Origin of the sequence: Amycolatopsis sp. VC5-11 (assembly GCF_037034185.1) — a bacterium.
GTDB classification, from domain to species: domain Bacteria; phylum Actinomycetota; class Actinomycetes; order Mycobacteriales; family Pseudonocardiaceae; genus Amycolatopsis; species Amycolatopsis nivea.
Window position 1 is genome coordinate 112,149 of sequence record NZ_JBAGKF010000019.1, and the last position, 44,270, is coordinate 156,418.

Here is a 44,270-nt window from a genome sequence, read left to right on the forward strand (position 1 = left end):
TGTGGGGGAGTGAAGACGGGGCTGTAGTGGGGGAGGACTGGCCGTGGTGAGGTGAAGGCGGGGCTGTGACGGGCCGAGGACGGGCAGCAGTGAGGCGAGGACGGGGCCGTGGGTGGCGTGAGCCGAAGGGAGCCGGACCGCCTCACCGCCTCACGTTTCCCGTGGAAAGTTCGTGAACCCCTTCCGGTTCGTCCGCAAATACCATCCCGACGCCGCGAGCGTCCCGCCGTCCACCGGGATCGTGTGGCCGGTGACGTAGGAAGCCGCGTCCGTCGTCAGGAACTCGATCACCTTCGCGTATTCGTCCACGTGCCCGAACCGGCCCAGCGGCACCCAGGTTTCGATCGCCGCCGGGTCGTTGTCGCGCAGCATCGCGGCGGCGGGAGTCTGCTGGCTGTCCGCGAGATCCGGCGCGATCGCGTTCACCCGCACGCCATGCCGTCCCGCCTCGACGGCCAGGCTCTTCGTGAACGCCGAAACTCCGGCGTTGTAAGCGGAATACACCGCGTGCCCGGGGATGCCGCGAAACGCTTCCACCGTCGAATTGTTCACGATCACGCCGGAGCCCTGCGAGATCATGTGCGGCAGCACCTGGTGCGTGAGCTTGAAGACGTGCAGCAGGTTCAGTTCATGCAAGCGCGCCCACTGCTCCGGCGTGCTGTGCAGGAAATCCCGGGAAGCGGGGCGGAAATCGCCGACATTGTTGACCAGGACGTCGATCCGTCCGTCGCCCAGGCGCAGGGCCGCGGCGGTGACGGCCTCGACCACCTCGTCCGCCACGATGTCGCCGATGACCGTTTCGCACTCGCCGCCGGCCGCCTCGATCTCGGCGCGCGCGGCGGCAGCGGCCGGGGCGTCGATGTCGTTCAGCACGACCAGGTCCCCGCGCGCGGCGAGGCGGCGGCTGGTCGCCCCGCCGATCCCCAGCGCGCCCCCGGTGACGATGCTGACTCGCCGGATTGCTTCCTGTGGCATGGAAAACCTCCTCGTCCTCAACCTAGCATTTGTTTGGTAAGCTGAGCGCTCCCGGCGAGAAGGAGCAGCATGCCTGTCAGCTTCGACCTGACCGATCGCGTCGTCCTCGTCACCGGCGGAGCGCGCGGAGTCGGCGACGGCATCGTGGCGACGTTCCTCGAAGCGGGCGCCAAGGTCGAGATCTGCGGACGCACGGAACCCGGGCAGCTGCGCGAGGCGGACGGCCGCAAGCCGCGGTTCACGCAGGTCGATGTGCGGGAGCCGGAGCAGGTCCGGCAGTGGCTGGAGGAGATCGGCGAGCGGCACGGACGGCTCGACGTCGTGGTCAACAACGCGGGCGGCGCGCCGTTCGCGCAGTTCGCCGAGGCGTCGCCGCGGTTTCACCGCAAGATCAACGAGCTCAACTTCCTGTCCGCGGCGTATGTCCTCCAGGCGGCGCATCCGATCCTGCGCGAGACGCCCGGGGCGTCGGCGGTGAACATCACGTCGATTTCGGCGCGGCGGCCCAGCCCGGGCACCGCGGTGTACGGCGCGGCGAAGGCGGCGCTGGAAAGTCTCACGACCAGCTTGGCGGTCGAGTGGGCTCCGCGGGTGCGGGTCAACGCGGTCAGCTGCGGATTGGTCGAGACGCCGGGTTCCGAGGACCACTACGGCGATCCGGCACAGCGCGACGCGGTCGCCCGGACGATCCCGCGCGGACAGTTCGCGTCGCCGGCCGAGGTCGGCCAAGCCTGTTTGCTGCTCGCGTCGCCGCTCGCGAGCCATGTCAGCGGAGCAGTGCTCAATGTGGACGGAGGCGGCGAATGGCCCGCTTTCCTCCAGCACACCCCGAACGCCTGAGGAGGACCTCGCTGTGCCCGAAGCCGTGATCGTCTCCGCCGCCCGCTCGCCGATCGGGCGGGCGTACAAGGGCTCGCTCAAGGACCTGCGGCCGGACGACCTCGCCGCGCAGATGGTCGAAGCCGCGCTGGCCGCGGTCCCGGAGGTCGGCCGGATCGACGACCTGATGCTCGGCTGCGCGCAACCGGCCGGGGAACAGGCGTACAACCTCGGCCGGATGGTCGCGCTGCGACTCGGCCTCGACGCGGTGCCCGGCACGACTGTGCATCGCTATTGCGCGTCCTCGCTGCAGACCACGCGGATGGCGATGCACGCGATCCGCGCCGGCGAGGGCGACGTGTTCGTGTCGGCGGGCGTCGAGTGCGTTTCGCGGTTCTCCCAAGGGAAAGCCGACGGCATGCCGGACACGAAGAACCCGCGGTACGCCGACGCGATGGCTGTGACGGAGAAGCGGGCCGCCGGCGGTCTGCAATGGACAGACCCGCGGAAAGACGGTGCGCTGCCGGACGTCTACATCGCGATGGGCGAGACCGCGGAGAACGTCGCTGACCATTGTGGAGTGTCCCGGGAGGACCAAGACGCCTTCGCGGTGCGCAGCCAGAATCTCGCCGAGGCGGCGGGGGAGTTCTGGCAGAAGGACATCACGCCGGTGACCTTGCCGGACGGCAGCGTGGTGTCCACAGACGACGGTCCGCGCGCGGGCGTGACGCTGGAGAAGGTATCTCAACTGAAGCCGGTGTTCCGTCCAGATGGGACGGTTACCGCAGCGAACTGCTGCCCGCTTAACGACGGGGCGGCCGCGCTCGTGGTGATGAGCGACGTCCGGGCGCGCGAACTGGGGATCCAGCCGCTGGCGCGGATCGTCGCCACCGGGGTGTCGGCGTTGAGCCCGGAGATCATGGGGCTGGGCCCGGTCGAGGCGAGCCAGCAGGCGTTGGGCCGGGCCGGACTGTCCGTTGAGGACGTTGACCTGGTCGAGATGAACGAAGCCTTCGCCGCGCAGGTGCTGCCGTGCGTGGACCAGCTGGGCCTGGACCTCGACCGCGTCAACGTGCATGGCGGGGCGATCGCCCTGGGGCACCCGTTCGGCTCAACCGGCGCGCGGATGGCGACGACGCTGCTGCACGGCCTCCAGGCGAGGGATGCGACGTTCGGTCTGGAGACGATGTGCGCGGCGGGCGGCCAGGGCATGGCGATGGTGCTGGAGCGGCTCGCCTGATCGCGCGGGACGGTTCGGTGCCCGCCGAACCGTCCCGCCGCCAGGATGCGGTCATGGATTCCGTCGTGATCGACCCGCCGGTGCTCTACCCCGGCACGCCCGTCGTGCTGCTGTCCAGTGCGAACGCCGACGGGACGACCAACCTGGCCCCGATGTCGTCGGCCTGGGTGCTCGGCCGCACCGCCGTGCTCGGCTTCGGCAGCACCGGACACACCTTCGCCAACCTGCGCGAGCGGCCGGACTGCGTGCTGAACTACCCGAGCGCCGAACTGTGGCCCGCCGTCGAACGCTTGGCCGGGCTGACCGGCGCTCCCGTGGTGCCGGAGCACAAGGCAGGCCAGTTCCGGACCGAACGCGACAAATTCGGCGCCGCCCGTCTGACCCCGGTCCCGGCCGACCTCGTCGCGGTCGACCGGGCCGCGGAATGCCCGCTCCAGGTCGAATGCCAGGTGACGGCCGTGCGGCATCCCGGCGACCCAGGTCTCGGCATCGTCGAGGCCGAGGTGCTGCGAGTGCACGTCCATCCGGCACTTGCGGAACCGGATCTCCGGCACATTCGCGTGGCTGCTTGGGAGCCGTTGTTTTACGTGTTTCGCCACTACGTCGGCCGGGGGCCAGAGCTGGGGCGGACTTTCCGGGCTACTACGTCGGAGCCCGCTCCGCTGAGTTCCCGGTGAGCCGCGACCGTCAGGCCAGTTCCCGCTTCACGATCTTCCCGCTCGCGTTCCGCGGCAGCTCCGCGATCGCCACGAACTCGCGTGGCACCTTGAAATTCGCCAGCCGCTCCCGGCAGTACTCGCGCAGCCCCTCCGCATCCAGTTCGACCCCCGCCCACAGCGTCACGTAAGCGCGCCCCACCGAACCCATCCGGGCGTCGTCCACGCCGATCACCGCGGCTTCCACGACGTCCGGATGGGTGCTCAGCACGTTTTCCACCTCGGCCGGGTACACGTTGAACCCGCCCACGGTGAACATGTCCTTGAGCCGTCCGGTGATCTTGACGCAGTCGTGTTCGTCCAGCTGTCCGACGTCGCCGGTGTGCAGCCAGCCGTCGGCGTCGATCGCCGCGGCGGTCGCGTCCGGGTCGTCGAAGTAGCCGAGCATCACGAACTCGCCGCGGATGAGGATTTCGCCGTCCGCGCCGACCGGCACGTCCTTGCCCTCGCTGTCGACTGCGCGGATCTCCAGGCCGGGCACCGCCGGGCCGGTCGTGTGGGCGACGTGGCGGGGGTCCTCGTTCGGCCTCGACTGGGTCGCCACCACGCATTCGGTGAGTCCGTACGCCTGCGCGACCTGCTCGAAACCGAGGATTTCCAGCATGTCCGAGAACAGGTTCTCCGGCACCGAAGCCGCGCCGGCGATCGCGAAGCGCAGGGACGACAGGTCGAATTCGGTGCGGCGCGGGTGGTTGATCAGCGTGGTGAAGATGGTCGGCGCACCGGGCAGCACTGAGATGCCAACTCGCTCGACTAACTCCATCAACGCGACCGGGTCGAACGTCAGCACCGGGTAGATGGTCGTGCCAGCGGTGATCGCCGCGACCACCCCGGCCTTGTAGCCGAAGGAGTGAAAGAACGGGTTGACGATCGCGTAGTTGTCGGCGGGAGTGAGCGACGCGCCCTTCGCCCAGACGTCCGCGACGCCGATCGTCTGGGCGTGCGTGCTCATCACGCCCTTGGGCACTCCGGTGGTGCCCGAGGTATAGAGAATGTCCGCCACCGTCGAAGGCGTCACCACGGATTCGTCGACAGCGGGCACCGACTCCGCCCCGGCGAGGAATTCGTTCCACGGCAACGCGACGCCGTCCGATCCGAGGTCGATCACGGTGTGCAGCTGCGGAAGTCCAGGCACCGCACCGGACCCGCCCGAACGGGAGGCGGCCTCGGTCAGCATCCCGAGATAGTCGTTGCCGAGGAATCCGTTGCACAGCACCAGCACCGAAGCACCGGACCGTTCCAGCACCACCCGGGCTTCCTCGCCGCGGTACCGGGTGTTGATCGGCACCAGCGCCGCGCCGAGGCACTGCGCGCCCAGGAACGTCAGGATGAACTCGACCCGGTTCGGCGACCACACCGCGACCCGGTCGCCGGACCGGACGCCGACCGCGGCCAGCGCGCGGGAAACCACCCGCACTTGCTCCCGCAATGCGGTCCAGGACAGCTGTGTCGTACCGTCGACCACAGCCGGGGCGCCGCCGTGGCGGCGGGCGGCTTCGTCGAGCAGGGCGGGCATCGTGCGAGGTGTCGACACGCGGGTCTCCTCACTGAACAAGTGCTTGTTCGGTAGCATAGGGGAAAGCAGCGGGCAGGAAGGGATCCATGCGATGACTCCGCGAACCGGCCGGGCCCCGGTCAAGAACGGCGGCACCCGGCGCGGCGAGCTGCTGGGCATCGCCGCTCAGCTCTTCGCGACCCGGGGCTATTCCCAGACCACCGTCCGCGACATCGCCGACGAGGCGGGCATCCTTTCCGGGAGCCTGTACCACCATTTCGCGTCCAAGGAGGACATGCTCCGCGAGATCCTCAAGGAGTTCATGGACGACCTGCTGGCCGCGTTCACCGAGATCGCCGGGAAGGACGGCACGCCGCGCGAGCAGTTCGACGCGCTGGTGTACACCGCCTTCGCGACGATTCACGAGCGGCCGTTCGCGGTGGCGCTTTACCAGAACGAATCGGCCGTCGTCGGCAGCCTCGCCGATTTCGAATTCGTCGGGAAGACGTCGCTGAAGATCGAAAAACTGTGGCTCGGCGTGCTCCAGGCGGGCCGCGAGACCGGCGAATTCCGCGCCGACCTCGAGGTGAGCCTCGTGTACCGGTTCATCCGGGACACCGTCTGGTCGTCGGTCCGCTGGTACAACCCGCGCGGAAAGCTCCGCCACGACGTCGTGGCGGAGCAGTACCTCGCGATGCTGTACGGCGGGCTGCTCGCCGACTGAGCGGTTCAGGACCGGGACTCCTTGACCTCCCGGTCCCGGGCGTTCTTCGGGTCGAGCACGGTGCGGATCAGGGCCAGTTCGTGCTCGTCCGGCACCCGCGACACGCCCGCACCGCTGAAGTCCAGCTCGAAACCGGTGTTCGCGCGCACCTCGTCTTCGGTGACGCCCGGGTGCAGCGAGCGCACCTTCAGCCGGCCGTCCTCGTCGTAGTCGAGCACCGCCAGGTCGGTCACCACGACGCCGAGGTCGTGGAACCGCAACGCCGTCGACGCGTGCGCGCGGGCCCGGTCGTTGCCGACCCCGGACACGACGTCCACCCGGTCCACGAACACCCGGCTCGAATGCCGGCTCACCCAGTAGTCGGTGCGGTGGTTGACCGTGTTCCCCGGCGCGCCGCGCATGCCGATGAGCTGGCGTTTCGGCTTCCGCCAGTCGCCGATCAGCGAGATGTTCTGGTTGCCGAACCGGTCGATCTGGCTCGCGCCCATCATCGAATGCCGCCGCCCGGTGTTGAGAATGTCGAAGATCCGCCCGAACGGGGCCCAGCCCTCGACCGTCCCGCCCGCCGCCGCGGTCTTGCCCAGCGGCGGCGGGTCGGCCATGAAGTGGCATTCGCCGTCGGACAGCACCAGCTCGGGGGAATGGGTCAGCCGGGCCAGCCGCGCACTGACCGCCGGGACCGTGCCGACCGCGTGGGCCAGCACCTCGCCGGAGCCGCGCCACGCGTCGGAGCACGCGGCGATGCAGACCTCGGCGCGGGTTGCGGGGGCACTCATGCGGACTCCTTCTCGGTCGCGCGGTGGAAAGCGCGCACTGCTTCGTGGTAGCTGGCCTCGTCGCCGGTCAGGAAGGTTTCGCGGAACTGCTTCCACAAGACCTCGTCCTGCGCCGACTGGGCGTAATGCCGCTGGAACGCCTCGTCTCGGCCGTAATCCGGGTCGCACGAGGTGAAGTGCGCGCCGTTCGGGGCCTCGATCACGCCGTTCACGAACATCCGGCTGATCAGCAGCGACGTCGACCGCTCGGTGGCGGTGAGGTCCTCGGTGTCCACGATCTTCTCGACGCTCAGCAGCGTTTTGTCCGACGCCATCGCGAACAGGTCGTCGAAATACGGGTCTGGGCCGAGGAACTGGCCGTTGCCGAGGGTGTCGCTGCGGTTGAGGTGCAGCAGCGAGACGTCCGGGCGCACCGCGGGCACCGCGATGTAGACGTCGTCGTCATAGGGCGACGCGACGGTCTTCAACTCCGGGTTCATCAGCAGCACGTCGCTCTCCAGCCCGGCTCGCGTCGGCAGGAATGACAGCCGGTTGGCGCCTGCCCGGAGTGCCGCGACGAACATGCCCTCGTCGTACTCCGTCGTCTCGACCCGGCCGCCCTCGCGCGCGGCGCGGAAATGCGGGTCGAGCGGGATCGTGTCGAGCGAGACGAACCCGTAGATCACCCGGCGCACCTTGCCCGCCGCGCACAGCAGCCCGACCTCGGGCCCGCCGAAGGTGACCAGCGTGAGGTCTTCGACGTCGCTGCGCAGCAGTTCGCGCACCATCGCCATCGGCTTGCGCCGCGACCCCCAGCCGCCGATCCCGACGGTCATCCCGGACCGGACGTACTCGGTGACGCCGTCCAGGGTCATGGACTTGCCGCCCATTCGTTCCTCCAGTGTGTTCGTCTTGCTCAGGCGGGCAGTTGCACCAGTTCGACGCGGACCCGGTCCGGATCGAGCACGTACACCGCGCGGCAGCCCGCCATCGGATGGCTCGTGACGATCGGCTCCGAGATCGCGGCGACCCCGCGTCCGCGCAGCCGCTCCAGCGTCGCGTCCAGGTCGGCGACGGTGATCGCGACGTGCGCGGCGCCCGCTTGCCCGTGGTCCGGGTCGATCCGCTTCGGCGACCCGTTTTCGTACTGCAGCAGCTCGACCACTGTGTCGCCGTCGTCCGCCGACACGAAGCTCTGGCGCACAATCACTCCCGGGTATCCGGTGACCTCGTCGATCCGCGGACCGCTGCGCTCGAACGGCCCTTCGACGCTGCCGCGCAGCAGGTCGCGGTAAAACTCGGTCGACGCGGCGAGGTCGTGCACGGTGATTCCGACGTGGTGGATCATGCGTCGCTCCGGAGCCGGGCGCGGTGCTCACGGGCGTCGCCGAAGAGCTGCGCCAGCGCGTGCGCCCTTTTGAAATACAGCTGGGCGTCGTGTTCCCAGGTGATCGCGATCCCGCCGTGCAGCTGGACGGTTTCCGAGGCGACTGCGGTGAAAGCCTCGCTGCACCACGATTTCGCGTACGCCGCCTGCTGGACGACATCGTCGCCGTTGCTCGCCGCGAATCCGGCCGCCCACGAGATCGAGCGCGCGGTTTCGACCTGCACCAGCATGTCCGCGACCCGGTGTTTCAACGCCTGGAACGAACCGAGCGGGCGGCCGAACTGTTCGCGTTCCTTGAGATGCGCGACGGTTCGGTCCAAACAGGACTGTGCACCGCCGACTTGCAGTGCGGTGCAAGCGATCGCGGCGATGGCGTGCAGCCGGGGGAGCGCTTCGGAGAAGTCGGCGGCGAGCAAGGTCGCCGGGGTGTCGCGGAACTCCACCTTGGCGAACCTGAGCGTCTGGTCCACCGCCGGGGTCGCTTCAGGCGTCGCGGAGGCTTGGAACAGCGCGGGGCGTCCATCTGCCATGGCAACTACGAGCAGGTGAGATGCCTGCGCACCGTCCAACACCAACGTCGCGGTGCCGTTCAGCACGCCCGAGGACGCGACCACGTCCGAACCGCCGGTCCGATGCCGTCCGGCGCGATCCGCCCAGGCCAGCGCGACGACCTCGCCCGCCGCGATCCCGGGAAGCAGTTCCGGCGCGTCCGCGGCCAGCAATGCTTGTGCGGCAAGCACTCCCGACCCCAGCAGCGGCGACGGGGTCAAGCTCGCGCCCAGTTCCTCCAGCACGACATGTGTCTCGAAGAGGCTGAACCCGGCCCCGCCGTACTCCTCGGGGATGGCCAGCGCCGCGACGCCGATCTGCTCGCACAACGCGGTCCACAATTCGGTGTCGTATCCGGAGGGGGAGTCGATCGCCGCCCGCAGATCGGTCTTCGCGGCCCGCCGGGTGACCAGCCCTCGGACGGCGGCGGCGAGTTCCCGCTGTTCGTCGGTCAGCGCGAAGTGCATCAGCGGCCCCTCATCAGGCTCTCCAGCACCCGCGCGCGGTGCGCGGCGGGCGTGCCCCAGCAGCCCACGAGCGCCCGGACCCGCAACAGCCACAGGCTCAGGTCGCACTCGAGCGTGTAGCCGATCGCGCCGTGCAACTGCAGCCCGGTGCGCGCGGCGAGCTGGGCCGCGTCCGACGTGGCGACCTTCGCTGCCGAGATCGCCCGAGCGCTAGGTTCGCGGGCCGCGCCGAGCACCAGCGGACGGGCGAAGTCGAGCGCCACGCGGACGTCCGCGGCGGCGTGCTTGAGTGCTTGGTACTCGCCGATCACGCGGCCGAACTGACGGCGCTGACCGAGGTAGGCGACGGTGTCGGCCAGCATCCGCTCGCCGCAGCCCAGCAGCTCCGCGGCGCAGGCGAGGCTGGCGAGGTCGAGCGCCTGTGCGCGGGTTTCCGGGGAAAGCGGCTGAACCTCGGCACCGGCGGTCACCTCGAACAGATGCCGGGAGGGATCGACCGACTGCAGCGAGCGGCCGATTTCCGCCCGAGCCAGCGAATCGCCGACCACGAAGACGTCCGTCGCGACGTTGGCATCCAGCGCGTACGGAGTGTCCGGCGCGCTCGCGAAGGTCACCACCGCGTCGCCGGAAGCCAGCGAGGACAGCAGCGAAGCGTCGGTGAGCAGCGCGGGCGCGGCGGCGATCGACTCGATCACCGGGCCCGGCACGCCGTGGTAGCCGAGCCGTTCGAAAGCGACGACGAGATCGACCGGAGTCCCGCCGACGCCGCCGTGTTTCTCGGGCACGCCGAGCGCGGTCACGCCCAGTTCGGCGAGCTGTTTCCACAGCAGCAGCCCGGATTCCGGCCGGTCGGCCGCCCAGGACCGGGTGACGCCGGGGACGTCGGCCGCGCCCAGCAGGGCGTCCAGCGCTTCGGCGAACGCGCGCTGTTCGGCGGACAGCCGGAACTTCATGCTTGTGCCTTCCTGCGGTCGCCGCGGGGGAGGCCGAGCAGCCGTTCCGCGACGATGTTGCGCTGGATTTCGTTGGTGCCGGCGTAGATCGGGCCGCCGAGGGCGAACAGGTAGTCCTCCGTCCACCGTCCGCGCACCTCCTGGCCCGCGCCGAGCAGGTCCAGCGCGGTTTCCTGGATGCCGAGGTCGAGCCCGGTCCAGAAGAGCTTGTTGACGCTGCCCGCCGCGCCGACGTCGCCGCCGTGCTGCACGTGGTCGACGGTGTCCCAGGTGTAGAGCCGGTAGGCCTCGGCCTTGATCCAGGCGTCGGCCACCCGGTCGCGCAAGTGCGGAGCTTCGGCTCCGCGCTCGGCCCAGAGATCCAGCAGCCGGTCGGCAGCCGCGAGGAACCGGCCCGGCGAACGCAGCGACAGGCCGCGTTCGTTGCCCGCCGTGCTCATCGCGACGTGCCAGCCGTCGCCGACCCCGCCGAGGACGTCCTGATCAGGCACGAAGACGTCGTCGAAGAAGATCTCGGCGAACCCGCAGTCGCCGTCGAGCTGGGCGATCGGCCGGACGGTGACGCCGGCCGAATCGAGCGGGAACAGGAAGTAGGTGAGCCCGCGGTGCCGTTCGGCCTCCGGATCGGAGCGGAACAGGCCGAAACCCCAGTCCGCGAACGGGGCGCGGGAGCTCCAGATCTTCTGACCGCCCAGGACCCAGCCGCCGCGGTCGTCGTCGCGGACGGCGGTGCTGCGGATCCCGGCGAGGTCGCTGCCCGCCTCCGGCTCGGACCAGGCCTGCGCCCAGATCCGGGTGCCGTTGGCGGTGCGCGGAAGGTGCCGCTGGCGCTGGTCGTCGGTGCCGTGCTCGAAGATGATCGGGGCCAGCAGCGAGATGCCGTTCTGCGCGATCCGGGTCGGCGCGCCGCTGAGGTAGTACTCCTCCTCGAACAGCACCCATTCGGTCAACGTCGCGTCGCGGCCGCCGTACTCGGTCGGCCAGGTGACCACGGACCACCGGCCGTCGGCGAGTTTCGCTTCCCACTCGCGGTGCGCGCGGGCGCCGTCCTCGGTGTCCATCGACGGCAGCGGGCCCGGGCTGTTCTCCGCCAGCCAAGCACGGGCTTCCGCGCGGAATTCTTCTTCCGCGGCGGTGAATTCCGGGCTCATGACTCTCCCGCGGCCTTCTTGTTGGCCTTCGCCATGGAACGCGCGTCGAGCCCGGCGAGCGAATCGGTGTCCAGCTCGGCGTTGTGGGCGTGCGCGGCGTGGTGCAGGCCGAACACCGAGTCCATTCCGGACCGCATGCCCATCAGGTCTTCGGCTTGGTTGACAGCCTTCTTCGTCAGTGCGAGCCCCAGCTGCGGCATCTGCGCGATGCGCTCGGCGATGGCGAACGTCGCCTCTTCCAGTTCGGCGCGCGGCACGACGTGGTTGACCATGCCGAGCGCTTGCGCACGGTCGGCCCCGAACCGGTCGCCGGTGTAGAGGAACTCCTTCGCCGCGCGCGGGTTCATCACCCACGGGTGCGCGAAGTACTCGACGCCCGGGATGCCCATCCGCACCACCGGGTCGGAGAAGAACGCGTCGTCGGAGGCCACGATGAAGTCGCACGACCACGCGAGCATCAGGCCGCCCGCGATGCACGCGCCCTGCACCATCGCGATCACCGGCTTCGGGATCTCCCGCCAGCGGCGGCACATGCCGAGGTAGACCTCCGACTCGCGGGCGAACCGCGAATCGACGCCCGCCCGGTCGGTGTGGTCCCACCAGATGACCGCTTTGCGCTCGAAGCTCTGGTCGATGTCGCGGCCCGGGGTGCCGATGTCGTGCCCGGCGCAGAAGTGCTTGCCGTTGCCCGCCAGCACGATCGCCTTGACGTCCGGGTCGTCCACTGCCTTGGTGAAGGCGGCGTCGAGCGCGTACGTCATCTTCGAGTTCTGGGCGTTGCGGTACTGCGGCCGGTTCAGCGTGACGACCGCGACCGGACCGCGCACCTCGTACGTCACGACCTGCTCGTCGGTGCTTTCTTCGGTTCCGCTCAACGCGCATCACTCCTTCTCGGTTCGGCGGCGATGCTACCAAACAAGTGCTTGGTTTGGTAGCGTGGCGGGACCGGCACCGGCGGACCAGGAGGACGGGTGGATCTTCGCTACACCCCCGAGGACGAGCAGTTCCGCGCCGAGGTGCGCGAGTGGCTCGGCGACCACCTCGCGGGCGAGTTCGCCGCGCTGAAGGGCCTCGGCGGGTCCGGGCGCGAGCACGAAGCGCCGGAGGAACGGCAGGCGTGGAACCAGCATCTGGCGGCGCACGGCTGGACGTGCCTCGGCTGGCCGGTCCAGTACGGCGGGCGCGGGCTGAGCCTGCTGCAGCAGGTGATCTTCCACGAGGAGTACGCGCGGTCGAACGCGCCGGCGCGAGTCAACCACCTCGGCGAGGAACTGCTCGGGCCGACGTTGATCGCGCACGGCACGGACGAGCAGCGGCAGCGGTTCTTGCCGGGGATCGTCGGGGTCACCGAGCTGTGGTGCCAGGGCTATTCCGAGCCGGACGCCGGGTCGGATCTGGCCGGGGTGCGGACGCGGGCCCGGCTGGAGGGCGGCGAGTGGGTGATCGACGGGCAGAAGATCTGGACGTCGCTCGCTCAGCACGCGCAGTGGTGTTTCGCGGTGGTGCGGACCGAGCCGGGCTCTCGGCGGCACGCCGGGCTGTCGTACTTGCTGGTGCCGATGGACCAGCCCGGGGTCGAGGTCCGGCCGATCCGGCAGCTGACCGGGACCAGCGAGTTCAACGAGGTGTTCTTCGACGGGGCCCGGACCGAAGAGTCGCTGGTCGTCGGCGCGCCCGGGGACGGGTGGCGGGTCGCGATGGCGACGCTCGGGTTCGAGCGCGGAGTGTCGACGATCGGGCAGCAGGTCGGGTTCGCCCGGGAATTGGCTGGCGTTGTTGCTGCCGCGCGAGCGAACGGGCGTTATGACGATCCGGTGGTGCGGGATCGGTTGGCGCGGGCTGAGGTCGGCCTCGAGGTGCTGCGGGTGCACGCGTTGCGGACATTGAGTGCGTATGAGGCCGGGTCGCAGGGGCCGGAAGCTTCGGTGTCGAAGCTGTTGTGGGCTCGGTGGCATCGGGAGCTGGGTGAACTGGCGATGGAGGTCCGCGGGGGTTCCGCGTTGACTACCGCCGGTGCTTACGATCTTGATGCTCAGCAGACGCTTTTCTTGTTCAGCCGGGCCGACACCATTTACGGCGGTTCGGACGAAATCCAGCGCAATATCATCGCCGAGCGCGTGCTCGGCCTGCCTAGGGAGCCGCGACCGTGAGCGTTAAACCGGAACAGCCCGCGCCTGATTACGTGCCGGGGCACGGGTTGCTTGCCGAGCGCGTGGTCGTCGTGACTGCCGCGGCGGGCGCGGGCATCGGGGCGGCGGTTGCCCGGCGGTGCCTGGAGGAAGGTGCCCGGGCAGTCGTGATCGGGGATACGCACGAGCGCCGGCTCGCTGAGGCGACTGCCAAGCTGGGGGCGGAGTTCGGCTCCGAGCGGGTCGCGTCGGTGGTGTGCGACGTGACCAAGGAGGAGCAGGTCGCCGCGTTGCTGGACGCGGCCGAGCCGTTCGGCGGGGTCGAGGTCATGGTGAACAACGCCGGTCTCGGCGGTACGGCTTCGATCACCGAGATGACGGACGAGCAGTGGTCGTTGGTGCTCGACGTGACGCTTACCGGGACTTTCCGGTGTATCCGGGCGGCTTCCCGGCGGATGATCGCACGCGGTTACCGCGGGGTGATCGTGAACAACGCGTCGGTGATCGGCTGGCGGGCCCAGGAGGGGCAGGCGCATTACGCGGCGGCCAAGGCCGGGGTGATGGCGTTGACGCGGTCGGCGGCGATGGATCTGGCTTCGTCAGGGATCCGGGTCAACGCGGTGTCGCCCAGTCTGGCGATGCATCCGTTCCTGGAGAAGGTTACCACTGCTGAATTGCTGACCGAACTGAAGGGGCGCGAGGCGTTCGGGCGGGCTGCGGAACCCTGGGAAGTCGCCAATGTGATGGTGTTCCTCGCTAGTGCTTATTCGTCTTATCTCACCGGTGAAGTCGTTTCGGTGAGCAGTCAGCATCCCTGATTCTGGAGGATTCGTGCCTGAGGCATATGTGGTGGACGCGGTTCGCACTCCGGTCGGGCGGCGCGGTGGTTCGCTCGCGGGGACGCATTCCGCGGATTTGGGGGCGCACGCGATCCGTGCGCTGGTGGAGCGGACCGGGATCGACCCTGGCGCGGTGGACGATGTCGTGTTCGGCTGTTGCGACACGATCGGGTCGCAGGCTGGGGATGTGGCTCGGACTGCGTGGCTGGTGGCCGGGCTGCCGGAGCATGTGCCTGGGGTGACTATCGATCGGCAGTGCGGGTCCAGTCAGCAGGCGGTGCATTTCGCGGCGCAGGGGGTGCTGTCGGGGACTGCGGATCTGATTGTTGCCGGGGGAGTGCAGAATATGTCTGCGATTCCGATTTCTTCGGCGATGGTGGTGGGGCAGCAGTTCGGGTTCAGCACGCCGTTTGCGGAGTCGCCTGGGTGGCAGGCTCGGTATGGGGATCAGGAAGTGTCGCAGTTCCGTTCGGCGCGGATGATCGCGGAGAAGTGGGGGCTTTCCCGGCGGTCGCTGGAGGAGTTCGCTTTGGAGAGCCATCGCCGGGCTTCGGCCGCTATTGATTCCGGCCGGTTCTCGCGGGAGATCGCGCCGGTCGGCGAGTTTTCGGTGGATGAAGGTCCTCGGCGGGATACGACGCTGGAGAAAATGGCCGGTCTCAAGCCGTTGGAGGAAGGCAGTCCGATCACGGCTGCGGTGGCGTCGCAGATCAGTGATGGTGCTGGGGCGTTGCTGATCGCTTCCGAGCGAGCGGTTGAGGAGCACGGGTTGACGCCGCGGGCTCGGGTGCATCACATCAGCGTGTACGGGGCTGATCCGGTGTGGATGTTGACCGCGCCTATTCCGGCTACTCAGCGGGCGTTGGAGAAGACCGGGATGTCGGTGGGGGACATCGATCTGTTCGAGTGCAATGAAGCGTTCGCGCCGGTGGTGTTGGCTTGGATGCAGGAGATCGGCGTGCCGCACGAGAAGGTCAACGTGAACGGCGGCGGGATCGCGCTGGGACACCCGATCGGGGCGACCGGGGCGCGGTTGATGACCACGTTGCTGCACGAGCTGGAGCGGAGTGGCGGGCGGTACGGCCTGCAGGTGATGTGCGAGGGCGGCGGCCAGGCGAACGTGACCGTGCTTGAGCGGTTGTGAGCTGGGTGTCGTGAGCGGCACTGCTGGTGCTAACCGGGATTGCCGCTCACGAGCCACCGGTCCGCAGCGGCTTGGACGGCCTCTTCGTCCTCTTTCGCATGTCCGCCGGAAGCTCCGGCCGCGCCGAGAACCACCCCGTCAGCGGTGATCAGGATGCCTCCGGCGAACGGAACGTAGTCGCCGCCGTGAAGATGCTGGATGCTGTCGACGATCGCGCCCGGCAGCTCGAGCTTGCCCGAGGGCCGCAGCGTCAGCAACGCGGTGCGCGCCTTCGCCACCGCGATCCGGCTGGTCATCGGCATCGCGCCGTCGGCCCGGCGCAGCGAGATCACCGACCCGCCCACGTCGAGGACCGCCACCGCCAGCGGCGGGAAGCCGCGTTCGGCCGCGACCTCGAGCGCGGACGCCACCAGCCGGTCGGCGTCCGCCAAGGTCAAGCCGGGCAGCCTGGGAGTCTCCGTCATGGCCCCGAACCTAAACCTGGAGCAGATCCGGGGACAAGACAGCCGGTTCCGATCTAGTCCGCCAGCGCAGCGGTGGCTTTCAACCGTTCCTGTGCGGTGTCGACGATTCGAGTCACCAGTTCCGCGCAGCTCGGCAGATCCTCGATCACTCCGACCACCTGCCCGGCCGCCAGCATCCCGGCCTTGGTATCGCCTTCCACCAGGCCGGCTTTGAGCAGCATGGGGGTGTTGGCGGCCAGCATCGTCTGCGTCCACGAACGGTCGCTGCCGCGCTTCATGCGGAGGCCGTCGCTGATCAGGGAGGGCCAAGATTGTCCGCTCAGGCGCTTGAAATCCTTGGTACGGCGCAGCGTTCGGGCCATGCGTTGCACGAAGCCTTCCTTCGTGAGGCCTTCGATGAACGGGGTGCGCAACAGACGGTGCGGCATGCCGTCTGCCTTGGTGGTGACGACGGTTCCGTCCAGGCCGAAGCCCAGGTAGGTGCGTTTGATTTCGTCCGGCACTGCGCTGTCGCTGGTGAGCAGGAAGCGCGTGCCCATGCCGATTCCTGCTGCGCCGTAAGACAAAGCGGCGGCGAGTCCGCGGCCGTCGAAGAAGCCTCCGGCGGCGACTACTGGGATATCAACTGCGTCCAGTACGGATGGCAGCAGCAGGGTGGTGGCCGTCGGACCGGTGTGGCCGCCGCCTTCGCCGCCTTGCATCATCACCAGGTCGGCACCCCACGAGGCGACCTTTTCGGCATGCCGGGCGGCGCCGACGGTGGGCATGACGACCAGGCCGTGGTCCTTCAGCCGGGCGATCAGGTCTTTTTTGGGCGCCAGGGCGAAAGATGCCACCTTGACGCCGTGCTGTATCAGCAACTCGGCGCGTTCGGCGGCGTCGCCCGCGTCGGCGCGGAGGTTCACTCCGAAGGGCTTGTCCGTGCGTTGCTTGACTTCCTTGATGGCGTGGTCGAGCTCGTCGTAGGTCATCGTCGCGGATGCGAGGATGCCCAGCGCGCCGGCGTTGGCTGTCGCGGAGACCAGGCGCGGGCCGGCTACCCAGCCCATGCCGGTTTGCACGATCGGGTGGGTCACGCCGGTGAGCTCGGTGAGCGGGGTGCGGAGAGGCACGGGTCTCCTCGAGAGGTCAGTCGTTCATCGGGCGGCCGGTGGCGACGAAGGCGTCGCGGTGTTCGTCGGCGGCTCCGATGAGGTTGAGTTCGAAGGTGTAGCCCTGTTCGTAACGGTAGCTGCGGTTGACGTCGATCGGGTCGATGCCGTTCAGCGCGGCTTTCGCGGCCCGGATGACGCGCGGGTCCTTCGCGGCTACCTCGCCGGCCAGCGCGAGCGCGGCGTCGTGCAGATCGGCGGCGGGCACGGTTTCCAGTACCGAGCCGTGCTGGACCAGGTCTTTCGCCGCGATGGTGCGGCTGGTGAAGTACAGCGTGCGCATCAGGTGCTGGGGGACCAGGCGGGCGAGGTGCGTCGCCGCGCCCAGTGCGCCGCGGTCGACCTCGGGGACGCCGAAGTACGCGTCGTCGGCGGCGATGATCGTGTCGCAGTTGCCGACCAGTCCGACGCCGCCGCCGAGGCAGAAGCCGTTCACCGCCGCGATCACCGGGACGGCGCATTCGTAGATCGCCTTGAATGCCAGGTAACAGCCGCGGTTCGCGCCGACGAGGGCGTCGAATCCGGTGGTGCGCTGCATTTCCTTGATGTCGACGCCCGCGTTGAAGCCGCGTCCCTCGGCCCTGAGCAGGACGACGTGCACCGCCGGGTCCTCGCCCGCCTCCCGGACCGTTTCGGCGAGGCGGAACCATCCGGCGACCGGCAGGGCGTTCACCGGCGGGTAGTCCATGGTGACCACGAAGGTGCCGTTGTCGTGGAGCTGCGTGGAAATCGTCACGTGCGTTCCTAACCTAGCGATTGCTTGGTAGCCTAACACTTGCTTGGTTTACGGGGAACCGCCTCGCCTGCCGGCCGACGAAACGGAGATGATGTGAGCGGGATGTTGCAAGGCCGGGTCGCGATCGTGACCGGGGCGGGCCGCGGGCTCGGGCGCGAGCACGCGCTGGAGCTCGCCCGCCAGGGTGCGAGCGTCGTGGTCAACGACCTCGGCACCTCGGGCGCGGGCGAAGGCGCGTCCGACGGTCCGGCCGGCGAAGTGGTCGAGGCGATCCGCGCGCTGGGCGGCGAAGCGGTGGCCAACGGTGCCGACGTCGCGAACTTCGCGGCGACGGAAGCGTTGGTGCAGCAGGCGGTCGACGCGTTCGGCGGGCTGGACATCGTGGTGAACAATGCGGGCTTCGTGCGCGACCGGATGATCGTGACCACCAGTGAGCAGGAGTGGGACGCGGTCGTCGCGGTGCACCTCAAGGGGCACTTCGCGTTGATGCACCACGCCGCGGGTTACTGGCGCGCGGAGGCGAAAGCCGGGCGTACGCGGGCGGCGCGGATCATCAACACCACCTCCGGCGCGGGTCTGCAGGGCAGCGTCGGCCAGGGCAGCTACAGTGCCGCCAAGGCCGGGATCGCCGCGTTGACGCTGGTCGGGGCGGCGGAACTCGGCCGGTACGGCATTACGGTGAATGCTTTGGCCCCGGCCGCGCGCACCCGGATGACCGAGGGTCCGTTCGCGGCGCAGATGGCCGCGCCGGACGACGGCTTCGACGCGATGCACCCGGGCAACGTGTCGCCGATCGTCGCGTGGCTCGCCAGCGAGGAGGCCGCGGACGTGACCGGGCGCGTGATCGAGGTCGAGGGCGGCCGGATCTGCGTGGAGAACGGCTGGAGCCACGGTCCGTCCCGCGAGTTGGACCGCCGCTGGACCGCCGACGAGGTCGGCCCGGCCCTGCGCGAACTGCTGAAGGAAGCGCCCGCGCCCGAACCGGTTTACGGGGCGCAGTGAACAGCCCCGCGGAGTGGAAGGGCCGGGTCCTCGGCGAACGCACCGTCGCGTACACCGACCGCGACCCGATCCTCTACGCGCTCGCCATCGGCGCCCGGCCGGACGAACTCGACTTGGTGTTCGAGGACCGGTTGCGGGTGCTGCCGCCGTTCGCGCTGACGCTCGCCCAATGGGCCCCGGACGTCCTCGGCTCGGCCGGCGCGTTCGAGGTCGGCAACGCGGTGCACGGTTCGCAACGGCTCCAGGTTTTGAAGCCATTGCCGCCTGCGGGCGAGATTTCGATGCGGGCCCGGGTCCCGGAGGTGTGGGACAAAGGCAGCGCGGCGGTCTATGAAGTGGCCGTCGAATCGGACTACTTCGTCGCGACGTGGTCGTTGTTCTGCCCTGGCATCGGCGGGTTCGGCGGCGAACGCGGACCCGGTCGTCCGCCCGCTTTGGACAGTCCGGATTGGACCGCTCCACTGTCCACTGCGGACAACCAAGCCCTGCTCTACCGGTTGCTCGGGGACCGGCACCACATCCACGTCGACCCCGCGGCAGCGGCCGGAATCGGCCAGCCCCGGCCGATTCTGCACGGCTTGGCCACCCTCGGCGCGGGCGCGCTGGTCGCCGCCCGGCAGGTCGGCGCGCATCCGGCGGACCTGACGTTACTGGAAGGCCGGTTCGCCGCGCCGGTGTTCCCCGGCGAGGAATTGCAGGTCGAAGGCTGGTCTGGCGGCGGGCTTCGGATCACGTCGGAACGCGGTCCGGTGGTCGACGGCGGCCGGGTCCACTTCGGATAGAGGAATGCGCATGAAGGTCTTGGTCATCGGCGGCACCGGCATGATCGGCGCGAACACCGCCGCGCACTTGAGCGGTGCCGGGCACGCCGTCACGGTCGCCGGACGCCACGAACCCGACGCCGATTCGCTGGTGGCGGGCCTGCCGGTGCTGCTCGGCGACTACGCCCACGACGGTTTCGACGAGGCCGCGCTGGCTCCGTTCGACGCCGTCGTTTTCGCGGCCGGACAAGACATCCGGCACGTCACCGGCTGGGGCGACGAGGAGTTCTGGCGGACGTACCAAATCGACGGCGTCACCGCGATCGCGGAGCGCGCGAAGCGGGCCGGCGTCGGACGTTTCGTTCAGATCGGCAGCTACTACCACCAGGTCCGGCCGGATCTCGCGGAAACGAACCCGTACGTCGACGCGCGCCGCCTCGCCGACGAAGGAGCGCGCGCCCTGGCCGGGGACGGGTTCGCGGTGTGCACGCTGAACCCGCCGTCGATCGTCGGCATGGCGCCCGGCCGGTCGACGCGGCAGTTCGCGAAAATGCTGGCCTGGGCCGACGGCGAGCTGGCCGGGAAGGTGCCGGACTTCGCGCCGGTCGGCGGGACGAACTACCTGTCCGTGCGGAGCCTGGCCGAAGCGGTCGAGGGTGCGCTGCTGCGCGGGGAATCCGGTGCGGCGTACCTGGTGGGCGACGAAAACCTCAGCTTCCGGGACTATTTCCAGCTGATCTTCGACGTCTCCGGTTCGGGGCGGACCCTGGAAGAACGCGACGAGGAGCACCCGTTCCTGCCCGACCGGGTCCTGGTGCCCGGCCGCGGCGCGACGATCGCGTACGAACCGGACGCCCGCGAGACGGAACTGCTCGGCTACCGCCGCCGGGACGTCCGGCCGATGCTGGAGGAGATGACCGCGGCCGTGCGGTGACGTCGTGAGCGGCATTGCCGGTTCTAACCGGCGTTGCCGCTCACGAGGGGCCGGTCGTCTCCGTGTCGTCGAGCCCCGCGATATCGCTGGCCGCAAACGTTTTCCCCGGGTCGCGCTCCGCGAAGTACGGCGTGATCGTCCGCTCCAGCTCCGCCGGATCGAACGCCCCCTGCCCGGACACGAACCGCTGCTCGACGGTCGGCGGGGCGAGCAGCGCGACCATGTCCCCGTACACGACGAACACCTGCCCGTTCACCGCGTCCGCCGCCGGGGCCGCGAGGTACGCGACGAACGCCGCGACCCGCTCCGGCGCGAGGATGTCCAACCCGCCCGCACTGCGCCCGGCGGAGAAGATCCCGTCGGTCATCTCCGTCCGGGCGCGCGGGCAGATCGCATTCGCGCGGACGCCGTAGCGGCTCAACCCGCGCGCACAGGACAAGGTCAGCGCCGCGATCCCAGCCTTGGCCGCCGCGTAGTTCGGCTGCCCCGCGCCGCCGAGGAGGAAGGCCTCCGACGCCGTGTTGATCAGCCGTCCGTAGGTGGGCTCGCCGGTGGTCTTGCTGACCTGCCGCCAATGACGCGCCGCCGCGCGCGAGAGAGCCGCGTGCCCCTTGAGGTGGACGCGGATGACGTCGTCCCAGTCCTTTTCACTGAGGTTGAAGAGCATCGCGTCGCGAGTGATGCCTGCGTTGTTGACGACGATGTCGAGCGACCCGAAGTGCTCGGTCGCCGCGGTGACGAGGTCCTCGGCGTACTGCCAGCCGCCAATGTCGCCCCGGACGGCCAACGCCCGCCCGCCACGCGCCTCGATCTCGGCGACGACCTCGTCCCCGGCCGCGCTCACATCGTTGACGACGACGTTCGCTCCCTGCGCGGCGAGCGCGAGCGCTTCGGCCCGGCCGAGCCCCGCTCCAGCCCCGGTGACGATGGCGGTGCGGCCGGACAGGGCGGTGCTGGGGTGGGACACGGGGCCTCCAATGCGGGGAAGGGATGCCGTCATGGTGCCGAGGGCGAGCCGTTGGCGGGTGGCTGCTCCCGGTGAGTGGCATCGGCGGCGGGCAGTGGCGGGGTGGGGATGCCGACGTGGTGCCGTGGGCGCGGGCTCGGGGCGGGCGACTGCTCGCGGTGAATGGCTTCGGCGGCGGGCAGTGGCGGGGTGGGGATGCCGACGTGGTGCCGTGGGCGCGGGCTCGGCGGGTGATCGCTCCCGGTGAGTGGCATCGGCGGAGCGAGACGGGGGAGCCGCAGCGCAGGCTGGGCAGATCGTGTCCGCTGGCGAGCGGAGTGGCGCGGGCGGGTCGGGCCTGCCCAGAAACGGGTGCCGGGTCCGCTCATGCGGTGGCACGCCCGCCTCCGGGCCACTCCCGCTCACCAGTACCTGTGCTTGTCCCGCTCACCGCTCCAGAGCTAACCTCCAACCAAACGCTTGCTCGATTCCCGGGGCCGGTCCCGCCTTCCGCGACAAGGAGATCCGGGCTTGAAAGACACCACGCCAGTCCTCGTCGACGCGGTGCGCACGCCGTTCGGCAAGCGCGACGGCTGGGTTTCCGCCCTGCACGCCGTCCAGTTGCTCAGCCGGGTCCAGTGCGGCGTCCTCGACCGCGTGGGGCTCGAGCCGGGTGCGGTCGACCAGGTGATCGGCGGGTGTGTGACGCCGCTGGGCGAGCAGTACGGCCACGTCGTCCGCACTGCCTGGCTGTACGGCGGGCTCCCGGCCGCGATCGGGGCCACCACGATCGACGCCCAGTGCAGCACCTCGATGCAGGCGTCCTTCCTGCTCACCGGCCAGATCGCGAACGGAACGGCCGACGCGGGCGTCGCGTGCGGCGTCGAGTTGATGTCCCGCGTGCCGCTCACCCCGAAGCAGGGGTCCGGCGCGGGCACGCCGCGGCCCGCCGACTGGTCCCTGGAAACTCCCGACCAGTACACCGCCGCGGACCGCATCGCTCGGAAGCGCGGGCTGACCCGGGCGGACCTCGACGCGTTCGGCCTCCGCTCCCAGCACAATGCGCGAAAGGCTTGGGACGCTGGGCTTTTCGATCGCCAAGTCCTCCCGTTGGAAATGCCGGACGGCCAGTTGGTCACGCAAGACCAGGGCCTCCGCGAGACCTCGACGGAAGCGCTCGCCGGGCTCCGCGCCACCGTCCCCGACGGGCTGCACACCGCGGGCACCTCGTCCCAGGTCTCCGACGGCGCGAGTGCCGCGCTGTTCCTGTCCCGCGGCCGCGCCGAGGAACTGGGGCTCCGCCCGCGGGCGCGGCTTCTCGCGCAGTGCGTCATCGGCGGCGACCTCGAATACCTTCTCGACGGGCCGGTCGCCGCCGCGCAGAAGCTTCTCGACCGCACCGGTCTCACGATCGGCGACATCGATCTTTTCGAGGTCAACGAAGCGTTCGCGGCCGTCCCGCTGTCGTTCGCGCAGGTGCACGGCGTCCCGGAGGACAAGCTCAACGTGCTCGGCGGCGCGATCGCGCTCGGCCATCCGGCGGGAGCGACCGGCATCCGCCTGCTCGCGACGGCCGTCGAGGAACTCGAACGCCGTGACGCCGGTCTCGCGATGATCGCGATCTGCGCCGCGGCCGCCACCAGCTGCGTGCTCGTCGAACGGATCTGACCTGTGCCCATCGCCCTGTCCGAGGAACACCGCGACCTGGCCGCGTCCGCCGCCGGCTGGGCCGCCCGGCACGCGCCGATCGCCGAGACGCGCGCCGAACCCGGGCGGCCGGACCTCTGGAAAGCCCTGACCGGACAAGGCTGGCACTCGCTGCACCTGCCGGAATCCGTTGGCGGCCAAGGCGGCGGGCTGCTCGAACTCGCCGTGGTCGCCGAGCAGTTCGGCCGGCACCTGGTGCCCGGGCCGTTCCTGCCGACCGTCATGGCCAGCGCCGTCCTCGCCGCTGCCGAACCGACGGAAACACTGGCCGCGTTCGCCGCCGGTGCGACCGGGGCTGTCGTACTAGACGGCCTCACTGCGACCAGCACCGCCGACGGTTGGCAGGTCAACGGCACGAGTTGTCCGACGCTCGGGCTCGCGGACGCGGAGATCGCGGTCGTCCGCGCACAAGAGATCTGGTTCGTGCTGCGACCAGAGCCCGGCCAGCTGATCCCAGTCGAGGCCGTTGATCTGACCAGATCCGCGGCTCGGCTCAAGCTGGAGAACTTCCTGGTATCTCAGGACAACGTCGTTGAGATCGACCCGGAACGCGCGGAGCTGGCCCTCGCGGTCCCAGCGGCGGCGGAGGCAGCCGGACTGTGCGGCTGGACCTTGGACTGCGCCGTCGACCACGTCCGCACCCGTGTCCAGTTCGGTCGTCCGATCGGCTCGTTCCAAGCCGTCCAGCATCAAGCGGCGGGCATCCTCCTGCACCGCGAGATCGCGACGGCCGCCGCTTGGGACGCGGCTCGCGCCGAGCAGCATTCCGTTGCGCAGCAAGCGCTTGCGGCTGCGCAGGCTAGGCACGCCGCGCTCCCGGCTGCAGTGGACGCGTCCGTCAGCTGCGTACGCTTGCTCGGCGCGATCGGATTCACCTGGGAACACGACGCGCACCTGTACTGGCGACGCGCCGTCGCGCTGTCCGGCTCCCTCGGCCGATCAGCCGCCCGCACCCTCGGCGAACGCGCCCGGACCACGACCCGCGATCTGACCCTCGCCAGCCCCGAAGACTGCCTCGAACTGCGCCGCCAGGTCTCGTCCGTTCTCGACCAGACCGAGGCGTCCGTTCAGGTGCTCGCCGACGCCGGTCTCGCCGCTCCGCACTATCCGAAGCCGTACGGGCTGGACGCCGGACCGCTCGAACAAGCCGTCATCGCCGAGGAGTTCGAGCGACGCGGAATTCCGCAGCCCACCACGGTGATCGGCGAATGGGTCCTGCCGACTCTGCTCGTCCACGGCTCTCCGGAGCAGCGCGAGCGGTTCGTCATGCCGACGCTGCGCGGGGAAATCCGCTGGTGTCAGCTGTTCAGCGAACCCGGCGCGGGTTCCGACCTCGCCTCGCTCACGACCCGGGCGGCCAAAGTGGACGGTGGCTGGCGGATCTCCGGGCAGAAGGTCTGGACGTCGCTGGCCCACGAGGCGCACTGGGGCGTCTGCCTCGCCCGCACCGACCCGGACGCGCCGCGGCACCAGGGGATTTCGTACTTCCTCGTCGATCTGGCCGCGGAAGGCGTCACCGTCCGCCCGATCAGACAGGCCACCGGACGCGCGGAGTTCAACGAGGTCTTCCTGGACGACGTGTTCGTCCCGGACCGCAACCTGGTCGGCGAACCGGACAGCGGCTGGCGGCTCGCGACCACCACGCTCGCCAACGAGCGGCACAACATGGGCGCGACCCTCGCGCACGGTTCGTCCGACCGGATCCGCCAGCTGCTCCGCGACCGTCCGGACGATCCCGACGCGCTGGCCGCGCTCGGCCGGTGCGCGTCGCGGGAACTCACGCTCGCGACGCTCGGCCTCCGCGGTGTGCTGGCCCGGCTCGCCGGAACGGACCTGGGCGCCGAGGTCAGCGTGCAGAAGGTGTTCAGCGCGCTCGCCCAGCAGGAGGGCTCGCGCGAGGTGATCGCCCTGCTCGGCCCCGGCTCGGCGAGCGCGGAGGGCGGGCACGTCCTCGACCACCTCGGCCTGCCCGCCGTGCTGTTCGGCGGCGGAACCGTGGAAATCCAGCTCAACGTCATCGCCCACCGCGTCCTCGGCTTGCCCCGCTGACCCGATCCTGAGGAGAAACCGCATGCATCCGGAGCTGTCGGAGCGCTCGCGAAGGCTCCGCGCCGAGCTGCGCGAGTACTTCGCCCGCATCATCGACGAGGACGACCGCCGCGCGCTGGTCGAGCAGACCGAGGGCGGCCCGGTGTTCGACCGGATCCTGCGCCGGATGGGCGCGGACGGCTGGCTCGGCCTCGGCTGGCCGGAGGAATACGGCGGCCGCGGCGAGGACCCGGAAGCGCTCTTCGTGTTCTACGACGAGGTGTTGCGCGCCGGCGCGCCGCTGTCGCTGGTCACGCTCAACACGGTCGCGCCGGCGTTGATGCACCACGGCACCGAGGAACAGAAGAAGTTCTTCCTGCCGCCCATTCTGCGCGGCGAGCTGATGTTCGCCATCGGCTACACCGAACCCGGCGCGGGCACCGACCTCGCGTCGCTGCAGACGCGGGCGAAGATTGACGGCGACCAGCTCGTGATCAACGGCAGCAAAATCTTCACCAGCGCCGGGATCTTCGCCGACTGGATCTGGCTCGCCGTGCGGACCGATCCGGACGCCCCGCCGCATCGCGGTATCTCGGTGGTGCTCGTGCCGACCGACACTCCAGGATTCTCCGCTACTGAAATCCACACGGTGGGCGGGATCAGCACGTCGGCAACGTACTATGAGGACGTCCGAATTCCACTGTCCAATGTGGTCGGCGAGCTGAACAACGGCTGGCGGCTCATCACCAGCCAGCTCAACCACGAACGCGTCGCCCTCGCCGCGCGCGGCGGCATCGCGAACCAGATGTACGACGCGGTCCTCAAGTGGGCGCGGGAGGAACCGTTCGGCCCGGGCACGGTGTACGACCTGCCGTGGGTCCGGCACACCCTCGCCGAGGTGTATGCGCTGCTCAGCGCCACGGATCTGATCAACCTGCGCTTGGTCGCGGACGTCGCCGCGGGCACCCTCGGCGGCGGTGATTCGGCTGCCGCCAAGGTGTTCGGCACCGAAGCGGTGGTGACCGCGTACAGCAGGCTTCAGGAAGTGCTCGGCGCTCGCGGCCTGCTGCGCCCCGATTCGCCCGGTGCGGCGGTGAACGGACGCGTCGAGACGCTTGCCCGCCGTGCGCAGAACAACACCTTCGGCGGCGGCACGAACGAGGTGCTGCGCGAGATCGTCGCCGCGAAAACCCTCGGCATGACGCTGTCCGCGCGCCGCCGTCCGGAAAAGGCCAGGAGCTGACATGGATTTCGACCTCAACGACGACCTGGGCGCGGTCCGTGAGCTGGCCGCGAAGATCTTCGCCGACCGTGCGACCGTCGAGCGGGTGGCGGCCGTCGAAAAGCAGGGCGGGTTCGACGCCGACCTCTGGCGGGTGCTCGCGGAGGCGGACCTCCTCGGGATCTGCCTGTCCGAAAGGGACGGCGGGGCCGGGCTGGGGATGTCCGGATTGGCGGTGCTGCTCGAGGAAGTGGGGCGGCACGTCGCGCCGGTTCCATTGTGGAATGTCATCGCGGGCGGACTGCTGCCGGTCGCGCAGTTCGGCTCCGACGACCAGCGGAACCGGATCCTGCCGCGCGTGCTGGACGGTTCGACGCTGCTGGTCGGCGCCTTCGACGACACGGTATCGGTGACCGCGACCCGGCTTGGCGACGACCTTGAACTCAATGGCGAAGTCGTCTCGGTTCCCGCGGGCGCGCAGGCCGACCTGGCGCTGGTGCCAGTCAAGGAAGCCGACCAGGTCCACTTAGTACTCGTGCCGACAGCCAACCTCAGCGTGACACCTGTCGAGGTCACCAGCCGCGAAAGCCACGCATCAATCGCGTTCAACGGAGCAGTGGTCACCCCGCAAGACATCCTGGCTACCGGCGACGACGCTCTGCAATGGACACTCCGGAGGCTCCGGGTCGCACTCGCCGCAGTCAGCGTCGGCGTGTGTGCCGAAGCATTGGCGACCACCGCGAAATACACCTCGGAGCGAGTCCAATTCGGACGTCCACTGTCGACAAATCAAGCTGTCGCCGTACGGGCCGCGGACGCCTACCTCGACACCGAGGCGATCCGCGTCTGCACGCAACGCGCCGCCTGGCTGCTCGACGAGGGCCGCGAGGACGAAGCGGAGATCGCCGCGGTGGTAGCCAAATGGTGGGCCTCACGCGGCGGACTCCGGGTCGTGCACGCGACCCAGCACCTGCACGGCGGCATCGGCGCGGACGTCGACTATCCGATCCACCGCTACTTCCTTTGGGGCCGGCAGGTCGCCTTCACTCTCGGCACCGCCGACGCACTCGCCGCCGAACTCGGGGACCGGTTGCCGTCCGCACCCCCGATCGGCGCCCCGGCCTAGGAGGATCCCGTGCCCATCGACGTCGACAAAGCGCTCAACGCCCCGCCGCGCACCCAGCAGATCGCCTGGACCACTCGCGACGTGCTGCTGTACCACCTTTCCCTCGGCTCCGGCACCGACCTCCGGTACAGCTACGAACGGGACCTGGAAGTCCTCCCGACCTTCGCACTCGTTGCCGGACAAGGGATTTCCGCCGGAGACCGTCCCGCAGAAGGGCTGACGCTGCCTGGCGTGGACGTCGAGCTGACCCGGCTGCTGCACGCCGGACAGGTCGTCACGTTCCACCGGGACCGGCTGCCGTCGTCCGGCTCGGCGGAACGGACGACGCGGATCGCGGAGGTGCAGGACAAGGGCAAAGCCGCGGTCATCGTGCTCGCCCACGAGGTCGCGGACGCTGACGGTCCACTGTGGACCTCGAAGATGTCCGTCTGGGCACGCGGCGAGGGTGGTTTCGGCGGAGACCCAGGCACCGCAGCCGGACCGAAGCCGCCGGAAGGCGATCCGACACACGTGCTCGAAGTCGCCACCACGCCGGACCAGGCGCTGCTGTACCGGTTGAACGGAGACCGAAATCCGCTCCACGCGGACCCGGAGGTCGCGGCGAAAGCAGGCTTCGCCGCGCCGATCCTGCACGGGCTCGCGTCCTACGGCCTGGTCGCCAAGGCCGTCGTGGACCACTTCCTCGACGGCCATCCTGCACGCCTCCGCGAGCTGGGTGCGCGCTTCGCGGGTCCGGTGATCCCCGGCGAGACGTTAAGAATTTCCGTGTGGCAGCAGGAAAATGAGCTGAGCCTGAAAATGACCTGCGGCGACGCGGCGGTCTTCACCGACGCCTGGGCCCGCACGACTCCAGGAGGTGCCTGATGGGTACGCCGGTCATTGTGGATGCGATCCGCACCCCGTTCGGCAAGCGGCGCGGTGCGCTGTCCGGCATCCACGCGGTCGAACTGCTCGGCCACGTGCAGCGCGGGATCCTCGACCGCACCGGTATCGACCCGGCGCTGGTCACCGATGTCGTCGCGGGATGCGTCACGCAGGCGGGGGAGCAGTCGAACAACGTCGGCCGGTTCGCCTGGCTGCACGCCGGGCTCCCGGAGGAGACCGCGACCACCACCATCGACGCGCAATGCGGGTCCGCGCAGCAGGCCGTGCACCTGATCGCCGCGCAGATCGCGGCCGGGCTGGTGGACGCCGGAATGGCGTGCGGGGTCGAGTCGATGAGCCGGGTGCCGCTGCTGAGCAACCTCGGCGACGCGGGCCGTCCGCGCCCGGAGTCCTGGAAGGTCGACCTGCCCGCCCAGTACGAGGCGGCCGACCGGATCGCCGCGCGGCGCGGGCTCACCCGCGCGGACCTGGACGCGTTCGGCCTCCGCTCGCAGCACCGCGCCCGCCGTGCCTGGGACGAGGGCCGGTTCGGCCGTTCGATCCTGCCGGTCCCGCTCGACGGCGGCCTGTTCGACCGCGACCAAGGCCTGCGCGACACCAGCACCGAAGCCCTCGCCGGACTCGCCCCGATCAAGGAAGACGGCCTGCACACCGCGGGTACCGCGTCGCAGATTTCCGACGGCGCGTCGGCCGCGCTGCTGGTCGACGCCGATCAGACCTTCGGCCTGCGTCCGCGCGCGAGGCTGGTCGCGCAGACCATCGTCGGCGCGGAACCGAAGTACCTGCTGGACGGGCCCATCCGCGCGGCCGAGCGCGTCCTCGGCCGGGCCGGGATGACGATCGCCGACATCGATTTGTTCGAGGTCAACGAGGCGTTCGCGTCGGTGCCGCTGTCGTTCGCCCGCACGCTCGGCGTCGACGAGGACCGGCTCAACGTCAACGGCGGTGCCATCGCGATCGGCCATCCGGTCGGTGCGACCGGGATCCGGCTGCTCGCGGAGATCGTCGACGAACTGGAGCGCCGCGACCAGACGCTCGGCCTGGTGGCGATCTGCGCTGGCGGCGCACAGGCGACCGCGGCGATCGTGGAACGGCTCTGAGATGTATCCGCTGAGCGGGTTCGAGGGCAAAGTCGCGGTGGTGACCGGGGCGGGCCGGATGCGGTCGATCGGCCGGGCGATCGCGGTCGAGCTGGCGAAGGCCGGGTGCGCGGTCGCGGTGACCGGCAGCGGTCGCCCGCGCGAGCAGTTCCCGCCGGAAGAACAGGCCGCGGGCTGGCGAGACATCGAGTCCGTGGCCGACGAGATCCGCGAGTCCGGCGGACGGGCCTTGCCGGTGGTGAGCGACGTCGCCGACCCGGCGAAGATCGACCGGCTGCTGGCGACCGTTCTCGACGCGTTCGGCCGTGTGGACATCGTCGTCAACAATGCCGCGGCCGCGCGCGGACCGGATCGGCTGCCGGTGCTGGACCTCGACGTCGAGACCTGGGACCGGGTCATCGCGGTCAACCTGCGCGGGCCGTTCCTGATGACGCGGGCGTTCGGGCGGCGGATGGTCGACCAGGGCGACGGCGGGGTGTTCGTGAACATCTCCTCGATCGGCGGGAAGCTGTCCGGAGCGGGATCGGCGGCTTATTCCGCGTCGAAAGCGGCGCTGCAGTCGCTGACCTCCTCGACGGCGAAAGAGCTGGGCCAGCACGGGATCCGGGTGAACGCGCTGTGCCCCGGCGTGGTCGGCACGAGCCGCTTGGACGACGTGGATCCGGCTTCGTGGGCCGAGTACGTTCGCGCGCAGGTGCCCTTGCGGCGGGTGGGCGAGCCGCTCGACATCGCGGCGGCCGCGGTCTTTCTGGCCAGCGCGGAGGCGGGCTGGGTGACCGGGCAGTGCTGGAACGTCGACGGCGGGCAGCTGACGATCCGATGATCACTACGGGAGGCGACCGATGACCGATCGGGACGACATCATCGCGCGGCTGACCGCGCCGGGCGCGGAGTTCGAGATCCGGCCGGAGCCGGTCGCGGGCCGTCCGGCGAGGGTGTTCGCGCGGCGGCACCGGTGCCTGACCGAACTGCTGGAGGCCTCGCGCGAGTTCGGCGATCGCGACTATCTGGTCACTGTGGACAGTCGGCTCACCTTCGCCCAGCACTACGACCAGGTCGCGGCGCTCGCCTCGGTGCTGCGGACCGAATACGGGGTCGGTCGCGGCGATCGGGTCGCGTTGTGCGCGGCGAACTGTCCGGAATGGATAGTCGGTTTCTGGGCGGCGGTGTCGCTCGGCGCGGTCGCGGTCGGGATGAACTCGATGTGGGCCGCGCCGGAGGTCGCGCACGGCCTCGACCTGACCACGCCGAAGGTCGTGCTGACCGACGCGTCCCGGAAACCGCTGGTCGCGGATCGGTACCCGGTGCTGGAATTCGGCAGCCCGGAATACCGGGAACTCCTCGGACGGCACGAAGGCGCGAAGCTGAAACCGGAGTCGGTCGACGAGGACGATCCCGCCGTCATCCTTTTCACGAGCGGCACTTCCGGCCACCCCAAGGGCGCGACCCACTCGCACCGCAACGTGCTCGCCGCGGTCTGGTTCCACCTGTTCAACGACGCGTTGGCGGCGGAATTCGGCCGTCCGGCGCGGGACCGCCGATTCCTGCTGGCCACGCCGTTGTTCCACATCGCCGCCCTGCACAACCTCGCCGTCGTGCGGCTCGCGGTGGGCGACACCGCCGTGCTGTACCAGGGGAAATTCGACATCCACCGGGTGCTGGAGCTCGTGCAGGCCGAACGGATCACCAACTGGGGCGCGGTCCCGACGATGCTGTCGCGGCTGGTCGAAACCGATCTCTCCGGGTACGACCTCAGCACGCTCAAGACGGTCTCGGTGAGCAGCGCGCCGTCGACCGCCGAGCTGAAAGACCAGCTCCGGGGCGCCTTGCCGGGCGCGGCCGCGTCGCTGAGCACGAACTACGGCCTGACCGAATCGTCCACCGCGGCCACCCTCGCGACCCCCGCCGAACTCCTCGCCGACCCGGACACCGCGGGCAGGCCGGTGCCGAACATGGAAGTGCAGATCCGCGACCCCGAAGGCCGCCCGGTCCCGGACGGTGTCGACGGCGAGATCCACCTCCGCGGCCCGCAGGTGATGCTCGGCTACTTCAACGACCCGGCCGCGACGGCCGCCGCGTTCACCGCCGACGGCTGGTTCCGGACCGGCGACCTCGGCCAACTGCGCGACGGTGCGCTGTTCGTGCTGAGCAGGCGCAGCGACCTGATCCTGCGCGGGGCGGAGAACATCTACCCGGCGGAGGTGGAGGAACAGCTGGCCGGGCATCCCGGGGTAGCCGAGTGCATCGTGGCCGGGCTGCCGGATCCGGATTACGGGCAGATCGTCGCGGCGAAGGTGGTGCTGCGAGCGGAGTCCGAAGTGGACGCGGACGGACTGCGCGGCTATCTCGCCGACCGGCTGGCCCGGTACAAGGTCCCGACGGCCTGGTTCCTGACCCGGGACCCGCTGCCGCGCAACGCGACGGGAAAGGTGGTGCGGCGGCTGGTGCGGTGGGAGTGAGCCTCGCGGCCGAGCTGCCTCGCGAGTTGTTGCGGGGATTGCTCGCCGCGCTGCTGCCGGGGGATTGCTCGCCGAGCCGTCGTTGGGATCGTTCGCCGAGTCGCCACGGGAGTTGCCTGGCGAGTTTGTCGCGGGGATCGCTCGCCGCGCCGCCACGGAGCTGCCTGCCGAGCCGCCCAGCCAGGGCGGCTTCGTTGATTCTTTCCCCGCAGCGGAGGGCATTGGCCCGCGGGTGCGCGGCGTTCCTCGCGGGGTCGGCCGGTGCTCCGCCCCGCCGCGCAGGTATCGCCACAGCGCACCCGCCAAGGCAGCCCGCCGGGGAGAATCGCCGCACCGCTGCGAGAAGGCCGCACCGGGCCGCAGTCAGGCCGAGCGAGTGCCCGGCAAGAACCGCGATCACCGGAGCCGTCCGCCCACCGGGACTTTCCCTTGCCCGCCCGTCCGCGCGCTTTTACCGTCCTGCCAAACGCTTGCTCAAGGAGGGGTGATGACCGGTCTCCGGACGGACTTCGCCGAGTTCACCGGCCAGCAGGCCGAGCCGCCGCGGGTGGCGCGGTACGCAGTGAACGAGGCGATGATCCGCAACTGGGTCGAGGCGCTCGACGACCGCAATCCGGTGTACGTCGACGACGCCGCGGCGAAGGCGGCCGGCCGGTCCGGCATCGTCGCGCCGCCGGCGATGTGCTCGACCTGGATCATGGCCGGGTACCGGCGCTACCGCGAGCTTCAGGAGCTGCGCCGCGAGGGCGCGGTGGAGGATTTCGCGTACTCGCGGCTGATGAACGTGCTCGACGCGGCCGGCTACACCTCGGTGGTGGCCACCGACGTCGAGCAGGAGTACGTCCGTGAGATATCTCCAGGCACGCACGTGACCTGCCATTTCACCATCGAGGCCGTCTCGGAGTGCAAACGCACCGCGCTCGGCTACGGGCATTTCGTCACGCTGCGCAAGCACTACGTGGACGAAGCGGGCGAGCTGCTGGTCGACGAACGCTTCCGGATCCTGCGGTTCCGCCCGGCCGAACGGAGCGAGTGATGGGGGAACACACCGCGGTCCCGCGGCTCACGATCACCCAGGACAACCAGTTCTTCTTCGCCGCCGCCCGCGAAGGGCGCCTGGAAATCCAGCGCTGCACCGGCTGCCGGACCCTCCGGCATCCGCCCGGCCCGGCGTGTCCGGTGTGCCGGAGTTTCGCGTGGGACACGGTCGTCGCGAGCGGCCGCGCGATATTGCACAGCTGGACAGTGCTATATCACCCGAAGGATCCCGCGTTCGACTACCCGCTCGCGGTCGGGCTCGCCGATCTGGAGGAGGGCGTCCGGCTGGTCGCGGACATCGCCGGGGTCGACCACGACCGGCTCGAGGTCGGTCTGCCGCTCCAGGTCGGTTTCAGCGAGCACGCGCACGGCGAAATCCTCCCGCAGCTGCGGCCGCGCGACCCGAAGGAGCACACCCGATGACCTTGGCTCTCGGGGACCGCCTGCCGGAGCTGGCGATTCCCTTCGACCGCACCACGATCGTCGCCACCGCGATCGCGTCCCAGGATTTCGAGGACGTGCACCACGATCCGGGCAAAGCGCGGGAACGCGGAATGCCGGACATCTTCATCAGCATCAACGCCACCAACGGGTTCATCGACCGTTATGTCACCGACGTCTGCGGCCCGGCGACCCGGATCCGCAAGGTGTCGTTGCGGCTCGGGCTGCCGTTGTTTCCCGGGGACACGCTCACTTTCGCCGGCGAGGTCATCGAAGCGACTCAGGACGCAGTGACGATCAAAGTCACCGGAAGTCACGAACGCGGCGTGCATGTGTCGGCCCGAGTGACGGTGGCGGCATGAGCGGGTTCGCGCGGCAGGCCGCGATCGCCGGGATCGGCGCGACTGAATTCAGCAAGAATTCCGGACGCAGCGAATGGCAGCTCGCTTGCGAATGCGTTCTCGCCGCCCTTGCCGACGCGCAAATTCCCGTCGAAGAAGTCGACGGATTCGCGTTGTTCACCATGGAAACCAACCCGGAGATCGCGGTCGCGCGGGCACTCGGTATTCCGCAGCTCAAGTTCTTCAGCCGTATTCCGCACGGTGGCGGCGGGGCGTGCGCGCCGGTGCAGCAGGCCGCGCTCGCGGTCAGCTCTGGGGTCGCGGATGTCGTTGTGGTGTACCGGGCATTCAACGAACGTTCGGGCCACCGCTTCGGGGCCGGGCCGCCGCCGTTCGCCTACACCGCGAACACTGATCAGGAATATCGGAACTGGATCAATCCGTACGGCCTGCTCACTCCCGCGCAACAGGAAGCCTTTCTGGCGCGGCGGTACCTGCACAAATACGGGGCTACGAGCGAGGACTTCGGCCGGGTTTCGGTGCTTTCGCGCAAACACGCGGCGGTGAATCCGAAGGCTTGGTTCCATGAACGGCCGATCACGCTCGAAGACCACCAGTCGTCGCGGATGATCGCCGATCCGTTGCGGCTGCTCGATTGCTGCCAGGAAAGCGACGGCGGACAGGCGCTGGTGATCGTGAGCGCGGAACGGGCTCGCGACCTTCCGCATCCGCCCGCGGTGATCGCCGGGGCGGCGCAAGGCGTTGGGCCGCAACAGATCTCGATGAGCAGCTATTACCGCGAGGACATCGACGAAATGCCCGAGGTGCAGCTGGTCGCCGAGCAATTGTGGGCTCAAGCGGGCGTGGGGCCGGACGGCATCGACGCCGCGATCCTCTACGACGCCTTCACCCAGATGGTCTTGCTGCAACTGGAAGAATACGGATTTTGCGGTCGCGGCGAAGCGAAGGACTTCATCGCCAGCGGCGCGCTCGAACTCGACGGACGGCTGCCGGTCAACACGCACGGCGGCCAGCTGGGGGAGGGCTACATCCACGGGGTCAACGGAATCGCCGAGGGCGTCCGGCTGATTCGCGGCAGTTCGGTGAACCAACCGGCGAAGTCGTTGGAACACGTGCTCGTCACCGGCGGTTCTCCGGTGCCGCACTCCGCGATCGTGCTCGCGGCGGACCGCTGATGGAGACCTTCGCGGAAGTCGTCCGGTCCCGGCGCACGGACTCGCACGAGGGGCTGCGGTTCGAGGGCCGAAGCTGGACGTGGGCTGAAGTCGTCGGCGAGGCCGCGGTCCGGGCGTCACTGCTGCGCACCTTCGAGCCGGGGCCTGGGCGGACGCAGCGGCACGTCGGGGTGCTGCTGCAGAACCTGCCGGACTTCGTGTTCTGGATCCTCGCCGCCGCGGTGACCGGGGACGTCCTGGTCGGCGTCAACTCCACCCGGCGCGGCGCGGAGCTGGCGGCGGACATCAGCCACACGGACGTCGACGTCCTGCTCACCGAACCGCTCTACCGCGACGAGGTGGCGAGCCTTGAGCTGCCGACCGTCCGCCGGGTCCTCGACGTGGAATCGCCGGAGTACCAGGATCTGCTCGCCGCGCACGCGGGCGCGGACCTGCCCGCGCGGCTCCCGGACCCGGCGGCGATCTTCCTGCTGTTGTTCAGCTCCGGCTCGACCGGCACGCCCAAAGCGGTGATCTGCAGCAACGGCCGCCTCGGCCGGCTGACCGACGCGCTGGCCGAACGCGTCTCGCTGCACCGCGATTCGGTCACTTACCTGTGCCTGCCGATGTTCCACGGTCACGCGATCATGATGAACCTCGCCGCCGCGGCGAAGGTCGGCGCGACGATCGTGCTGGTGCGGAAGTTCTCCGCGTCGCAGTTCATTCCGGACCTGCGCGCGCACGGCGTTACCTACTTCAACTACGTCGGCCGGGTGCTGAGCTACGTCGTCGCCCAGCCGGAGCAGCCGACCGACGCCGACAACCGGCTGGAGGTCGCCTTCGGTTCCGAAGCCGCGCCGGGCGAATCCGCCGAATTCCGCCGTCGGTTCGGCTGTGAAGTGCGGGAAGGATACGGGTCCAGCGAAGGCGGAATCCGCATCGTGCCGGACCCGGACGCACCGCCGAACGCGCTGGGCCGTCCCGCGCCCGGAATGCGCGCGGAAATCCGCGACCAGGACAACCGGGAATGCCCGCTCGCGGAATTCGACGAGAACGGTCTGCTGCTGAACGGCGAGGAAGCGACCGGCGAGATCGTCGCGGTGGGCCGGGGAAAAACGTTCGAGGGCTACTACCGCAACCCGGCCGCGATGGCCGAACGGCTGAAATTCGGCGGCGAGGACTTCTGGACCGGCGACCTCGGCTACCGCGACCGCGACGGCTACCTGTACTTCGCGGGTCGGGCGGCGGACTGGCTCCGCGTGGACGGCGAGAACTTCGGCACCGCCCCGGTCGAGCGCATCCTGGGCCGCTACCCGGCGTTCGCGGCGGCGCACTGCTACGGCGTGCCCGATCCGCGGACCGGGGACCTGCTCATGGCGTCGGTGATCCTCGCCGCGGATGCCGCATTCGATCCGGTCGATTTTGATGGATTCCTTGCCGCGCAACCGGATCTGGGGACGAAATGGCGGCCTACGTTCGTCCGGATCATCGACGATGCTCCGGTGACGGGCAGCGGCAAGGTGGACAAGGCGCCGTTGCGTGCGCTGGGTTGGGAGGGCGGCGAGGTGTGGTTCGCGCCGAGTCGGACTAGCCCGTATCGGTTGCTCACAGAGGAGGATCGGCGGGTGTTGCGGGCGGAGTTTGTGGCGCATGGCCGGGAGAACTCGCTACCCGTGGCGTCGCGGGGTTGATCACTGCGGCGGGAGTCCTCGGGGAGTTCTCGCGGATGCCTCGCGCAGCGTCGCCGGGTTCTTTGCCGCGCAATCGGTGGGTGTTGCGGGCGGAGTTTGTGGCGCATAGCCGGAAGAACTCCCTGCCCGCGGCGTCGCGGGGTTGATCACTGCGGCGGAAGCCCCCGGGAAATCCGCGCGAATACGTCGCGCAGCGTCGCCGGGACCGTCTTTTCCAGGCTTTCGTCCAGGAACCGGTTCAGGACCGTGGTCATCGCCGCGATCGCGACGTCGGATACCAGTTGCGGGTACAGGTCGCCGACCCGGGTGCCGGTGCGTTCAGCGATTGCCTTGACCAGGTCGCCGGTTTGCACGCGGGCCAGTGCGGTGCGCATCTCCGGCGTCGCGCTCCACGCTTGCACCGCGCTGAGCTGCTCGGATGCCGGCTGCCCGTACGGCACCCCGTCGGCGCGCAGCGGTTCGATGAGCGATTCGGCGAGCGCGGTCCACAGCGGTTCGTCCGCCGGGCGGCGGCGCAGCAGTTCCGCGCTGAGCCGGATCCGGTGTTCCTGCCGGTAGGCGACCGCGTCGTATTTCGTGGCGAAGTAGTTGCTGAACGTCCGGAGCGACACTCCGGCCCGCTCGGCGATGTCCTCGCGGACGACGTTGTCTGGACCTCTCTCGTACATCAGCGCCACGGCGGCGTCGCTCAGCGCTTTGCGCGTGTCGAGCTTCTTGCGTTCTCGCAAGCCGAGCGGTCGTTGGTCAGCCATGCCGCCCACGGTATCCAATTGTCCGCGCCATTCGCTCGGCCCGCCGGTTTCGTTACTGATCCGACCAAAAGTAGGCCGACCCCCGAAGCGGCACGCAACCGTTGCGGCGAAGTCATTCGGCCGTGGCTGTGGTCGGGTCAGTAACCATCGGCACAGTATGGACGAGCGCCGCGCAGGAACTGTTCGACGGCGGTGTCCACGAGCCCGTCGAGCAATTCCGGCGGAACGAGGGCGCCGTTGCCGAGCGTCGCGATTCCTTGCAGCGTCGCGAACAGCACGACGCCGATCCGCTGCGGCGGCCCTTCCTGCAACGCGCCCTGCTGCTGGCCTTCGACGATCAGGTCGTTCATCAGCGCGAACGGCGCTTCGGCGGCCTGCACGATCCGCGACGCGCCGGGGCGGTGTTTGCTGGTGTACATCAGTTCCAGCAGCGCCGAGTTCTCGGTGGCGAAGCGGGTGTACGCCGTTGCCGCGGCGCGTACGCGGCCCGGGAAGTCTTCGGCGGTCTTCAATGCCGTGCGCAACGCGCTGTCCAGGCGGGCGAAACCGGTTTCGGCGAGCGCGTCGAGCAATGCCTGTCTATCCGGGAAGTGCCGGCGCGGCGCGGCGTGACTGACGCCGATCTCCCTGGCCAGGTCGCGCAGCGACAGCTGATCGGCCCCGTGCGCGCGCAACCCGCGTTCGGCCGCGTCGAGCAAGGCGGTGCGGAGGCTGCCGTGGTGGTAGGGGCGGTCTTCGGACTGGTCGGGCACCCGATCAGTCTAGCAGCATGTTTCCGTTGACAACATTGTTGCCGGTGCCTACTTTGGGGGCATGGACCTTCTTCCGGAAAACCAGACCGGCCGCACCGCCGTGATCACCGGTGCAAACAGCGGATTAGGGCGGGCGACCGCGGCGGCGCTGGCCGCCAAGGGCATGCGGATCGTGCTCGCGGTGCGGAATCCGCGCAGCGGCCGCGAGGTCGCTGACCAGCTGCCCGGCGATGCCGAAGTCCGCCGGCTCGACCTCGCCGACCTGGCTTCGGTCCGCGCGTTCGCGGCGGAGTTCACCGAGCCGATCGACCTGCTGATCAACAACGCCGGCATCATGATCCCGCCGCTGTCGCGCACCGCGGACGGTTTCGAATCCCAGTTCGGCACCAATCATCTCGGCCATTTCGCGCTCACGAACCTGCTGCTGCGGCAGATTCGCGGCCGGGTGGTGACGGTTTCGTCGAACGGCCACCGCGTGGGCTCGATCGATTTCGCCGACCTGAACTGGGAGCGCAAGCCGTACCGGGCGACGGCGGCCTACGGGCAGTCGAAACTCGCGAACCTGCTGTTCACCGCCGAACTCCAGCGCCGGTTGACCGACGCCGGTTCGCCCGTGCTCGCGACCGCCGCGCATCCGGGAGTGGCTGCGACGAATCTGCTGAAAGTCGAGACTCCGGTGCTCTCTTCCATCGCGAAATTCGGCACTCGCGTGGTCGCGCAAACCCCCGAACAAGGTGCCCGGCCGACGCTTTACGCCGCGCTCGCCGACGTTCCAGGGAACAGCTACGCGGGACCACGCGGTTTCCTGCAGAACCGCGGCGCGCCGAAACTCGTTGGCCGGTCGGCGAAAGCACGCGATCTCGAGACCGCCCGTCGCTTGTGGACTGTCTCCGAGGAACTGACCGGAGTGCGTTTTCCGCTGACCGTGTCGGCCTGACGCGTTATTCTGCGCCCGTTTCGGCGAGGAACGCGATCAGTTCCTTGGCCAGCCGTTCCGGTTGGTCTTCCGGGATCAGCGTGCCGCTGTCCGGGATTTCAACGAGGCGGCCGTCCGGGAACAGTTCGGCGAGCCGCCGTCCGTGCTCGGCGGGCATCATCCGGTCCTTGCCCGCCCACACGACCAGGACCGGCCGGTCGAACGACCGCAGCCGCTCGGTCCATTCGAGCAGCACTCGCCGCGGCGGGCTCCCGGTGGCGAATTTGACCATGTCGCGGCGGATTTCCTTGTCCCGCAACGCCGGCGCGAACCAGCCCTCGAGAACGTCGTCGGGGATCCGGCTTTCGCACATCCCGCCGTAGGCGGCTTTGGCGTGGCGGTAGAACGACGTCCGGGTGGCCTGGGCGTGCAGCCACGGTCCGCCGGGGAGCCGGAGCAGCTTCACGGCCGGTCGCGCGGGTTTGGGCGGGAAGTTGTCGAACGCCTCGCACGCGACGAGCGCGAGCCGGCCGACCCGGGCGACGTGCTCGGCCGGAGCCAGCCCGTCGGCGACGAGGAATTGGCCGCCGCCCCAGTCGTTGAGCACGATTGTCGCGTCCTGGAGGTCGAGTGCGGCGAGGAATTCGCCGAGCAGCCGCGCGACCCCGAACTGCGTCAGGTCCGCGTCGGGCCGCATCGGGGCGAGGTGCGCGCCGAGCGGCAGCGTGGGCAGGACGCAGCGGCAGCCCTCCAGCAGCGGGACGACCTTGCGCCATTGCGTGCCGGACATCGGGAACCCGTGCCCGAACACCAGAACCGGCCCGGTGCCGCCGGTGTCGGTGTAGTCGATCGGCCCGGCGGACAGCTCCACGCGCGGCATCGGACCTCCCTCGGGTCTCCCGACTAGAGCGATCTCTCTAGTCGCGACCCTAGGCCGGTCCGGGCCGGACGGTCAAGCCGGATCACTTGCCGCTGAACACGACGCGGTTCCCGTCCGGGTCGGCGAGCGGCAGAATGCGCGCGCCGCCACCGGGTTGCGGCCCGTCGTGCGCGATACCGGCCTTCGTCGCCTGGGCGGCGACCGCGTCGAGGTCCGTGTCCTCGAAGACGACCGTCGACCGCCCGGCGCGGTCGGGTTCGGACCACACCTGCAGCCCGAAGGCGTCGTCGAGGTGCCATTCCAGCAGGCCAGGCATCGGCCGCGCGTCGGGACCGCGGTCGAACAACGCGGTGTACCACTTCTCGGCGCGCGCGAGCTCGGAGACGGTGCACTGGGCGAGTACTCGGCGGATCATGGCTTCCCTTTCGGAGTGATTGTGTTTTGCAAGCGCTTCTAGGAGACCACGAGTGCTAGCGGAGTGCAAGCACTTACCTCGGGTGCGCGGCCTGGCGGATCCGAAATATCTGCCGCACGCAGGGAACCCGCGCTCGCGCCCGGCCGTCGCAGTTCGCATGCCGAGGCTAAGGAATTCCGTTGTCATCGCCGGCGCCCTCGTCACCGGGGCGGTGCTTTCCGCCTGTTCGGACCCGGCTCCGACTCCCGCGCCACCGCCCGCTGATCGCAGCACGCTCACCGGTGCGGTCACCGGCTACTTCGAGATGCTCAAGACGCATCCGGATCCCACCGCCGAGGACGTCAACGCCTGGGTTTCCCCGCGCGAACAAGGCAAGGACCACGTACGCACCTGGTTCTCGAAGCATCCGGACGTGCACGTCACGGTCGCCTCCTACCGAGTGGCCTGGACGAACGACACCGACGAGAAGGTCGCGATCGACGCCGAGGGCGAAGTCTGCTCGTCGCCGGGCAAGTGCGTTCCGCTGAAGGAAGCCGCGGACCATGAGGTGAAGGTGGAGCGGAAGGACGTCCAGCCAGAGGAGTACACCCTGTCCTACAAGAGTGCGTTGCGGCTCCTCGGCGAGGGGGCGGGCCAGTGAACCGGCCGGTCGCAGCCGTAGTGCTCGGCACCGCCGCGCTCGTGCTGACCGCGTGCGGTTCTTCGCCGGTCCCGGCACCGCCGGTGCCTCCCGCGCCTCAACCGGACCCGGCCGCGGCGCAGCAGAAGATTCCCGACGCGTTCGACGCGGCCAAGGGCTGGTCGGCGGTCGGGGCTGACGGCGGCAAACTCACCGATCCGGTCCTCGCCGCGCGGGCTGGTGCGGTGTTGTTCGCGGAAGCGTCGAACGACGGCAAGACCGTCCGGGTCGTCGCGAAGGACGAGAAGACCGGCGCGGACCGCTGGACGAGCGCGCCGGTCGAGTTGCCCGAGGAGGAGACCAACTACCACGACGTCTCCACGCGATTGTTCGAAACGGCCAAGGACGGCAAGGACTACGCGGTTCTGGCCAGCACCGGCCTGGAGGGCGGCGACGCGGTCAACAAGGCGAAGAAGGTCACGCACCTCGACGTCTTCGACATCGGCGCGACCCCGGACGGCGGGAAGGCGGCGCGGCGGATCGTCGTCCCGGCCTCGGCGAGCCGGTTCGCCGTGCAGGACGGCGGAACGGCGCTGGTCGAGGTGGACCGGGCGACCGCGGTCGCGGACGTGTCCACCGGCCAGGTCGCCACCTACGAGCAGCAAAGCCCGGCGCTGAAGGCTCCGAAACCCTGCGAGCACGACATCGGCGACTGCAATCTGAACCTCACCGTCCCCGGCGCGACCGCGAAAGGGGCGCTGGTGCAGGGATTCCGGGCGTTCTGGACACCGGGCGGCTGGTTCAGCGGCGACGTGATCCCGCCCGGGGCGAAGGCGAACGTCGGCAGCGCGGACGTGCGCACCTACGGCACTCCGGACGGGCAGCACGTCCTCGCGGCATGGCCGGTCGACGACGACGCGACCGTGCGGATGTGGGCGGTCCACGACGCGGCGACCGGGCAGGTGCTGGCCTCGGTCCGCTGTGCACAGTCCACAGTGGACGACCGGGACAGCAGGCAGCCGCAGCCGTTCCTGGACCCGGGCGGCCGGTATCTCGTCGCCGGGCTGGTCGTCTTCGATCTGGAGGCGAAGAAGGGCTCCTGCTTCGCCGAAACCGAAACGCGGAAGGCCGTCAAGGTGGAATCCGTCGGGCCGGACGGAATCGCCTACGGGACCAGCGAAGCCCCGGTGCGGATCGACCTGTCCACCGGAGAGGCGAAACCGCTGGCCGAGGAGACCTCGCTGCCCGCGGCGATCGATCGGAACGTCGCGGTGGTCGACAAGGAGTCCGAAGGCGTGTACGTGTATCCGCGGCGGTGAACGCACCCGTCGACCCTCAAGCTGGGCATTTGTCCTGCTCAGTGGCCTGTGATGAGTAAAGGCTCACCGCTGCCGAGGAGTTGCCGGAGCAGGCCGTGTCCAATGTGGACCTGGCTGAACACGGTGGAACTGCTCGTGCGCAAGATGATCGCCAGGCCGGAGCCGCTCGGCCTTCCCATATTCGAGGACGAACTGACGCCCATGCTGACCCGCCACGCGACCGCGGGCTCCGAGCGGAGCAGCCGACTGCGCCGCCCGGTCGGCTGAGCCCGGGCAGGCCGGTTGTCAAGTGGTGGACATCACTGCGGGCCTCGTGATCGATCCGGCGACCGTGCTCCGCAGCCGGGCCCGGGCCGGACCCGTGAGGCGGTTCAACCGGGTAGTCGGCGGTTTCCGGCTCGCCGCCGCGACCTCGGGAACGGCCCGGTCGGCCCCGCTGCCCGCGCTATGACCGTGATCTCGTCGGACTTGCCGTGGAAAAAGGGCTTCGGTTGGCTGCCGGAGGCCGGGCGGCATGGGAGTATCCAGCGCATCTGTACCTGAAGCGGGCGAAGTCGGACCAGGTGGCGACCCAAAACGCCGTCAGGCCCGGCCGGCGGATCTTCCGCGAACGAGCGGGAAGGAGACGGCATGCTGATCGGGGTGCTCAAGGAGGCCCAACCGGGGGAGACGCGCGTCGCGGCGACTCCGGAAACGGTGGGCAAGCTGCGCGGGCTGGGTTACGAGGTGGCGGTGGAGCCGGGCGCGGGGTTGTTGTCGGGGTTCTTCGACCAGGCGTATGCGGACGCGGGCGCGACCGTGGGGTCGGTCGCCGAGGCGGACATCGTGTTCGGAGTCAACGCGCCCTCGTCCGGGCAGTTGGACGCGGTGAAGCAGGGCGCGACGGTGGTCAGTCTGCTGGCTCCGGCTCTGAAACCGGAGCTGGTGGAGGATCTCGCGAAGCGGCCGATCACGGCGTTGGCGATGGACGCGGTGCCGCGGATCAGCCGGGCGCAGTCGCTGGACGTGCTGTCGTCGATGGCGAATATCGCGGGGTATCGGGCGGTGGTGGAGGCGGCGCATACGTTCGGGCGGTTCTTCACCGGTCAGGTGACCGCGGCGGGGAAGGTCAACCCGGCGAAGGTCCTGGTGGTGGGCGCGGGTGTGGCGGGTTTGGCGGCGATCGGCGCTGCGGGAAGTCTTGGTGCGATCGTGCGGGCGACGGACCCGCGTCCGGAGGTCGCGGATCAGGTGAAGAGCCTGGGCGGGGAGTATCTGTCCATCGAGGACCCGAACGCCGAAGTCTCCGCCACCGGTTACGCCAAGGAGATGGGCGAGGACTACAAAGCGCGTGAGAAAGAGCTGTATGCGGCGCAGTGCAAGGACGTCGACATCATCGTGACGACGGCGTTGATCCCGGGCCGTCCGGCGCCGCGGATCGTCACCGGTGAGATGGTGGCGTCGATGAAGGCCGGTTCGGTGATTGTGGACATGGCGGCGGCGAACGGCGGCAACGTCGAGGGCTCCGTCGCGGGCGAGAGCGTCGTGACCGACAACGGCGTCACGATCCTCGGCTACACGGATCTCGCGGGCCGTCTCCCGGCGCAGGCCTCGCAGCTGTACGGCACCAACCTGGTGAACCTGATGAAGCTGATGACCCCGGAGAAAGACGGCCGGCTGGTGGTCGATTTCGAGGATGTGGTGGTCCGGTCGATCACCGTGGTCCGCAACGGCGAGTTGACGTGGCCGCCGCCTCCGGTGCAGGTCTCGGCGGCGCCGCAGAAACCCGCGGCGCCGGTGAAGAAGGAGGAGCCGGAGAAGCAGCCGATGTCCTCGGGTCGCAGGCTCGGTGTGGTGTTGGGTGTGGCGGCGGTGGTGTTGGTGTTGGCGGCGTTGGCTCCGGCGGCGTTGTTGCCGCATTTGACGGTGTTCGCGTTGGCGATCGTGATCGGGTATTACGTGATCGGGCATGTGCATCATGCGTTGCATACGCCGTTGATGTCGGTGACGAACGCGATTTCCGGGATCATCGTGGTGGGTGCGCTGGTGAATCTGGTCAGCGGGAACACGGTGGTCGTCGTGCTGGCG

At 69.6% G+C, this 44,270-nt stretch carries 45 protein-coding genes; 28 read left to right on the top strand and 17 right to left on the bottom strand.

The features are described from left to right. Nucleotides 1-150: 150 nt before the first annotated feature. Nucleotides 151-975 (bottom strand): SDR family NAD(P)-dependent oxidoreductase, encoded by an 825-nt coding sequence (locus WA670_RS37540; protein ID WP_336161008.1) that lies wholly within the window; start codon nt 973-975, stop codon nt 151-153. 69 nt (nt 976-1,044) lie between these two features. On the opposite strand from WA670_RS37540, the gene WA670_RS37545 reads away from it, so the two are divergent. Genes WA670_RS37545 through WA670_RS37555 form a run of 3 tightly spaced genes read left to right on the top strand, consistent with a single transcriptional unit; the run spans nt 1,045 to nt 3,711 of the window. Then, the gene (locus tag WA670_RS37545; protein WP_336161009.1) at nt 1,045-1,815 is read left to right on the top strand and encodes an SDR family oxidoreductase; all 771 of its coding nucleotides are present in this window, start codon (nt 1,045-1,047) and stop codon (nt 1,813-1,815) included. A 13-nt stretch (nt 1,816-1,828) separates the two neighbouring features. Continuing rightward, entirely contained in the window at nt 1,829-3,034 is a 1,206-nt protein-coding gene (locus WA670_RS37550; protein ID WP_336161010.1) for an acetyl-CoA C-acetyltransferase, read from the top strand. 53 nt (nt 3,035-3,087) lie between these two features. Further along, nucleotides 3,088-3,711, top strand: a complete 624-nt coding sequence (locus tag WA670_RS37555; RefSeq protein WP_238605524.1) for a flavin reductase family protein — start codon at nt 3,088-3,090, stop codon at nt 3,709-3,711. 10 nt (nt 3,712-3,721) lie between these two features. On the opposite strand, the gene WA670_RS37560 is transcribed toward WA670_RS37555, so the two are convergent. After that, nucleotides 3,722-5,284, bottom strand: coding sequence for an AMP-binding protein (locus WA670_RS37560; RefSeq protein ID WP_336161011.1), 1,563 nt, complete (start codon nt 5,282-5,284; stop codon nt 3,722-3,724). 73 nt (nt 5,285-5,357) lie between these two features. Between WA670_RS37560 and WA670_RS37565 the strand changes: the two genes are divergently transcribed. Further along, the gene (locus WA670_RS37565; RefSeq protein WP_336161012.1) at nt 5,358-5,969 is read left to right on the top strand and encodes a TetR/AcrR family transcriptional regulator; all 612 of its coding nucleotides are present in this window, start codon (nt 5,358-5,360) and stop codon (nt 5,967-5,969) included. A 5-nt stretch (nt 5,970-5,974) separates the two neighbouring features. On the opposite strand, the gene WA670_RS37570 is transcribed toward WA670_RS37565, so the two are convergent. Genes WA670_RS37570 through WA670_RS37600 form a run of 7 tightly spaced genes read right to left on the bottom strand, consistent with a single transcriptional unit; the run spans nt 5,975 to nt 12,106 of the window. Continuing rightward, nucleotides 5,975-6,745 carry a CoA-transferase subunit beta gene (locus WA670_RS37570; protein WP_336161013.1) on the bottom strand — a complete coding sequence of 257 codons (771 nt, stop codon included), beginning with the start codon at nt 6,743-6,745 and terminating at the stop codon, nt 5,975-5,977. Beyond that, nucleotides 6,742-7,614, bottom strand: a complete 873-nt coding sequence (locus WA670_RS37575) for a CoA transferase subunit A (protein WP_336161014.1) — start codon at nt 7,612-7,614, stop codon at nt 6,742-6,744. The genes WA670_RS37570 and WA670_RS37575 overlap by 4 nt, the downstream gene beginning before the upstream one ends. 26 nt (nt 7,615-7,640) lie before the next feature. After that, nucleotides 7,641-8,072: a VOC family protein gene (locus tag WA670_RS37580; RefSeq protein WP_051728898.1), complete on the bottom strand. Its 432-nt coding sequence runs from the start codon at nt 8,070-8,072 to the stop codon at nt 7,641-7,643. Beyond that, complete coding sequence (locus WA670_RS37585) at nt 8,069-9,127, bottom strand: acyl-CoA dehydrogenase family protein (protein WP_037812245.1); 1,059 nt, start codon at nt 9,125-9,127, stop codon at nt 8,069-8,071. The genes WA670_RS37580 and WA670_RS37585 overlap by 4 nt, the downstream gene beginning before the upstream one ends. Next, the gene (locus tag WA670_RS37590) at nt 9,127-10,080 is read right to left on the bottom strand and encodes an acyl-CoA dehydrogenase family protein (RefSeq protein WP_336161015.1); all 954 of its coding nucleotides are present in this window, start codon (nt 10,078-10,080) and stop codon (nt 9,127-9,129) included. Before WA670_RS37590 ends, WA670_RS37585 begins: the two co-directional genes overlap by 1 nt. Then, nucleotides 10,077-11,231, bottom strand: a complete 1,155-nt coding sequence (locus tag WA670_RS37595) for an acyl-CoA dehydrogenase family protein (protein WP_336161016.1) — start codon at nt 11,229-11,231, stop codon at nt 10,077-10,079. Before WA670_RS37595 ends, WA670_RS37590 begins: the two co-directional genes overlap by 4 nt. Beyond that, complete coding sequence (locus WA670_RS37600) at nt 11,228-12,106, bottom strand: enoyl-CoA hydratase (RefSeq protein ID WP_037812239.1); 879 nt, start codon at nt 12,104-12,106, stop codon at nt 11,228-11,230. Before WA670_RS37600 ends, WA670_RS37595 begins: the two co-directional genes overlap by 4 nt. A gap of 96 nt (nt 12,107-12,202) precedes the next feature. On the opposite strand from WA670_RS37600, the gene WA670_RS37605 reads away from it, so the two are divergent. The 3 genes from WA670_RS37605 to WA670_RS37615 are packed head-to-tail and all read left to right on the top strand — an operon-like array spanning nt 12,203 to nt 15,343. Continuing rightward, nucleotides 12,203-13,381 (top strand): acyl-CoA dehydrogenase family protein, encoded by a 1,179-nt coding sequence (locus WA670_RS37605; RefSeq protein WP_336161017.1) that lies wholly within the window; start codon nt 12,203-12,205, stop codon nt 13,379-13,381. Next, the gene (locus WA670_RS37610) at nt 13,378-14,178 is read left to right on the top strand and encodes an SDR family oxidoreductase (protein ID WP_336161018.1); all 801 of its coding nucleotides are present in this window, start codon (nt 13,378-13,380) and stop codon (nt 14,176-14,178) included. Before WA670_RS37605 ends, WA670_RS37610 begins: the two co-directional genes overlap by 4 nt. 13 nt (nt 14,179-14,191) lie before the next feature. Next, entirely contained in the window at nt 14,192-15,343 is a 1,152-nt protein-coding gene (locus WA670_RS37615; protein ID WP_336161019.1) for an acetyl-CoA C-acetyltransferase, read from the top strand. A 29-nt stretch (nt 15,344-15,372) separates the two neighbouring features. On the opposite strand, the gene WA670_RS37620 is transcribed toward WA670_RS37615, so the two are convergent. Genes WA670_RS37620 through WA670_RS37630 form a run of 3 tightly spaced genes read right to left on the bottom strand, consistent with a single transcriptional unit; the run spans nt 15,373 to nt 17,694 of the window. After that, nucleotides 15,373-15,807, bottom strand: a complete 435-nt coding sequence (locus WA670_RS37620) for a GlcG/HbpS family heme-binding protein (protein ID WP_336161020.1) — start codon at nt 15,805-15,807, stop codon at nt 15,373-15,375. Nucleotides 15,808-15,860: 53 nt separating this feature from the next. Further along, the gene (locus tag WA670_RS37625; RefSeq protein ID WP_037812231.1) at nt 15,861-16,919 is read right to left on the bottom strand and encodes an NAD(P)H-dependent flavin oxidoreductase; all 1,059 of its coding nucleotides are present in this window, start codon (nt 16,917-16,919) and stop codon (nt 15,861-15,863) included. Nucleotides 16,920-16,935: 16 nt separating this feature from the next. Beyond that, the gene (locus WA670_RS37630) at nt 16,936-17,694 is read right to left on the bottom strand and encodes an enoyl-CoA hydratase family protein (RefSeq protein ID WP_238605532.1); all 759 of its coding nucleotides are present in this window, start codon (nt 17,692-17,694) and stop codon (nt 16,936-16,938) included. 93 nt (nt 17,695-17,787) lie between these two features. Between WA670_RS37630 and WA670_RS37635 the strand changes: the two genes are divergently transcribed. The 3 genes from WA670_RS37635 to WA670_RS37645 are packed head-to-tail and all read left to right on the top strand — an operon-like array spanning nt 17,788 to nt 20,391. Further along, nucleotides 17,788-18,696, top strand: coding sequence for an SDR family oxidoreductase (locus WA670_RS37635; RefSeq protein WP_134728656.1), 909 nt, complete (start codon nt 17,788-17,790; stop codon nt 18,694-18,696). Beyond that, complete coding sequence (locus WA670_RS37640) at nt 18,693-19,478, top strand: MaoC/PaaZ C-terminal domain-containing protein (protein ID WP_238605534.1); 786 nt, start codon at nt 18,693-18,695, stop codon at nt 19,476-19,478. Before WA670_RS37635 ends, WA670_RS37640 begins: the two co-directional genes overlap by 4 nt. A 10-nt stretch (nt 19,479-19,488) precedes the next feature. Further along, nucleotides 19,489-20,391, top strand: coding sequence for an NAD-dependent epimerase/dehydratase family protein (locus WA670_RS37645; protein WP_336161021.1), 903 nt, complete (start codon nt 19,489-19,491; stop codon nt 20,389-20,391). Nucleotides 20,392-20,431: 40 nt separating this feature from the next. Here the strand turns inward: WA670_RS37645 and WA670_RS37650 are convergent, their stop codons facing one another. Continuing rightward, nucleotides 20,432-21,358, bottom strand: coding sequence for a 3-oxoacyl-ACP reductase (locus tag WA670_RS37650; RefSeq protein WP_336161022.1), 927 nt, complete (start codon nt 21,356-21,358; stop codon nt 20,432-20,434). A gap of 510 nt (nt 21,359-21,868) precedes the next feature. Here WA670_RS37650 and WA670_RS37655 point away from each other — a divergent pair. The 13 genes from WA670_RS37655 to WA670_RS37715 all read left to right on the top strand — a co-directional run bounded on the left by WA670_RS37655 (nt 21,869) and on the right by WA670_RS37715 (nt 36,550). Then, nucleotides 21,869-23,005, top strand: coding sequence for a steroid 3-ketoacyl-CoA thiolase (locus tag WA670_RS37655; RefSeq protein WP_336161023.1), 1,137 nt, complete (start codon nt 21,869-21,871; stop codon nt 23,003-23,005). A 3-nt stretch (nt 23,006-23,008) separates the two neighbouring features. Then, complete coding sequence (locus WA670_RS37660) at nt 23,009-25,093, top strand: acyl-CoA dehydrogenase (RefSeq protein ID WP_336161024.1); 2,085 nt, start codon at nt 23,009-23,011, stop codon at nt 25,091-25,093. Nucleotides 25,094-25,115: 22 nt separating this feature from the next. Continuing rightward, nucleotides 25,116-26,315 carry an acyl-CoA dehydrogenase family protein gene (locus tag WA670_RS37665; protein WP_336161025.1) on the top strand — a complete coding sequence of 400 codons (1,200 nt, stop codon included), beginning with the start codon at nt 25,116-25,118 and terminating at the stop codon, nt 26,313-26,315. 1 nt (nt 26,316) lies between these two features. Beyond that, nucleotides 26,317-27,420, top strand: coding sequence for an acyl-CoA dehydrogenase family protein (locus WA670_RS37670; protein ID WP_336161026.1), 1,104 nt, complete (start codon nt 26,317-26,319; stop codon nt 27,418-27,420). A gap of 9 nt (nt 27,421-27,429) precedes the next feature. Beyond that, nucleotides 27,430-28,284 carry a MaoC family dehydratase gene (locus tag WA670_RS37675; RefSeq protein WP_336161027.1) on the top strand — a complete coding sequence of 285 codons (855 nt, stop codon included), beginning with the start codon at nt 27,430-27,432 and terminating at the stop codon, nt 28,282-28,284. After that, nucleotides 28,284-29,405, top strand: coding sequence for a steroid 3-ketoacyl-CoA thiolase (locus WA670_RS37680; protein WP_336161028.1), 1,122 nt, complete (start codon nt 28,284-28,286; stop codon nt 29,403-29,405). The genes WA670_RS37675 and WA670_RS37680 overlap by 1 nt, the downstream gene beginning before the upstream one ends. Nucleotide 29,406: 1 nt before the next feature. Next, on the top strand, nt 29,407-30,228 hold the full coding sequence (locus tag WA670_RS37685; RefSeq protein ID WP_336161029.1) for an SDR family NAD(P)-dependent oxidoreductase: 822 nt from the start codon (nt 29,407-29,409) through the stop codon (nt 30,226-30,228). Nucleotides 30,229-30,247: 19 nt separating this feature from the next. Continuing rightward, nucleotides 30,248-31,864, top strand: coding sequence for a class I adenylate-forming enzyme family protein (locus WA670_RS37690; RefSeq protein ID WP_336161030.1), 1,617 nt, complete (start codon nt 30,248-30,250; stop codon nt 31,862-31,864). Nucleotides 31,865-32,351: 487 nt separating this feature from the next. Continuing rightward, nucleotides 32,352-32,900 (top strand): FAS1-like dehydratase domain-containing protein, encoded by a 549-nt coding sequence (locus WA670_RS37695; protein WP_336161031.1) that lies wholly within the window; start codon nt 32,352-32,354, stop codon nt 32,898-32,900. Continuing rightward, entirely contained in the window at nt 32,900-33,325 is a 426-nt protein-coding gene (locus WA670_RS37700) for a Zn-ribbon domain-containing OB-fold protein (RefSeq protein ID WP_238605542.1), read from the top strand. Before WA670_RS37695 ends, WA670_RS37700 begins: the two co-directional genes overlap by 1 nt. Next, a complete protein-coding gene (locus WA670_RS37705; RefSeq protein ID WP_134728671.1) occupies nt 33,322-33,705 on the top strand; it encodes a MaoC/PaaZ C-terminal domain-containing protein in 384 nt (127 codons plus the stop codon). Before WA670_RS37700 ends, WA670_RS37705 begins: the two co-directional genes overlap by 4 nt. Further along, nucleotides 33,702-34,880 (top strand): lipid-transfer protein, encoded by a 1,179-nt coding sequence (locus tag WA670_RS37710; RefSeq protein WP_336161032.1) that lies wholly within the window; start codon nt 33,702-33,704, stop codon nt 34,878-34,880. Before WA670_RS37705 ends, WA670_RS37710 begins: the two co-directional genes overlap by 4 nt. Continuing rightward, nucleotides 34,880-36,550, top strand: coding sequence for an AMP-binding protein (locus tag WA670_RS37715; protein ID WP_336161033.1), 1,671 nt, complete (start codon nt 34,880-34,882; stop codon nt 36,548-36,550). Before WA670_RS37710 ends, WA670_RS37715 begins: the two co-directional genes overlap by 1 nt. 146 nt (nt 36,551-36,696) lie before the next feature. Here the strand turns inward: WA670_RS37715 and WA670_RS37720 are convergent, their stop codons facing one another. Next, nucleotides 36,697-37,302, bottom strand: a complete 606-nt coding sequence (locus tag WA670_RS37720; protein ID WP_037812723.1) for a TetR/AcrR family transcriptional regulator — start codon at nt 37,300-37,302, stop codon at nt 36,697-36,699. 137 nt (nt 37,303-37,439) lie between these two features. Continuing rightward, nucleotides 37,440-38,054: a TetR/AcrR family transcriptional regulator gene (locus tag WA670_RS37725; protein ID WP_336161034.1), complete on the bottom strand. Its 615-nt coding sequence runs from the start codon at nt 38,052-38,054 to the stop codon at nt 37,440-37,442. Between the two features lie 61 nt (nt 38,055-38,115). Between WA670_RS37725 and WA670_RS37730 the strand changes: the two genes are divergently transcribed. Then, nucleotides 38,116-38,991: an oxidoreductase gene (locus WA670_RS37730; protein ID WP_336161035.1), complete on the top strand. Its 876-nt coding sequence runs from the start codon at nt 38,116-38,118 to the stop codon at nt 38,989-38,991. Between the two features lie 4 nt (nt 38,992-38,995). Here the strand turns inward: WA670_RS37730 and WA670_RS37735 are convergent, their stop codons facing one another. Then, nucleotides 38,996-39,850 carry an alpha/beta fold hydrolase gene (locus WA670_RS37735; protein WP_336161036.1) on the bottom strand — a complete coding sequence of 285 codons (855 nt, stop codon included), beginning with the start codon at nt 39,848-39,850 and terminating at the stop codon, nt 38,996-38,998. Between the two features lie 82 nt (nt 39,851-39,932). Next, complete coding sequence (locus tag WA670_RS37740) at nt 39,933-40,265, bottom strand: VOC family protein (protein WP_238605546.1); 333 nt, start codon at nt 40,263-40,265, stop codon at nt 39,933-39,935. Between the two features lie 157 nt (nt 40,266-40,422). Between WA670_RS37740 and WA670_RS37745 the strand changes: the two genes are divergently transcribed. The 4 genes from WA670_RS37745 to WA670_RS37760 all read left to right on the top strand — a co-directional run. Then, nucleotides 40,423-40,905: a hypothetical protein gene (locus tag WA670_RS37745; protein ID WP_336161037.1), complete on the top strand. Its 483-nt coding sequence runs from the start codon at nt 40,423-40,425 to the stop codon at nt 40,903-40,905. Further along, nucleotides 40,902-42,203, top strand: coding sequence for a hypothetical protein (locus WA670_RS37750; protein ID WP_336161038.1), 1,302 nt, complete (start codon nt 40,902-40,904; stop codon nt 42,201-42,203). Before WA670_RS37745 ends, WA670_RS37750 begins: the two co-directional genes overlap by 4 nt. 102 nt (nt 42,204-42,305) lie before the next feature. Then, nucleotides 42,306-42,470 carry a hypothetical protein gene (locus WA670_RS37755; protein WP_158714474.1) on the top strand — a complete coding sequence of 55 codons (165 nt, stop codon included), beginning with the start codon at nt 42,306-42,308 and terminating at the stop codon, nt 42,468-42,470. Between the two features lie 363 nt (nt 42,471-42,833). Then, the coding region (locus tag WA670_RS37760) for a Re/Si-specific NAD(P)(+) transhydrogenase subunit alpha (RefSeq protein WP_336161039.1) at nt 42,834-44,270 on the top strand (1,437 nt) is incomplete at its 3' end.

Coding starts and splice junctions, on each gene's coding strand:
- WA670_RS37540 (WP_336161008.1), bottom strand. CDS start 975: ATGCCACAGGAAGCAATCCGGCGAGTCAGCATCGTCACCGGGGGCGCG.
- WA670_RS37545 (WP_336161009.1), top strand. CDS start 1,045: ATGCCTGTCAGCTTCGACCTGACCGATCGCGTCGTCCTCGTCACCGGC.
- WA670_RS37555 (WP_238605524.1), top strand. CDS start 3,088: ATGGATTCCGTCGTGATCGACCCGCCGGTGCTCTACCCCGGCACGCCC.
- WA670_RS37565 (WP_336161012.1), top strand. CDS start 5,358: ATGACTCCGCGAACCGGCCGGGCCCCGGTCAAGAACGGCGGCACCCGG.
- WA670_RS37570 (WP_336161013.1), bottom strand. CDS start 6,745: ATGAGTGCCCCCGCAACCCGCGCCGAGGTCTGCATCGCCGCGTGCTCC.
- WA670_RS37575 (WP_336161014.1), bottom strand. CDS start 7,614: ATGGGCGGCAAGTCCATGACCCTGGACGGCGTCACCGAGTACGTCCGG.
- WA670_RS37580 (WP_051728898.1), bottom strand. CDS start 8,072: ATGATCCACCACGTCGGAATCACCGTGCACGACCTCGCCGCGTCGACC.
- WA670_RS37585 (WP_037812245.1), bottom strand. CDS start 9,127: ATGCACTTCGCGCTGACCGACGAACAGCGGGAACTCGCCGCCGCCGTC.
- WA670_RS37590 (WP_336161015.1), bottom strand. CDS start 10,080: ATGAAGTTCCGGCTGTCCGCCGAACAGCGCGCGTTCGCCGAAGCGCTG.
- WA670_RS37595 (WP_336161016.1), bottom strand. CDS start 11,231: ATGAGCCCGGAATTCACCGCCGCGGAAGAAGAATTCCGCGCGGAAGCC.
- WA670_RS37620 (WP_336161020.1), bottom strand. CDS start 15,807: ATGACGGAGACTCCCAGGCTGCCCGGCTTGACCTTGGCGGACGCCGAC.
- WA670_RS37645 (WP_336161021.1), top strand. CDS start 19,489: ATGAAGGTCTTGGTCATCGGCGGCACCGGCATGATCGGCGCGAACACC.
- WA670_RS37665 (WP_336161025.1), top strand. CDS start 25,116: ATGCATCCGGAGCTGTCGGAGCGCTCGCGAAGGCTCCGCGCCGAGCTG.
- WA670_RS37670 (WP_336161026.1), top strand. CDS start 26,317: ATGGATTTCGACCTCAACGACGACCTGGGCGCGGTCCGTGAGCTGGCC.
- WA670_RS37680 (WP_336161028.1), top strand. CDS start 28,284: ATGGGTACGCCGGTCATTGTGGATGCGATCCGCACCCCGTTCGGCAAG.
- WA670_RS37685 (WP_336161029.1), top strand. CDS start 29,407: ATGTATCCGCTGAGCGGGTTCGAGGGCAAAGTCGCGGTGGTGACCGGG.
- WA670_RS37690 (WP_336161030.1), top strand. CDS start 30,248: ATGACCGATCGGGACGACATCATCGCGCGGCTGACCGCGCCGGGCGCG.
- WA670_RS37695 (WP_336161031.1), top strand. CDS start 32,352: ATGACCGGTCTCCGGACGGACTTCGCCGAGTTCACCGGCCAGCAGGCC.
- WA670_RS37700 (WP_238605542.1), top strand. CDS start 32,900: ATGGGGGAACACACCGCGGTCCCGCGGCTCACGATCACCCAGGACAAC.
- WA670_RS37705 (WP_134728671.1), top strand. CDS start 33,322: ATGACCTTGGCTCTCGGGGACCGCCTGCCGGAGCTGGCGATTCCCTTC.
- WA670_RS37710 (WP_336161032.1), top strand. CDS start 33,702: ATGAGCGGGTTCGCGCGGCAGGCCGCGATCGCCGGGATCGGCGCGACT.
- WA670_RS37715 (WP_336161033.1), top strand. CDS start 34,880: ATGGAGACCTTCGCGGAAGTCGTCCGGTCCCGGCGCACGGACTCGCAC.
- WA670_RS37720 (WP_037812723.1), bottom strand. CDS start 37,302: ATGGCTGACCAACGACCGCTCGGCTTGCGAGAACGCAAGAAGCTCGAC.
- WA670_RS37730 (WP_336161035.1), top strand. CDS start 38,116: ATGGACCTTCTTCCGGAAAACCAGACCGGCCGCACCGCCGTGATCACC.
- WA670_RS37735 (WP_336161036.1), bottom strand. CDS start 39,850: ATGCCGCGCGTGGAGCTGTCCGCCGGGCCGATCGACTACACCGACACC.
- WA670_RS37740 (WP_238605546.1), bottom strand. CDS start 40,265: ATGATCCGCCGAGTACTCGCCCAGTGCACCGTCTCCGAGCTCGCGCGC.
- WA670_RS37745 (WP_336161037.1), top strand. CDS start 40,423: ATGCCGAGGCTAAGGAATTCCGTTGTCATCGCCGGCGCCCTCGTCACC.
- WA670_RS37755 (WP_158714474.1), top strand. CDS start 42,306: ATGTGGACCTGGCTGAACACGGTGGAACTGCTCGTGCGCAAGATGATC.